Source organism: Sorangium sp. So ce176 (assembly GCF_051519835.1).
Lineage (GTDB): Bacteria > Myxococcota_A > Polyangia > Polyangiales > Polyangiaceae > Sorangium > Sorangium cellulosum_G.
Map to the genome: position 1 here is coordinate 8,918,427 of NZ_CP150371.1, position 57,539 is coordinate 8,975,965.

The 57,539-nt window shown below is 71.2% G+C and carries 44 protein-coding genes and 2 pseudogenes; 23 read left to right on the forward strand and 23 right to left on the reverse strand.

Features of this window, described 5'->3' with window-relative positions:
- Nucleotides 1–100 precede the first annotated feature (100 nt).
- The 3 genes from WMF42_RS33700 (at nucleotide 101) to WMF42_RS33710 (ending at nucleotide 4,548) form a co-directional block, all read left to right on the forward strand.
- Entirely contained in the window at nucleotides 101–946 is an 846-nt protein-coding gene (locus WMF42_RS33700) for a Uma2 family endonuclease (protein ID WP_437687017.1), read from the forward strand.
- Nucleotides 947–1,101: 155 nt separating this feature from the next.
- Entirely contained in the window at nucleotides 1,102–1,923 is an 822-nt protein-coding gene (locus WMF42_RS33705; RefSeq protein WP_437687019.1) for a Uma2 family endonuclease, read from the forward strand.
- A 660-nt stretch (nucleotides 1,924–2,583) separates the two neighbouring features.
- Nucleotides 2,584–4,548, forward strand: coding sequence for a S8 family serine peptidase (locus WMF42_RS33710; RefSeq protein WP_437687021.1), 1,965 nt, complete (start codon nucleotides 2,584–2,586; stop codon nucleotides 4,546–4,548).
- On the opposite strand, the gene WMF42_RS33715 is transcribed toward WMF42_RS33710, so the two are convergent.
- On the reverse strand, nucleotides 4,530–7,412 hold the full coding sequence (locus tag WMF42_RS33715) for a glycosyltransferase (RefSeq protein ID WP_437687023.1): 2,883 nt from the start codon (nucleotides 7,410–7,412) through the stop codon (nucleotides 4,530–4,532). The genes WMF42_RS33710 and WMF42_RS33715 overlap by 19 nt on opposite strands.
- Before the next feature lie 20 nt (nucleotides 7,413–7,432).
- Nucleotides 7,433–8,899 carry a formylglycine-generating enzyme family protein gene (locus WMF42_RS33720; RefSeq protein WP_437687025.1) on the reverse strand — a complete coding sequence of 489 codons (1,467 nt, stop codon included), beginning with the start codon at nucleotides 8,897–8,899 and terminating at the stop codon, nucleotides 7,433–7,435.
- 324 nt (nucleotides 8,900–9,223) lie between these two features.
- On the opposite strand from WMF42_RS33720, the pseudogene WMF42_RS33725 reads away from it, so the two are divergent.
- Together WMF42_RS33725 and WMF42_RS33730 are read left to right on the forward strand one after the other, a co-directional pair.
- Nucleotides 9,224–9,814 (forward strand): annotated as a pseudogene (locus WMF42_RS33725) (cytochrome P450); the annotation flags it as partial.
- Nucleotides 9,815–9,967: 153 nt separating this feature from the next.
- Nucleotides 9,968–11,227 (forward strand): hypothetical protein, encoded by a 1,260-nt coding sequence (locus WMF42_RS33730; RefSeq protein ID WP_437687026.1) that lies wholly within the window; start codon nucleotides 9,968–9,970, stop codon nucleotides 11,225–11,227.
- 95 nt (nucleotides 11,228–11,322) lie between these two features.
- On the opposite strand, the gene WMF42_RS33735 is transcribed toward WMF42_RS33730, so the two are convergent.
- A complete protein-coding gene (locus WMF42_RS33735) occupies nucleotides 11,323–12,111 on the reverse strand; it encodes a tetratricopeptide repeat protein (protein WP_437687028.1) in 789 nt (262 codons plus the stop codon).
- A gap of 242 nt (nucleotides 12,112–12,353) precedes the next feature.
- Here WMF42_RS33735 and WMF42_RS33740 point away from each other — a divergent pair, with 242 nt between their 5' ends.
- Both WMF42_RS33740 and WMF42_RS33745 read left to right on the forward strand, forming a co-directional pair.
- The gene (locus WMF42_RS33740; protein WP_437687030.1) at nucleotides 12,354–13,691 is read left to right on the forward strand and encodes an STAS domain-containing protein; all 1,338 of its coding nucleotides are present in this window, start codon (nucleotides 12,354–12,356) and stop codon (nucleotides 13,689–13,691) included.
- 183 nt (nucleotides 13,692–13,874) lie between these two features.
- Nucleotides 13,875–15,446 (forward strand): lamin tail domain-containing protein, encoded by a 1,572-nt coding sequence (locus WMF42_RS33745; RefSeq protein WP_437687032.1) that lies wholly within the window; start codon nucleotides 13,875–13,877, stop codon nucleotides 15,444–15,446.
- Between the two features lie 161 nt (nucleotides 15,447–15,607).
- Here WMF42_RS33745 and WMF42_RS33750 read toward each other — a convergent pair whose 3' ends face one another.
- Nucleotides 15,608–15,871 carry a hypothetical protein gene (locus tag WMF42_RS33750; RefSeq protein WP_061608347.1) on the reverse strand — a complete coding sequence of 88 codons (264 nt, stop codon included), beginning with the start codon at nucleotides 15,869–15,871 and terminating at the stop codon, nucleotides 15,608–15,610.
- A gap of 112 nt (nucleotides 15,872–15,983) precedes the next feature.
- On the opposite strand from WMF42_RS33750, the gene WMF42_RS33755 reads away from it, so the two are divergent.
- Complete coding sequence (locus WMF42_RS33755; RefSeq protein WP_437687034.1) at nucleotides 15,984–17,021, forward strand: hypothetical protein; 1,038 nt, start codon at nucleotides 15,984–15,986, stop codon at nucleotides 17,019–17,021.
- A gap of 572 nt (nucleotides 17,022–17,593) precedes the next feature.
- Here WMF42_RS33755 and pssA read toward each other — a convergent pair.
- The 4 genes from pssA to WMF42_RS33775 form a co-directional block, all read right to left on the reverse strand.
- Nucleotides 17,594–18,400, reverse strand: coding sequence for a CDP-diacylglycerol--serine O-phosphatidyltransferase (pssA, locus tag WMF42_RS33760; RefSeq protein WP_437687036.1), 807 nt, complete (start codon nucleotides 18,398–18,400; stop codon nucleotides 17,594–17,596).
- 246 nt (nucleotides 18,401–18,646) lie between these two features.
- A complete protein-coding gene (locus tag WMF42_RS33765; RefSeq protein ID WP_061608344.1) occupies nucleotides 18,647–19,285 on the reverse strand; it encodes a hypothetical protein in 639 nt (212 codons plus the stop codon).
- Nucleotides 19,286–19,291: 6 nt separating this feature from the next.
- Complete coding sequence (locus WMF42_RS33770; protein WP_061608343.1) at nucleotides 19,292–20,695, reverse strand: selenium-binding protein SBP56-related protein; 1,404 nt, start codon at nucleotides 20,693–20,695, stop codon at nucleotides 19,292–19,294.
- 180 nt (nucleotides 20,696–20,875) lie between these two features.
- The gene (locus tag WMF42_RS33775; RefSeq protein ID WP_061608342.1) at nucleotides 20,876–21,232 is read right to left on the reverse strand and encodes an antibiotic biosynthesis monooxygenase family protein; all 357 of its coding nucleotides are present in this window, start codon (nucleotides 21,230–21,232) and stop codon (nucleotides 20,876–20,878) included.
- Between the two features lie 277 nt (nucleotides 21,233–21,509).
- On the opposite strand from WMF42_RS33775, the gene WMF42_RS33780 reads away from it, so the two are divergent.
- From WMF42_RS33780 to WMF42_RS33825, 10 genes are all read left to right on the forward strand, one after another.
- Nucleotides 21,510–22,079 carry a DUF1003 domain-containing protein gene (locus tag WMF42_RS33780; RefSeq protein ID WP_061608341.1) on the forward strand — a complete coding sequence of 190 codons (570 nt, stop codon included), beginning with the start codon at nucleotides 21,510–21,512 and terminating at the stop codon, nucleotides 22,077–22,079.
- 429 nt (nucleotides 22,080–22,508) lie between these two features.
- A complete protein-coding gene (locus tag WMF42_RS33785) occupies nucleotides 22,509–23,627 on the forward strand; it encodes an SDR family NAD(P)-dependent oxidoreductase (protein WP_061608340.1) in 1,119 nt (372 codons plus the stop codon).
- Nucleotides 23,624–24,754, forward strand: coding sequence for an SDR family NAD(P)-dependent oxidoreductase (locus WMF42_RS33790; RefSeq protein WP_437687040.1), 1,131 nt, complete (start codon nucleotides 23,624–23,626; stop codon nucleotides 24,752–24,754). The genes WMF42_RS33785 and WMF42_RS33790 overlap by 4 nt, the downstream gene beginning before the upstream one ends.
- Nucleotides 24,751–26,052 (forward strand): TIGR04295 family B12-binding domain-containing radical SAM protein, encoded by a 1,302-nt coding sequence (locus WMF42_RS33795; protein ID WP_437687041.1) that lies wholly within the window; start codon nucleotides 24,751–24,753, stop codon nucleotides 26,050–26,052. Before WMF42_RS33790 ends, WMF42_RS33795 begins: the two co-directional genes overlap by 4 nt.
- On the forward strand, nucleotides 26,045–27,205 hold the full coding sequence (locus tag WMF42_RS33800) for a glycosyltransferase family 4 protein (RefSeq protein ID WP_437687043.1): 1,161 nt from the start codon (nucleotides 26,045–26,047) through the stop codon (nucleotides 27,203–27,205). The genes WMF42_RS33795 and WMF42_RS33800 overlap by 8 nt, the downstream gene beginning before the upstream one ends.
- Before the next feature lie 5 nt (nucleotides 27,206–27,210).
- Nucleotides 27,211–28,347 (forward strand): CgeB family protein, encoded by a 1,137-nt coding sequence (locus WMF42_RS33805; RefSeq protein WP_437687045.1) that lies wholly within the window; start codon nucleotides 27,211–27,213, stop codon nucleotides 28,345–28,347.
- The gene (locus tag WMF42_RS33810) at nucleotides 28,344–29,471 is read left to right on the forward strand and encodes a CgeB family protein (RefSeq protein ID WP_061608335.1); all 1,128 of its coding nucleotides are present in this window, start codon (nucleotides 28,344–28,346) and stop codon (nucleotides 29,469–29,471) included. The genes WMF42_RS33805 and WMF42_RS33810 overlap by 4 nt, the downstream gene beginning before the upstream one ends.
- The gene (locus tag WMF42_RS33815; RefSeq protein ID WP_061608334.1) at nucleotides 29,468–30,568 is read left to right on the forward strand and encodes a CgeB family protein; all 1,101 of its coding nucleotides are present in this window, start codon (nucleotides 29,468–29,470) and stop codon (nucleotides 30,566–30,568) included. Before WMF42_RS33810 ends, WMF42_RS33815 begins: the two co-directional genes overlap by 4 nt.
- 144 nt (nucleotides 30,569–30,712) lie before the next feature.
- Nucleotides 30,713–31,720, forward strand: coding sequence for a UDP-glucuronic acid decarboxylase family protein (locus WMF42_RS33820; protein ID WP_061608333.1), 1,008 nt, complete (start codon nucleotides 30,713–30,715; stop codon nucleotides 31,718–31,720).
- Between the two features lie 59 nt (nucleotides 31,721–31,779).
- A complete protein-coding gene (locus WMF42_RS33825; RefSeq protein WP_061608332.1) occupies nucleotides 31,780–33,093 on the forward strand; it encodes an inositol-3-phosphate synthase in 1,314 nt (437 codons plus the stop codon).
- Between the two features lie 189 nt (nucleotides 33,094–33,282).
- Here the strand turns inward: WMF42_RS33825 and WMF42_RS33830 are convergent, their stop codons facing one another.
- From WMF42_RS33830 to rox, 6 genes and pseudogenes are all read right to left on the reverse strand, one after another.
- Nucleotides 33,283–33,624 carry a hypothetical protein gene (locus WMF42_RS33830; RefSeq protein ID WP_061608331.1) on the reverse strand — a complete coding sequence of 114 codons (342 nt, stop codon included), beginning with the start codon at nucleotides 33,622–33,624 and terminating at the stop codon, nucleotides 33,283–33,285.
- The gene (locus WMF42_RS33835) at nucleotides 33,621–33,803 is read right to left on the reverse strand and encodes a hypothetical protein (protein ID WP_061608330.1); all 183 of its coding nucleotides are present in this window, start codon (nucleotides 33,801–33,803) and stop codon (nucleotides 33,621–33,623) included. Before WMF42_RS33835 ends, WMF42_RS33830 begins: the two co-directional genes overlap by 4 nt.
- Nucleotides 33,804–34,128: 325 nt before the next feature.
- On the reverse strand, nucleotides 34,129–34,464 hold the full coding sequence (locus tag WMF42_RS33840) for an RNA recognition motif domain-containing protein (RefSeq protein ID WP_061608329.1): 336 nt from the start codon (nucleotides 34,462–34,464) through the stop codon (nucleotides 34,129–34,131).
- 807 nt (nucleotides 34,465–35,271) lie between these two features.
- Nucleotides 35,272–36,411, reverse strand: coding sequence for a substrate-binding domain-containing protein (locus WMF42_RS33845; RefSeq protein ID WP_437687049.1), 1,140 nt, complete (start codon nucleotides 36,409–36,411; stop codon nucleotides 35,272–35,274).
- Between the two features lie 74 nt (nucleotides 36,412–36,485).
- A complete protein-coding gene (locus WMF42_RS33850; RefSeq protein WP_437687051.1) occupies nucleotides 36,486–37,793 on the reverse strand; it encodes an ABC transporter substrate-binding protein in 1,308 nt (435 codons plus the stop codon).
- 464 nt (nucleotides 37,794–38,257) lie between these two features.
- Nucleotides 38,258–39,807, reverse strand: a pseudogene (gene rox / locus WMF42_RS33855) (rifampin monooxygenase).
- A gap of 147 nt (nucleotides 39,808–39,954) precedes the next feature.
- Here rox and WMF42_RS33860 point away from each other — a divergent pair.
- Together WMF42_RS33860 and WMF42_RS33865 are read left to right on the forward strand one after the other, a co-directional pair.
- Entirely contained in the window at nucleotides 39,955–40,995 is a 1,041-nt protein-coding gene (locus WMF42_RS33860; RefSeq protein WP_437687053.1) for a hypothetical protein, read from the forward strand.
- Between the two features lie 160 nt (nucleotides 40,996–41,155).
- Complete coding sequence (locus WMF42_RS33865; RefSeq protein ID WP_437687055.1) at nucleotides 41,156–42,277, forward strand: hypothetical protein; 1,122 nt, start codon at nucleotides 41,156–41,158, stop codon at nucleotides 42,275–42,277.
- Nucleotides 42,278–42,382: 105 nt separating this feature from the next.
- Here WMF42_RS33865 and WMF42_RS33870 read toward each other — a convergent pair whose 3' ends face one another.
- From WMF42_RS33870 to WMF42_RS33910, 9 genes are all read right to left on the reverse strand, one after another.
- Nucleotides 42,383–42,958, reverse strand: coding sequence for a TetR/AcrR family transcriptional regulator (locus WMF42_RS33870; RefSeq protein ID WP_437687056.1), 576 nt, complete (start codon nucleotides 42,956–42,958; stop codon nucleotides 42,383–42,385).
- A gap of 10 nt (nucleotides 42,959–42,968) precedes the next feature.
- Nucleotides 42,969–43,583: a sugar O-acetyltransferase gene (locus WMF42_RS33875; protein ID WP_434042735.1), complete on the reverse strand. Its 615-nt coding sequence runs from the start codon at nucleotides 43,581–43,583 to the stop codon at nucleotides 42,969–42,971.
- A 160-nt stretch (nucleotides 43,584–43,743) separates the two neighbouring features.
- Nucleotides 43,744–44,616, reverse strand: a complete 873-nt coding sequence (locus WMF42_RS33880) for a PIG-L deacetylase family protein (protein ID WP_437687058.1) — start codon at nucleotides 44,614–44,616, stop codon at nucleotides 43,744–43,746.
- A gap of 489 nt (nucleotides 44,617–45,105) precedes the next feature.
- Complete coding sequence (locus WMF42_RS33885; RefSeq protein ID WP_437687060.1) at nucleotides 45,106–45,993, reverse strand: glycosyl hydrolase; 888 nt, start codon at nucleotides 45,991–45,993, stop codon at nucleotides 45,106–45,108.
- Nucleotides 45,990–46,811 carry a TIGR04290 family methyltransferase gene (locus WMF42_RS33890; RefSeq protein WP_437687062.1) on the reverse strand — a complete coding sequence of 274 codons (822 nt, stop codon included), beginning with the start codon at nucleotides 46,809–46,811 and terminating at the stop codon, nucleotides 45,990–45,992. Before WMF42_RS33890 ends, WMF42_RS33885 begins: the two co-directional genes overlap by 4 nt.
- An 11-nt stretch (nucleotides 46,812–46,822) precedes the next feature.
- The gene (locus WMF42_RS33895; RefSeq protein WP_437687064.1) at nucleotides 46,823–47,551 is read right to left on the reverse strand and encodes a sugar phosphate nucleotidyltransferase; all 729 of its coding nucleotides are present in this window, start codon (nucleotides 47,549–47,551) and stop codon (nucleotides 46,823–46,825) included.
- Between the two features lie 16 nt (nucleotides 47,552–47,567).
- Nucleotides 47,568–48,674, reverse strand: coding sequence for a CgeB family protein (locus WMF42_RS33900; RefSeq protein WP_437687066.1), 1,107 nt, complete (start codon nucleotides 48,672–48,674; stop codon nucleotides 47,568–47,570).
- Between the two features lie 17 nt (nucleotides 48,675–48,691).
- Nucleotides 48,692–49,651: a DUF4202 family protein gene (locus tag WMF42_RS33905; protein WP_437687068.1), complete on the reverse strand. Its 960-nt coding sequence runs from the start codon at nucleotides 49,649–49,651 to the stop codon at nucleotides 48,692–48,694.
- Nucleotides 49,652–49,845: 194 nt separating this feature from the next.
- Entirely contained in the window at nucleotides 49,846–51,594 is a 1,749-nt protein-coding gene (locus WMF42_RS33910) for a hypothetical protein (protein ID WP_437687070.1), read from the reverse strand.
- A gap of 1,238 nt (nucleotides 51,595–52,832) precedes the next feature.
- Here WMF42_RS33910 and WMF42_RS33915 point away from each other — a divergent pair.
- The 3 genes from WMF42_RS33915 (at nucleotide 52,833) to WMF42_RS33925 (ending at nucleotide 57,083) form a co-directional block, all read left to right on the forward strand.
- Nucleotides 52,833–54,077 carry a cytochrome P450 gene (locus tag WMF42_RS33915; protein ID WP_437687072.1) on the forward strand — a complete coding sequence of 415 codons (1,245 nt, stop codon included), beginning with the start codon at nucleotides 52,833–52,835 and terminating at the stop codon, nucleotides 54,075–54,077.
- A 253-nt stretch (nucleotides 54,078–54,330) separates the two neighbouring features.
- Complete coding sequence (locus WMF42_RS33920) at nucleotides 54,331–55,206, forward strand: hypothetical protein (RefSeq protein WP_437687074.1); 876 nt, start codon at nucleotides 54,331–54,333, stop codon at nucleotides 55,204–55,206.
- Complete coding sequence (locus WMF42_RS33925) at nucleotides 55,206–57,083, forward strand: hypothetical protein (protein WP_434042746.1); 1,878 nt, start codon at nucleotides 55,206–55,208, stop codon at nucleotides 57,081–57,083. The genes WMF42_RS33920 and WMF42_RS33925 overlap by 1 nt, the downstream gene beginning before the upstream one ends.
- Nucleotides 57,084–57,539: the final 456 nt, after the last annotated feature.

The following is a 57,539-nucleotide window of genomic DNA, read 5'->3' on the forward strand; positions in this document are numbered from 1 at the left end:
CGTCTGGCCACGCACAGCCAGACGTCTGGCCACGCCAGCGCTCACACGTCTCCTGATGGACGCCGGGCCATGCCCGGAATATATCTACATGAGATATTCGATGACCGCGCCTCCCCGAGACCCAGTGACCGCCGACCAGCTTCGCCCGGGAGATCCCTACGAGCTGTCGGAGGGTCGCCTGGTCGAGTGCTTGCCAAGCGGCCGCCGCGGCGGCCGGCGTAACGGCACCGGCTTCGGCGTGCTCGACACCGATCCGCTCGCCGAGGCCGCCGCGATCGACCTCGGCGTCTCGCCGCGGCCGGAGATGCTGCGCGCGCCCGACATCGCCGTCGGCCCCATCCCGGACGAGCCCGGCTGGGCCACCGAGGCGCCGCCGCTCGCCGTCGAGTACGCCGACACCGGCCAGGACGAGGCGGAGCTGCACAGCAAGATCGACGAGCTCCTGGCGGCCGGCACGCGCTGGATCTGGGTGGTGCGCCTGCAGGGCGAACGGCGCGTCGAGGTCTACGAGGCCTCCACCTCGACCAGGCAGAAGGCGCCGGCGCGCAGGGCGCGGGCGCGCGCCGGCACCCCAAAAACCCGGCGCCAGCCGGCGCGTGTGGCCGTGCCGGGCGAGGCGCTGCTCGCGCCGGGGGTGCTGAAGAACCCGGTGCTTGTCGAGGCCCTCTATGACCGCGAGGCCGCCCACGAGGCGACCCTGCGCAACCTCCTCCAGCGCAGGGGCTATGACGACATCGAGGCGGTCCGGGAGGAGGGCAGGAACGAGGGCAGGAACGAAGGCAGGAACGAGGGGCACATCCAGGGACTGCGAACCGCGGTGCGGGACCTGTGCGAGGTGCTCGGCATCGCCCTGTCATCCGAGCGCGAAGCGGCCCTCGAGGCCATGGCGGGACAGGAGCTCTCCGCCCTGCGCGAGCAGCTCAAGCGCGAACGACGCTGGCCCTGACCCTGTAAGCGCGCGTCCGCGGGGTGATGTCCGCCCACGGAAGCGGACGGCCAGACGTCTGGCCACGCACAGCCAGACGTCTGGCCACGCCAGCGCTCACACGTCTCCTGATGGACGCCGGGCCATGCCCGGAATATATCTACATGAGATATTCGATGACCGCGCCTCCCCGAGACCCAGTGACCGCCGACCAGCTTCGCCCGGGAGATCCCTACGAGCTGTCGGAGGGTCGCCTGGTCGAGTGCTTGCCAAGCGGCCGCCGCGGCGGCCGGCGTAACGGCACCGGCTTCGGCGTGCTCGACACCGATCCGCTCGCCGAGGCCGCCGCGATCGACCTCGGCGTCTCGCCGCGGCCGGAGATGCTGCGCGCGCCCGACATCGCCGTCGGCCCCATCCCGGACGAGCCCGGCTGGGCCACCGAGGCGCCGCCGCTCGCCGTCGAGTACGCCGACACCGGCCAGGACGAGGCGGAGCTGCACAGCAAGATCGACGAGCTCCTGGCGGCCGGCACGCGCTGGATCTGGGTGGTGCGCCTGCAGGGCGAACGGCGCGTCGAGGTCTACGAGGCCTCCACCTCGACCAGGCAGAAGGGGCCTGAGCGCAGGGCGCGGGCGCGCGCCGGCACCCCAAAAACCCGGCGCCAGCCGGCGCGTGTGGCCGTGCCGGGCGAGGCGCTGCTCGCGCCGGGGGTGCTGAAGAACCCGGTGCTTGTCGAGGCCCTCTATGACCGCGAGGCCGCCCACGAGGCGACCCTGCGCAACCTCCTCCAGCGCAGGGGCTATGACGACATCGAGGCGGTCCGGGAGGAGGGCAGGAACGAGGGGCACACGCGAGGCCTGCGAACCGCGGTGCGGGACATGTGCGAGGTGCTCGGTATCGCGCTGTCGCCCGAGTGCGACGGGGCCCTCGAGGGCATGACGGGACCGGAGCTCTCCGTCCTGCGCGAGCAGATCAAGCGCGAACGACGCTGGCCATGACCCTGTAACGGCGTGCCGGCTCGACGGCGTTCGATCGACGGAGGCGCACAGCCAGACGTCTGGCCACGCACAGCCAGACGTCTGGCCACGCACAGCCAGACGTCTGGCCACGCACAGCCAGACGTCTGGCCACGCACAGCCAGACGTCTGGCCACGTTCATCGTTGACCGTCCGTGGTCGAACGCGAAGCTCGGACAGCCACTCTTCTCCATCACGCAAGCGCCTCTCGAGCGAAGCGCCGAAGCATGCCTCTCCCCTCGCTTGCCTCGGCCCCGAAGGGCCATTCCTCGCATGGGCATCTGTACCGCCCACGCAATCGCCTGGGGCGCTGCGTCTGCCGCATGTGGATCCACGAAATCGGACATCCGACGAGGGGATCTGCCGATTGTCAAGAATCGTTAATTCGTCAAGAAACATTAAGTAAACTCTGGCATTGGGTCGCTTGACAGCGCCCGGTCGCCATGACAAGTCTGCCCGCAACGCCACGAGCAGCAGGGCATTGCGCAGCTCTCCACGATGGCGAGGCGCGCGCCCGAACCCCTGCTGTTTCCGCGTTCGAAGGCTCGTCGTGCCAGAGGCTCAACGCTGCTGAGGACAGCAGCGGCGGTCTTCGGCTCGTTTTCGAGCACGAATTCGTCAACGCTCGCCCCTGGTAATGCCATGCCAAACAACCAAACCAAGCTCTCCGACATCGTGTCTCGCCATGCCCTCCTTCGTCGAGCCTTGCACGCCGTGCTGCTCGGGATCTCGGCCAGCGCCTGGGGCTGCGGCGACGCCGAGCCGGTCGCCGAGGACTCGGCCCCGCTGGTCGTCAGCGGCCCGGCCAGCGCGCCCAGCCGAGGCCTGCGGGCCGTTCCAGACAAGGCGCAGGCGTCCTCGTGGATTCCGAGCGACGTCTCCGACGTCCGCGTCGTGATCAAGTTCCACGAAGGGACAGGGGTCCGGCTGCGCGGCTCGCTGCTGAGCAGCGATGGGCTCGGCGTCCTCTCGAGCGCCGCAAACGGCCTCGACGCCGATCAGCTTCAGCGTGATCTGGGCAGCATCGCCGCGCTGCTCTCGCGTCGGTCGATCGCCGTCGAGCCCTTGTTTCCGCTGCCCGAGGCGCGGCTCTCGTCGCTCAAGAGCAACGGCGAGCGACGGAGCGCGAGCCGGCTCCCGGAGCTGTCGCTCTATTTCGACGCCCCCTGGTCGGGAGGCTCACGGAGCGCGCTGGTCGAGCTCGTGGAGGCGCTGAACGCCCACGCCAGCGTGGAGATCGCCTACGTGCAGCCGAAGCCCGAGCTCGCGACCGCGGCCCCGGAGGCGAGCGCCGAGCTCGTGGCCCTGGACGCGAACACGCCGGATTTCACCTCCCTGCAAGGCTACGTGAACAGCGACGCCAACGGCATGGGGGTGGCCGAGGCGCGCGCGCTCCCGGGCGGCCGCGGCGAGGACGTTCGGATCATCGACGTCGAGCAGTTCTGGGTCGCCGATCACGAGGATCTCCCGGCGCCTTTCTTCTACGCACCCGCGTCGGGCTCGGGCGACGCGAGCCACGGCACCGCCGTGGCAGGCGTCATGGTCGCGCAGGAGAACGGCTTCGGCGTCACCGGCGTCGCGCCGCTCGCGGGCGTCGGCTACTCGAGCTGGGTGGACATCGGCGTCGCGCCCGCGATCGCGCAGGCCGCCGCGCAGCTCGACGCCGGCGACGTCGTGCTCATCGAGGTGCACGCTCCCGGCCCGACAACGACAACGTGCGGCTGCAACCAGGGCCAGTGCAACTACCTTCCCATGGAGTTCTGGCCGGCCGAGTTCGACGCGATCCAGACGGCGACGGCCAACGGGATCGTCGTCGTCGAAGCGGCCGGCAACGGCTCGGTGGATCTGGATCACCCAACGTACGCCGGCGCCTTCGACCGCGCCGTCCGGGACTCCGGCGCCCTGGTGGTGGGCGCGAGCCTGTCGAGCTCACGCAGCCCGACGTGCTACAGCAACAGCGGCGGCCGCGTGGATGTCCATGCCTGGGGACAGGACGTTGTCACGACGGGAGGCTCCGGTGACCTCTACAGCGGGACGCTGGGGGAGCGGGACCGCTATACCGCAGGGTTCGCCGGGACGTCGAGCGCCTCCGCCGTCGTGAGCGGCGCCGTGGCCGTGGTGCAGGGCGTGGCGCAGCAAGCGTCAGGGCCGCTCACGCCGCAAGCGCTGCGCGATCTGCTCGTGAATACCGGCAAGCCGCAGCAAGATGAGCTGAGCCGCGAGATCGGCCCGCTCCCGGATCTCGCCACGGCGGCGCCCCTGGTGGCCGACCCCGGGAGCTGCGGCGACAACGTTTGCTCCGCGCTCGAAAGTTGCCAGTCGTGCGAGGCGGACTGCGGGCCCTGCTCGACCTGCGTGCCCTCGGGCTGCGAGGCGGCGGCGCACGTGACCGTTCCTTACGTGAACAACGGTCCCATCAATACATGCGTGTTCTTCGACGCAGCGAGCTCGAACATGCAGTCCTGGAACATGGCGACCGTCGAGCTCAATGGAGTCAGCTTCCTGAACACGTGGGTCTCGCCCTCGAGCTTCCCCCCTGCCTGCGACGGCGGGTACTATCTGCGCCTGGTCGGCGACTTCGCCTGGTCTCACGTCGAGGTGAACTGAGCCGACGCCGGCTGCGCTGCGCGCGCCCCCCGCCCGCCCAGGCACACGCGCGCGTAGTCGGCGACCATCCTCTCCAGCGAGAACCGCTCCCTCGCGCGCTCCCACCCCGCCGCCCCCATGAGCGCCCGCCGCGCCGGGTCGTCCGCCAGCTCCACGAGCGCCCCCGCGAACGCCTCGGCGTCGCCCGGCGGCACCAGCCGCCCCGTCACGCCGTCGTCCACCTGCTCGGCCATGCCGCCGACAGCGGTGGCCACCACGGGCAGCCCCTCGGCCATCGCCTCGAGCGACGCGTTCGGGCACCCCGCGGGCTCGGCGATCAGCGCGAACACGTCGAGCTCGCGCAGGAAGCCGCGCGCGTCGGCGAGCTCGCCGACCCACTCGACCGACAGCCCCGCCGCCATCCGCCGCAGCGCCTCGGCGTGCGCCTCCGCGCCGCGCTCGACGCCGCCCGCGATGCGCAGCACGTGCGGCGGCAGGCGCGGCGCCGCCACGCGCAGCGCCGCGAGGAGCTCGTCGAGCTTCTTGTGCGGGTGGATCCGCGCCGCCGTCCCGATCACGATCCGCGCGCGCTCGCCGCCGGACGCGCGCGGGCCCGGCGCCGCGGGCGGGCGCGACGGGCGCGGACCGAGCGCCACGCCGTTCGGCACCACATGCGCCGGCGCCCCGAGCACCTCGGCGGCGAGCGCCGCCTCGGCCTCGTACTTCACGATCACCCCGGCCAGGCGCGCGCCGTAGTCGCGCGGCGTCCGGTACGGCAGCCCGCGGCGCGGCGACGCGAAATACCGGCGCAGCGAGGCGAAATACATCTCTCCGGGGCTGATGTCGAAGAGCGGCACGTCGAGCAGCCCGTCGGCCAGGAGCACCTTGTGCTCGGCGATCACGTTCCACATCAGCACCGCCTCGGGCGGGTCCTCCTCGATCGCGCGCAGCAGGCGCTCCACCGCCTCGGCCGGCTCGATGTCGTCCGGCGGCGGCACCGCCAGCACCGGGATGCCCGCGGCAACGAGCGCCCGCCGCCCCGGCGTCGGGTACTCCGGCTGCTCCTCGATCACGGCCGCCCGGCCGCGCACGCCCGCCGCCCGCAGGCCGAGCAGCAGCCGGCGCGCGCTCGACTGGGCCCCGCCGGTCGAGAAGTTGTTCGTCACGAGGAGCAGCCCGTCTCCCCGGCGCACGCCGCGGCTGCGCGCGAACGCCCGCGGGTAGAGCCGCGCATAGCCCTCGGCCATCCGCGCCACGCTGAAGTGCCGCGCCACCACCTCCCGGCCACCCGCAGGCGCCGGGCGACAGCGCGCCGCCGAGACGATCGCCTCCGCGAAGCGCTCCGGCGCCGCGTCGAGCGGCAGGTGGACCATCGCCGGGGTCTCGGCGGCGATCTCCGCCGTGCCGCCGGCGCCTGTCGCGACGACCGGGAGGCCGGCCGCGAGCGCCTCCAGGTGCGCGAGGCTCAGCCCCTCGTGGGCGCTCGGCGACACGAGCACGTCGGCCGCCGCGAGCAGGCCCGCGACGTCGGCGACAGCCCCCGCGAAGCGCACCTCGGCGCGCAGGCCGAGCCGGTCGACCTCGCGCCGGATCTCCGCCTCCGCGGCGAGCGCCTGCTCGCTGCGGGGCGAGGCGCTCCCGGCGATCACGAGCCGCGCCGCCCGCGGATCGCCGGCCTCCGCGAGCGCCGCCCGCGTCGCGGCGAGGATCGCCGGCAAGAGGTGCAGCCGCTTCTGCGGCCGCGGGTTCGCCACGGCGAGCAGGACGATGTCGTCCGGCGCGATCTCGAGGCGCCGCCGCCACGCGACCGCCTCCGCGGCCCCGGCCCGGCGCGCCTCCGCCTTCGCGGCCGCGAGGTCGATCCCGTTCCAGACCGTGCGCGCCGGAACGGGCAGCGCGCGCGCCGCGAGCTCCGCCTCGACAGCGCGCGCGCACGCCACGAGCAGCGCCGCGTCGCCCGCGCCGAGCCGGCCGAGCCCCGCCGGCCAGCCTGCGGCCACGTTGTGCACCGTGACCAGCGGCAGGAACCCGCGCGCGGAGAGCCGCGCGAGATCCTCGGCGTCGAGCAGGTGCGCGTGCGCGAGATCCGCGCCCCACGCCGCGAGCGCGCGGGCGAGCGCGTCGAAGCGCTGCTCGCGATCGCCAGGCACCTCCGACAGGTCGAGCGCCCCCGGCGGCGCGGCGAACGTCGGGCGCGTCGGCCGGTACACAGCGAGGACGCGCGAGCGCACGCCGCGGCGCGGCAGCTCGGTCGCGAGGTCGATCGCGATCCGCTCGGCGCCGCCCTGCTGCAGGCTGGTCACGACCTGCGCGACCCGCAGCGCCGCGTCGTCGCGCACGTCGAGCGGCGCATGCCGCACAACGCGCGCGCGCCGCCCCGCGAGCTCGCCCTGGAGGGCCGCGTCGAGCCCCTCGCCCGCGCGGAGGCGCGCCGCGACGCCCGCGGCGAGCGGCGCGTCGAGGTACACGCTCGCCGCCCGGGGCAGCCCCGGAGCCCGGCGCGCGCGTGCGGCGCGGCTCAGGTCGCCGCCCGTCGCCCGCAGCAGCGCGGCCCACGCCGCGGCCTCGGCGTCCGCGGCGGAGGGCGTGGACACCGCGCCGACGTCGGACGGCGTCATGACCGCGCCGAACGCGCAGAGCGGCAGCCCGGTGTCGCTCGGCGGGGGGAACGGGTCCCACGCGAGCGCCGCGGACGGGGCCGGCCACGCGCCCCCGCGCACGAGCCACACCGGCCCCGCCGCGAGCGCCTCCGCCGCGGTCGCGAGCGGCGCCGCCGTCAGGTCGACCGGCGCGAGCCCGGCGAGCCGGAGCGCGCGCAGCGTGCGGCCGGCGCGGGCGCGGTGCGCGGGCGCGTCGGCGAAGACGGCGCAGATCGGAGGGCGCATGCGGGACCTACAGGCGCGGCTCAGTAGGCCGAGGGGTAGCCGCGGAACGGCGCCACGACGGCCACGTCCGGCGCGCTCGAGATGCGGTCCCGCGAGCGATAGCCCCCGCGCGGCGCGGCGGCAGGCGCCGCGACCCCGCGCCCCACGCCGGGCGCGGCGGCCCACGCGGCCGCGCCGAGCTGCTCCACCTCGACGGACGAGGGGGCGCCGCCCGTGTAGACGAACTGCCCGCGCGCGCTCGGCTCGATCGGCACCGACGCGCGCCGCATCGCGCCCCTCACGAGGCAGCGGTAGTGGAGCGTCGATCCGTACAGGTGCGGCGGGGCGCTCAGCCAGAAGCCGTCGCCCTGCGGCCGGAACGTCACGCCCGGCGGCGCTCCGGCCACGGGTCTCCGGCGGACCGCGCGGTGCACGATCAGGCCGATGAGGCCGATGACGGCGCTCGCCAGCAAGAGGCCCCCGCCGGCGAACGCCGCGATCGTCCCGGCCGACGCGGTCGACCAGAAGCTCGACGGCGCCTTGCGCGTGGCCCCCGCCTGGAGCGGCGCGCCCGGCGCGGGCGCCGCCGCGGCGGGGGCGCTCGCCTCCAGCGCGGCGACAACGCGGAAGCCGTTGTCCGCGTTGCGGCTGCCCGGGTCGTTGCGGTACCGCGCCGCGGCGCGCAGGTGCTTCGCGTCCTTGAGCCACGACCCGCCGCGCAGCACGCGCCGGGGCTTGTCGCCGGCCGGCGCCGCCGCCTGCTCGGGGTCGACCGCGGGGCCGGGCGCATAGGGACCGTACCAGTCGCGACACCACTCGTGGACGTTGCCGCTCATGTCGTGCAGGCCGAAGGCGTTCGGCCGCCTCTGCCCGACAGGCCTCGTGCCGCTCCCCGCGTTGCCCTTGAACCACCCGATGAGGGCGGCCGCGTTGTCGTCGTCGCCCGCGTAGAACCGCGTCTGCGTCCCCGCGCGGCCCGCGTACTCCCATTGCGCCTCGGTCGGCAGGTCGAAGGCGCGGCCGGTCCTCCGCGTCAGCCAGCGGGCGAACTCGCCCGCGTCCTTGAAGGTCACCAGCGTCACCGGGTGCTGGTCGGTCTGCGGGAAGCCGGGAGTCCTCCAGGTGAACTCCTTGCGCTGCGACAGGCCCTTGCCGTCGAAGCCGAACCCGCCGGAGGCGCCCACCTCGGCCTCGGTGCGGTAGCCGGTCTCCTGGGCGAAGCGCGAGAACTGCCCGACAGTGACCGGAAACTTCCCCAGGTAGAAGCCGCGGCCGAGCGTCACGTCGCGGGGCGCCTCGTCGTCGCCGCGGCCCGCCTCCTGGGGCGGCGAGCCCTGGCGAAAGCGCCCCGCCTTCACCAGCACGAGCTCGAGCTGCGCGCCCCCGAGGTCGACAGCGATGGCGGGCGCCGGATCCGCAGCCTCCGCAGCGGCCGGAGCCAGAAGAACAGCGGCCGTCGCAACGACGAGGGCGCGCGCGCGGCGGCGGGTGTGGGCACGTGGCTGCACCGGCCCAGGCTACCAGAGCGCGCGGCCCGCGGGAGCTCGAAGCGATCGCCGCGGGCTACCTTCTTCGGGGCGCGCAAGGCGACGTTACGTTACTCAAAGCATCTTTGCATTTCTTTACCCGGCACATCGATCGTTCGAATCCGGTTCGAAACACAACCTCGCGACGCCGATCGGATCGAGTGTTCAGAGAAGCGCGCGAGGTCGACCTACAGCGAACGGACGTACGCATTGTCCGATGAGGCGCTCGACGCGCTGTGAAGAAGGGACGGCCGGCACAGGCCCCTTCTCGCTCCCCGGCAGGAGGAGCGCGGGAAGAAACAGCTCGACGGCGACGTACTTACCTTGCTGACCCAGGCCGAGGAGCAGGGCGACCGACCGAGCAAGGATGAGCTTGTCGCGCTGGTCGCCGCGGCGCTTGTGGGAGGCACGGAGACCACGGTCCACCTCATCTGCTTTGCGATGCACAACCTGCTCCGATCGCCCGCGGCGCTCGCCGAGGTCAGGCGCGAGCCCGCTCGTCGAGAACGTCATCGAGGAGACGCTCCGTCACGACAACTCCGTCAAGCTGGGATCCCGCGGTATGCGCTCGAGGACGTCCGCTTCCGCGGGGCGCGGTTCAGGAGGGGACAGAGGGTGATGGCCGTGCTGAGAAGCGCGCTTCGCGACGAGGCGGTCTATCCCCGCGCGTCGGCGTTCGATCTGAGGCGGGGCGCCGACACGGGCATTGCTTTCGAGGGCGGTGCCCACTATTGCATGGGGGTGGCGCTGGCTCGTCTGGAGGGGCGGATCGCCATCGAGACGCTCCTCGACCGCTTTCCCGACATGGAGCTCGCGGGACCTGCGTTGTTCGCTTCGCACCCCTCGTTCCGGGAGATGACGTCACTCCCCGTCCGCCTGCGCCCCCTCAACGGATGAGGCGGCCGCGGACGCGCCGGCGCGGGCCAGCCGGCGTTCACCGATTTCCCTGGGCGGGGGCGACGTCGCCGCCATACCCCGGGAGCCGCGCGCGCGCTCGAATCAGCGGCGCGCGCGCACGATGTGAGATCAACACACAGCAGGGATCGACTCATGCGCACAACCACTTCCTCATTCCTCGTCCTCCTCGGCGCCGCCGCGCTCTTCGGCTGCTCTTCCTCGGGCAACGGCCCTGAGGAGCCGGGGGACGTGCTGCTGGAGCCGCCGGCTCAGGGCGCCGGCGTCCAGTACCGGATGGTCTCGACGATCGAGCCGGCGCAGGAGATCGAGCGCTGCCAGCTCTTCGTGGCGCCGCCGGAGGGGCTCAACGTCAACCGGGAAGAGGTGAGGTTCTCGGGCGGGAGCCACCACGTGCTCCTGTACGCGACGCCTTACACGGAGATGCCGACCGAGACGGCCCGCGGCCAGAAGCTCGACCCGAGCCAGGTGCACGACTGCAACGATGGTCCCCAGGCCGACTGGGATGTCACCGGCGTGATCGCCGGCGCCCAGTCCTCCGACGGCAAGTCGTTCCTCGGCGGTATGCCGGAGGGGGTGGCGCTCAAGGTCAAGCCGGGCACGGTGCTCCTGATGAACACCCACTACCTGAACTCGTCGGCCGAGACGCGCGAGACCGACGCCCGGATCAACCTCCACACGATCCCGGACGAGGAGGTGACGATCGAGGCGGGCATGCTGTTCCACTACAACCCGTTCATCAGCGTGCCCGCGCACGGGGAGTCGTCGGCGCGGATGCGGTGCACCACCGACAACGACATCTCGATCGTGCGGCTCCAGTCGCACATGCACCGCCGCGGCGTCGGCTACGTCGCCCACAAGGTCGACGCCGACGGCACCATGACGGAGCTCTACGCCCACGACCGGTGGGAGGATGTCCCGACGCAGGAGTTCGAGCCGCTCCTCGAGCTCAAGGCGGGCGAGGCCCTGGACTACCGCTGTGATTTCAAGAACACCGAGGCTCGAGACATCGCCCAGGGCCTGACCACCCGGGACGAGATGTGCATGCTGATCGGGCCGTACTTCCCGCGGTCCGAGGCCTACGAGAACTGCGCGAACGAGCAGAACTTCTTCGTCCCGACGTGGTTCGGCTCCGGCAAGTCCACGTGCGCCGAGGCGCTCTCGTGCCTCAACAGCACGGCAAACGGGGACGAGGCCGCGGCCTACGGCTGCGTGGTGAACAGCTGCGAGAGCGTCGGGCCTCAGCTCTCGGCGGCGCTCACTTGCCAGATCAACGGGGGCTACGGCGCGTGCGGCGAGGCGTGCAGCGCGGGGGACCCCGAGGCGTGCAACACCTGCATCGTCACGGAGTGCGCCGCGGAGATGGAGGCCTGCGAGATCGCGACGTGCGACTGACCTCCTCCCGGTGAGCGGCGCCGCGGGGCGGCTCTCCTCCGCCCCGCGGCCCTCCGCCCCGCTCCGGCCGCTTCAGCGGGCCGCGGGCGCCCCCATCAGAACTCCCCCCGGAGATCGATCCTCCCGAGGCCCACCCCGGCGCTCCAGGCCGCGCCGCGCCGCGCCTGCGGCGCCGCGCCCGCGGCGTCGCCGCCCGGGCGCACAACGAGCAGCACGACGCCCGCCGCGGCCGAGGCGGCGCCCACGATGAAGCCCACGGTCGACACGTGGCCCAGCGTGGTCGCCGTGTCGGCGTCGCCCTTCAGCTCGGCCGGGCAGCGCTGGCCCTCGCACTGCGCCTTGATGTCCGACACCCTGGACAGCGACACGATGCCCGTCACGGCGCCGACGCCGAGCCCCACCGCCCCGAGCCCGAACGCGATGCCCGCGGGCAGCAGCGAGCCGCCGCCGCCCTCGGCGCGCGGCGCGGGCGCCGGCGCAGGCGCGGGCGGCTTCAGCGCGTCGCGCACGCCGGCGAGCTCGGTCTCGGCGTCCTTCCGCGCCTCGAGGAACGCCGCCGGCGGGTCCTCCGGGAGCCGCTCGTCGAGCACCTGCTCGTACAGGACGCGCGCGCCCTCCAGGTTCCCGAGCTTGCGCTGGCACCGCGCCATGTAGAGCACGAGCGTCGGCGCGTGGTAGAGCCGGTCCGCCTCCTGGAAGGCGTCGAACGCCTCCTGCCAGCGGTCCGCGCCGTAGAGCTTGAGCCCCTCATGCGCCCTGGTCCGGGCGAGCTGCTGCGCGTCGGCCGAGGCGCCCTCGGGCGGCGGCTCCGCCGCGAGCGCCGGCGCCGCGGCCAGCAACGTCACCACGAACGCGCACCGGCGAAGACAGTTCGAGAGCATCATCCTCCTTCTCATCGGCGACGGTCGACACACTGTGTCGACACATTACGGCGAACCGCGCGCCACCGTCCAGCGGCGCCACGGGCGCCCGCGGCGTCGGCCGCATCGGGGCGCGGGGCGCGGGGCGAGAGCGGACTTCCACCAAGATCGTCTCACGGAAACGGATTGGATACATTGCACATGGTACTTGCTCCTCCATGACCGGTCTCCTCAAATGCTCCGAGGAAGCAGCGACGAGAGCTCGATTGAGGCTCGACAATGTCTTGACCGATGACCTGTCGCTCGTGGAGCTCCTCCGGATCGTCACCGTCGACGTCCACGAGGCGGCCACCGTCGAGGAGGCGCTGCATCGCACCATCGCGCACATCTGCGGCCACCTGGGCTGGCCCGTTGGACACGCGTACGTGCCGGCCGCGGACGACCCCTCTCTGCTGCTGCCCACGGCGCTCTGGTACATCCACGATGAGGTGAAGTTCGCGACCTTCAAGGCGGTCACGGAGGCGACGCAGTTCACCTCCGGGGTCGGGCTGCCGGGGCGGGTGCTCGCCAGCAAGCAGCCGGCGTGGGTCCGGAACGTCACGGACGACGCCAATTTCCCGCGCGCCAGGCTCGCGAAGAACCTGGGGGTCAAGGCGGGGTTCGCGTTCCCGGTGATGGTGGGCGCCGACGTCGTGGCCGTGCTGGAGTTCTTCTCCGACGCCGAGCACGGGGATGACGGGACGTTCACCAGGACGATCGGCCGCATCGCGCGGCAGCTCGGCCGGCTGTTCGAGCGCAAGCACGCGCAGGAGATGCTGAGCCGGGAGCGGGACTTCCTGGCGGGGGTCATGGACCTCGTGGACGGCCTCATCGTGGTGCTCGACGCGCGCGGGCGCATCGTGCGGACGAACAGCGCCGCCGAGCTGGCGCTGGGCGCCGGGCGCGGGCTGCTGGAGCCGCGGTTCCTCTGGGATCTCACGCCCGATCCGGCGGCGTCGGCGCAGCTCAGGGGCCTGTTCGAGGAGCTCGGCGCGGGCGCGTCGAAGCAGCGCGTGGAGGTCCCGTGGACGGCGCGGGACGGCGCCCGCCGGGTGACGGCCTGGTCCGGCGCCGTGCTGCGCGGCAGGGACGAGGGGGTCCGGTTCATCATCATGACCGGCATCGACATGACCGAGCGCAAGCGCGCCGAGGAGGAGCGCGCGCGCCTTCGAGAGGAGGTGATCCAGGCGCAGGACGCGGCGCTGGCGAGGCTCTCGATGCCGCTCATCCCGCTCAGCGACGACGTGGTGGTCTTGCCGCTCATCGGCCCGCTCGACGCGAAGCGCGCGCGCCGCGTGATCGAGGTGCTGTCGCGCGGCATCGCGGAGCGCCGCACGCGGACCGCGATCCTCGACCTGACGGGCGTTGGCGACCTCGCTCCGGGGACGGTGGACGCGCTGCTCGAGGTGGTGCGGGTCGCGGGCCTGCTGGGCGCGCGGGTGGTCCTGACGGGCATCCGCCCCGAGGTCGCGGGCCGCCTCGCCGCGAGCGGCGCCGACATCGGCCGGCTGGCGGTGAAGAGCTCCCTGCAGAGCGGGATCGCGTTCGCGCTCGGGAGCCGCTGAGCGGCTGAGTCGAGGAGGACGCTGACGCCGGGTCCGTCCAGGGGGACGGACCCGGGGCGGCTGTCGCTCGTTCGCCACCGGAACCGCATCATCACCGCATCGAACAGGGGCGATGATGGCTCCCGCTGTGTCGCTGTTTCGTGATGTAATGAGAGGATCCCGAGAAAGGTCCGGTGCAACGATATGCGATCGACGTCGTCCATTTCGGAGCGGTGCGCGTGGTTTCGTCTTCCGTTGCTCGCGTCAGCGCTCGCCCTGGCCGCGTGCGCGGCCGAGCCGCTGCATGGGGAGCAGATAGGCCCGGAGGCGACCATCCTGGCCGAGGGCAGCGAGGCGCTCTCGACGCGGGTCCGGCTCATGGCAGCGAACCTCACGAGCGGCACGAAACAGAGCTACGATCCCGGGCACGGCGCGCGCATCATGCAGGGGGTGCAGCCCGATATCGTGCTGCTGCAAGAGTTCAACTACGGCAGCAACACGCCCTCCGAGATTCGCTCCTTCGTGGACGACGCGTTCGGCGCGGGGTTCAGCTACTACCGCGAGGCCGGGGCGCAGATCCCGAACGGGATCGTGAGCCGGTGGCCGATCGTCGCGTCCGGCGAGTGGAACGACGCGTCGGTGAGCAACCGGGATTTCGCCTGGGCGCAGATCGACATCCCCGGTCCGGTCGACCTCTGGGCGGTCAGCGTCCATTTCCTCACGTCGAGCGCGAGCGCGCGCAACACGGAGGCGAACGACCTCGTCTCGTTCATCGACTCGGCTGTGCCTGAGGGCGATTATCTGGTCATCGGCGGCGACTTCAACACGGGAAGCAGGACCGAGGCGTGCATCTCGACGTTGAGGGATGTCGTCGTCGCGCAGGCGCCCTACCCCGCGGACGCGAGCGGGGACACGGACACGAACGCCGGCAGGACGAAGCCGTACGACTGGGTGCTCGTCGACGGCGATCTCGATCCGCACGAGGTCGCCGTCACGATCGGCGGGAGCAGCTTCGCGAGCGGGCTCGTTGTCGACACGCGCGTCTACTCGCCGATCTCGGAAATCAGCCCTGCGCTCTCGGCGGACAGCGGCGCGTCCAACATGCAGCACATGGGCGTGGTGCGCGACTTCATGATCCCCGACAGCGGCAGCGGGAGTAGCAGCAGCAGCAGCAGCAGCAGTAGCAGCAGCAGCAGCAGTGGTGGTGGCGGCGGCGGCGGCAGCGGCGGCGGCAGCGGCGGCAGCGGCGGCAGCGGCGGCAGCGGCGGCAGCGGCGGCAGCGGCGGCAGCGGCGGCAGCGGCGGCACGGGTACCGCCACGGTGATCATCAACGAGGTCCTCGCGAACGAGCCGGGCAGCAACACGAACGGCGAGTTCGTCGAGATCGTCAATATCGGCACGGGCACGGCCTCGCTCGGGGGGTGGACGCTCTCCGACGCCACGGGGACGCGGCACACATTCCCGAGCGGCGTGTCGCTCGCGCCCTCCACGGCCATCGTTGTGTACGGCAACGCCTCGGCCGTGCCGATCGGCAGCGGCGCCGTCGGCGCGTCCACGGGAGCGCTGAGCCTCGGCAACAGCGGAGACACGCTCACGCTGCGGAACGCGTCGACGACGATCGTGGATAGCGTGACGTACTCGTCCGCGCTCACGAGCCAGGACGGCGTGTCCATGAACCGCAGCCCCGATGCTTCGGCGGGAGCGAGCTTCGTGCTCCACAACACGCTCGGCGGGAGCTCGTCGCCCGGCAAGCGCACGAACGGGCTGCCGTTCTAGCGACCGCCCGATAGCCACCTTCCTCGGCGGGCCTCGGAATTCCGTCGTCGCGAGAGCTCAGCAGCTCATGCGTCATGGGCGGAATAGCCAAGCTCACGTCTGATTCAAACGCTCAGAGCTCCTTGACGCGAACGTCCTCGAGGCGTACGCCCGCTCACGCTTCACCGTCGGCCTTCAGCGCAACTGAGGTGCACCGTGAGCCGCCCTGTCCTCCTTCGGTTGCTCATATCGCTGTTGGCTCCCTTGTCGCTGGTGGCGATCGCGGCCCCGGGATGCACCAGCCCGCTGGACAGGCCCTGCCCCTTCCCGGGGGAGACGTACTGGATCTGCTCGGCGCTGGTCCAGGAGAGGTCCACGCCTTCCTGCTCCTGTGAAACAGGACCGAGGGAATACTCCGACTGGGTCTGCGCCAGCGACGCGTTCACGGCGCAGAACGCGATGGGGTAGCCGCGGAGGCGGTGTCGTGCCTTGACGACGCCTGCCAGGCGCAGTGCCCGACGCTGGGCGCCCTCGGCTCCGTCTGGACAGGTGGAATCGATGGCCAGGCCCGCTGAATCCACCGAACGCACGGCGCTCGTCGCGCTCGGCAGCGAGCTCGCCCGCAGCCATGCCTGGGACGTGCTGATCCATGCACTGCAGGTGAGGCTCTCCCTCGACAAGCGCGAGGGTTTGCCGGAGCTCCTCCGGCACAGCGAGCGACAGGAGGCCACCGGGCCGATCTGCGACGCGGGGCGTCTCGCCGCCGCCCTCGTAGGAAAGCTGCGCGTCGACGGGCGGGGTGCGCTCGCGGACGCGATGCTGTCCTTGCTGGGCGGCGGCCCGATCGACGCCGATCCGGTGCTCTGGCTGGACGAGGTCCGAGGGAAGATCGCCACGAGGAGCGAAGAGGCCGCCACGCTCCGCGCCCATGGGCGTCATGAGATCGCGCGCATGGTCGAGGACACGCTGTCGCTCGACCTCCGGGTCGCGCTGAGAGAGCGGCTCTGCGCCGACGGGCGCCACGACCTCGCCGATGCCGTCTCGAGGGCGATCTTCGCTCACGAAGCGCGGGAGCGCCTCGGCGCAGGGACGCCGGCGCCGGCTCAACCGCCGGTGCCCGCCACGCATGACGAGCCCGCGCCCGACGTCGCCGCGCGCTGGGCCTTCGCCGACACGCTCGGGCGCACCCACCCCGCGGACGTCCTGGCCTGCGCGCTCGTCACCAGGCTCCGCGCCGAGGGGCGCGACGTGCTCGCGGGGTCGATCATGATGATCTGGGCGCGCGGCGTCGCCGGGCCGATCGTCGACCCGGCGCGGCTCGCGGCCGACCTGGTCGCGCAGCTCCGCGCCGAGGGGCGCGGGGAGCTTGCGGACGCCATCGCCTCGCTGGTGCGCGGCGCCGCCATCGACCGCGATCCGTGCGAGATCATGGCGGTCTGGCTCAACGAGCTCGCCGGGCCGATCGTCGCCCCGGGGCCGCTCGCCGCCGCGCTGGTCTCGGTCCTCCGCAGGCAGCGGCGAGGCAGGCTCGCGGAGGGGGTCGACGGCTTGATGAGCGCGGACCGATGGACGGATGTCCCCCCGCCGGGCACATGAACACCACGATGCATCCTGGTGCATTGCCGCCCGGGCTCGCCCGCGACCACAACGTGTCCTGGTCCTTCGCGAGCGGGCTCGCCCGCAACCACAACGTGTCCTGGTCCTTCGTGACCCGGGCTCGCCCGCGACCACGACGCGTCCTGGTCCTTCGCGAGCGGGCTCGCCCCGCGACCACGACGCGTCCTGGTCCTTCGCGAGCGGGCTCGCCCGCGACCACAACGCGTCCTGGTCCTTCGCGAGCGGGCTCGCCCGCGACCACGACGCGTCCTGGTCCTTCGCGAGCGGGCTCGCCCGCGACCACAACGCGTCCTGGTCGACGGACCTGTATCTTATGAAGATTGCTCGACTTTCCAAGCAAACGTAGGCAGAGTCACACCCGTGGGCTCTTGAAGGTCCTCTGGTGCCACGCGCCGGCGATCGCGTCGAGGGGCGCCTTCGACTCCTCCCTTTCGAGCTCCCAACCTCTTCCCTGGTTCATGAGAGAATGAACCACAGAGGGCACAGAGGCACAGAGGGCACAGAGGAGAGAGAAAGAAACTTACACACCCAACACTCTCTTATTCTTCTTCTCATCCTCTGTGCCCTCTGTGCCCTCTGTGGTTCAAATTCTTCTTCATCATAGGATTCGGAAAAACCTCGGCGCCCCGGCGCCTCGCCGGAAGGCGCCACAGCCACTCGGCCACGCCGAGCACAACATAGCCGCCGATCAGCCCCACGACGACGAACCCCGGCGCCGATCGGGCCGAGACGAGCGCGCCCGATCCCAGGGCGAGCGCCAGCCACAGCGCGGTGCGGGGCTCGAAGCGAAGATCCTTGAACGACCGGAACCGGATCGTCGACACCATGAGGAGCGAGACGAGGAGCGTCGTCGCAAACGCCGCCGGCGCCGCGCCGGCGCCGCCGAGCGGCCCGCCCGCGGCGCCCTCCGTCATCACGATCGCGACAAGGAGCCCGGCCGCGCCCGTGACCGGGAGACCCACGATGTACCTGGGGGGCGGCGCAGCGGCGCCCGCGTCGCGGGTCGCGAGGACGTTGAAGCGGGCGAGCCGGATAGCGCCGCACGCCGTGAAAACGAACGCGCCGAGCACGCCGACAGGACCGAGGCGGTGCAGCGAACACTGGTACGCAAGCACGGCCGGGGCCACGCCGAACGAGACGAGATCGGCCAGCGAGTCGAGCTGGAGCCCGAACGCGCTCTGGGTCCGGGTCATCCGCGCGACCCGGCCATCGAGCGTGTCGAGGAGCATCGCGAACAGGATGAGGAGCGCCGCGCGCCGAAAATCCTCGTCCGATCGCGCCGAGGCCGAGCGCCGTACCGCGTCGAAGCCGCAGAAGACAGAGGACAGCGTGATCAGGTTGGGGAGGAGATACAGCATCCTCCTCGACACGAGCCCCCGCCGCCCGCGCGCCGCCTCCCCGCGCGGCCCCTCGAGGCGTGCCTCCGGGCCCCGCCCCGACCTCGCAGGGCACCACGCCCCGGCGCCGGTGTCCCACGCTGCTGGATGACGTTCTGACATGGTGGCGATCCCGCGGGACATCGCCGCCGCGCGGCGCCAGGCCGGCGGCCCGACGAGCACGCTCGCCGGCCTCCTAGTACACGAGGCCGCTCGTCTTCAAGCCGCTCAGAGCAGCACCGCGAGGACGCCCGCCCCGATGAGCGCGACAGCCCAGGCCCGGTCCAGGTTGAACCACGCGGTGCGGAGGATCGCGAGGCCGACCTTGTGATAGACCACCAGCGCGACAGCGGCGGCAGCCGCCATCATGGCGGCCGTGTGCACGAGGACGGCGGCGAGGTAGCCCGCGGGGCTCGTCAGCGACAGGCCGGCTGCGCTGTGACACCCGCCTCCGTGGCACGGAGCCGGGTTGTCGGCGCCGAGCAAGAAGACCGGGAGCAGCATGAGCCCCGCGCCGTGCGCGGTCGCCATCAGGAACGACCACCAGGTCAGATCGCGGAACCCGACGCGCATCCCGACCCACCTCGGGTGGCGCGGCCTCACCAGCTTGAGCACGCCGAACGCGACAAGCGCGGCCGCCGTGATCCAGCGAAGCGCCGCGGCAGGGACGCTCGCGAGCCCGAGCCCGAGCAGCGCGACAGTGAGGCCGATCGACGCAGCGTGGCCGACCGCGATCGGCACGAGCGCCCGACGCACAGCGCGGCTGCTCTTCTCCTGCAAGCCGAGGGCGACAGCGAACAGCCAGCCCATGCCCGGGTTGATGCCGTGGTAAGCGCCGAGGAGCGCCAGCGTGAGCCAGGGCGTCATGGCCGCCTACGGGTAGCAGAACGAGTCGGACGACGCGTCGCCCCCCTCGAGCCGCACCTGGTGAGGCCGCAATGGGCCGAAATCCACGAAGAACTCGGGGTCGAGCGCCATGCCCCCGCCGGGCGCCACATCGACCTTCGCCATCCAGCCGCCGACGCCCTCCGGATAGAACTGCTCGTCCCAGGAGGCATACAGCGAGTTCGTGAAATAGACCCGGCGCCCGTCGCGGCTCACCTCGACCATCTGCGGCCCGCCCCGCAGCGGCCCGGAGCGGCGGTGCGCCGCCCTGCGGACGACGCCCCCGAGGTGCACCGAGCCGGTCAGCTTCGGGTGGAACGGGTCCGACACATCGTACTGCCGGAGCTCGCCCGTGCCCCAGCAGGACAAATAGAGAAACCGGTCGTCGAGGGAGAGGTTGATGTCGGTGATGAGCGGCGGGACCGCCTTGAAGCCCTGGAGCAGCGGCGGCAGGGAGCCCGGGTCCGCGGGCTCGGCCGGCACCTCGATCACCTTGCGGATCGCCCACCTGTCGCCGTCGCGATGCCAGAGCCAGACCGAAGCGGAGAGGTCCTTGACGCTCACGACCACGCCGACGAAGCCGTAGGCCTTCGTCGGATCGTGCGCAGGGCGGAGCTCCAGCGCCATCTGGTGCTCGTCGCCGAGATCCAGCGCCTGGAGGTGCTTGCGCTTCCGGAGATCCCAGACATGGACCCTGTGGCCGTACTTCTTGCCCAGGAGGAGCTCCGGATTCACGCCGTCCTCGATCATCCGCGGCGTCCCCCACTCGCTCGTGAGGAGGGTGTCGTGGCCGAGGTGCCACCAGAAGTCGTAGTGGAGGAACTGCGGCCCCCTGTCGAGCTCCCAGCGGCCGAGGACATCGAAGCTCTCGCAGTCGAGCACGAAGATGCCCCCGGGCCCGTCGCCGTCGGGGCTGCCGAGCGCGCTCACGTAGATGCCGTCAGGGCCGCAATGCAGCGTGTGCGGGCGCGAATAGCCGGCCTTCTTCGCGATCTCCTCGGCGCGGACCGTGTGCACGAGCTCGGGGCGGCGCGGGTCCGGCTTGACGTCGAAGACGAAGATGTTCGACGAGCGGAGCGCCGGGAGCAGGAGATAGCGGCGCTCCACGTGGGGGTGCGGCGCGTAGGGGCACAGCGCGGCGCTGCACGCGTTCCAGCCCGAGTGGTGGAGCTCGTCGCCGTACGTCGGCAGCTCGTTGACCGAGACGAGCGTGCCATACGACGGCGACCTCGGATCGAGATCGACAACCGTGAGCGCGTCGTGGCGAAGCTCGCCCTGGCGCTTCAGCGCGGCGCCCGCGTCGAGCGCTGTCACGTAGGCCAGCCGCTCGGGCGGCGCCTCCATCGCCAGCCGCGGAGACGGATAAAAGGTGGGATCCGGACGAAACCGCATGCGCTGGCCTCCTTCGTGAACGGGCATCCGTTATAACAGAGGCCGCGCACGGGGTCCACGCCCGGCTCCACAGCGCGTCGCCCCCCCCGGCGACGTGCCTGCGCCGCGGGCTGGCGCGGCTCGGGCGGCTGGCCCGACAGGCGCGCGGCCGGCCGCGCGCCCGGGCGGCCGCGCTCCGCCCTACTCCTGGAGATCGGTGCTGAGGAAGACCTCGTGGATATCGAGCTTGCTCGGGCCCGCGAACATCTCCTTCGGCGCGCGGTTCCGGTGCGCCTCCGCGAACGCGGGGCTCCTCGTCCAGGCGATGAAGTCGTCCATCGATCGCCACCAGGTCTTCACCTCGTAGAACCCCTGGGCGTCCGGGTCCGGGCTCCACGCGCCGGTCGCGTGGTCGAGCTTCATCGGCTTCGGCCGGTGCACCTCGTTCCGGATGAAGCCGGGCGCGCGGTCGACCAGGTGAACCCGGTTCTTGAAGCGGTCCTCGAAATCGGCCTCGTGGCCCTCGGCGACAGGAATGCGGTTGGTGACGACGATCATGCTCCTCTCCTTGCTGGCTCCCGGGTGGTGCCGGAGACCCGCGCAGCCGGGCAGCGGCGAGCTTAGCAGCGCTCCCGCCCCTCCGGGGGGACAACACAACGCCCAACCCCAGATCCGCGACAATTTTTGTGGAAAATTTAGCCACTCACCGCAATGCGATCCAGCACGCCCGGCCGGCGAGGACCGGTGAGGCGCCCGCCGAATCAGGCCAAATCGGATTGACACGCCCGCCCTTCGGCTCCTTTATCCCCGGAGGTCCTCCATGAACGGCTCCAGGATGGTTGATCGCAGACCCACGCGCGTGGAGAACGGAAGGGACGGGCTCGATCGCTCCGAGGTCGAAGGTGTCCTGCGACGGAACGTCGAGGCGCTCCGGGAGGTCCAGAGGAATCTCGACCGCAACAAGAGCTTCCAGGAAGCGCTCGCCGACAGGATCACCGGCTTCACGGGGAGCATGACCTTTGTCTTCCTCCACGCCGCCCTGTTCGGGGGCTGGCTCGTGGTGAACACCGGGGTCGTACCCTTCATCAAGCCGTTCGATCCATTCCCGTTCGTGATGCTGGCGATGATCGCCTCGGTGGAGGCCATCTTCCTCTCCACCTTCGTGCTCATCAGCCAGAACCGCATGCAGGCGCTCGCCGACAAACGCGCCGAGCTCGACCTCCAGATTAACCTCCTGGCAGAGCACGAGGTCACCCGGCTCATCGAGCTCGTCGACGGCATCTCCAGGCACCTCCAGGTGCCCCGAGGGAGCGACCTGCACCTCGAGGAGCTCAAGAAGGATGTCTACCCCGAGGTGGTGCTGGACGAGATCGAACGCGCGAAGCAGGAGGGAGTGGAGCAGTGACTACGGACTCTCCCTAGACTGAATGTTAGTACTCCCTGATGCCACCGCCCCCTGTCGACTCGTCGCCTCCGCGTCCCACGCCGTATTTCGCGCGGTACATGCCTGCCCGGGGTTCTGTCGGTCAAATCCCGGATAGCTTTGACGGAAGCAGAGTACTCCTCACTTGAACTGAGGAGCTCGTACTGGACGGGAACGTGTCAAAACTCTCACAGAGCGGTCTTGCGGGCTCGGGGATTACATGTTACTCGGATGGCGTCCGGGGCATCGATTGTACGATGTCCGTAGCGAACAGACCCGGACACGCCGCGCCGTGGATTGTTCAGGCTGCAGGGTGGCAGCACGGGCGTCCTGCCTCGATCGCCAGGCCTCGCCTGGTCCGCTCAGGCCCGTGGCGAAGTGTCACCCATTGAATCATCGACCAAGAGGAATATGGCCAGTCACGTCCTCATCACCGGTGGAGCGGGGTTCATCGGCTCGCATGTCGCCGACGAGCTCCTGCGCCAGGGGCACCGCGTCCGGGCGCTCGACAGCCTCCTACCCCAGGTGCACGGCCCCGAGCGCCAGCGCCCGGCGTACCTCGACCCGGAAGTCGAGCTGCTCGTGGGCGATGTCCGCGACCGGGAGGCAGTGAAGAAGGCGCTCCGCGGCGTGGACGTCGTGGTCCACTTCGCGGCCATGGTCGGGGTCGGACAGAGCATGTACCAGATCGAGGAGTACACCTCGGTCAACAACCTCGGCACCGCCGTGCTGCTCGAGGCGCTCGCCGAGAAGCCGGTATCGCGGCTGATCGTCGCCTCCAGCATGAGCGTGTACGGCGAGGGGCTCTACCGGACCGCCTCCGGGACGGTGGTCGCCGGAGCGAGCCGCCCGCTCGAGCAGCTCAAGCGCGGCGACTGGGAGGTCCGGAGCGAGGCGGGCGAGGTGCTCGTGCCCATCCCGACCCCCGAGTCCAAGACGCCGGCGCTCGAGTCGGTCTATGCGCTCTCCAAGTACGACCAGGAGCGGCTCTGCCTGACGATCGGGCGCGCCTACAAAATCCCGACCGTCGCCCTCCGCTTCTTCAACGTCTATGGCCGCCGCCAGGCCCTCTCGAACCCCTATACAGGCGTCCTCGCCATCTTCGCCTCGCGGCTCCTCAACGACCGTCCCCCGCTCATCTTCGAGGACGGGCTGCAGCGGCGCGACTTCGTGAGCGTCGCCGACATCTCCCGCGCCTGCGCCCGGGTCATGACGGCCGACTCGGCCGTGGGCCAGGTGCTCAACATCGGCAGCGGGAAGTCGTTCACCGTGCGCGACGTCGCCGAGCACGTCCGGAAGGTGATGGGCAAGGACCGGATCGACCCCGAGATCACCGGGAAATCGCGGCTCGGGGACATCCGGCACTGCTTCGCCGACATCGGCGCGGCGCAGCGCAAGATCGGCTACGAGCCCAAGGTCTCGCTCGAGGAAGGGCTCCGCGATCTCGCTGGCTGGCTCGAGGGGCAGGTGGCGAAGGACGCTGTCGCCCAGGCCCGCGCCGAGCTGGAGTCCCGGGGGCTGACCGTATGAGCGCCGCGCAGCCCGATGCCACCAGCGGGGCCGGCGCGCCGGTGCGCCCGGCGCTGATCACCGGCGGCGCCGGCTTCGTCGGGGCCAACGTGGCCCACCGCCTGCTCCAGGCGGGCGAGTCGGTGATCCTCTTCGACAACCTCTCGCGGCCCTCGGTGGCGCGCAACGTGGACTGGCTGAAGCGCGTCCACGGCGACCGCGTCACGCTGATCACCGGCGACGTGCGGGACGCCGGCGCGGTGGCCGATGCGGTCCGGCGCGCCTCGAGCGTCTTCCACTTCGCCGCCCAGGTCGCGGTGACGACGAGCCTCGTCCGGCCGGTGGAGGACTTCGAGATCAACGCCCGCGGCACGCTCAACGTCCTCGAGGCGATCCGCGCCCAGAGCTCCCCGCCGCCGCTGCTCTTCACCTCGACCAACAAGGTGTACGGCGGCCTCCCCGACGTCCCGCTCCAGTGCCGGGACAGGCACTACGAGCCCGAGGATCCGAAGCTCCGCGTCTCCGGCATCTCCGAGGCCCGCCCGCTCGACTTCCACAGCCCGTACGGCTGCTCCAAGGGCACGGCGGACCAGTACGTCATCGACTATGCCCGCACCTTCGGGCTGCCGGCGGCGGTGTTCCGGATGAGCTGCATCTACGGCCCGCGCCAGTTCGGGACCGAGGACCAGGGCTGGGTGGCCCACTTCCTCCTCCAGGCGCTCCGGCGCGAGCCGATCACGCTCTACGGCGACGGGATGCAGGTCCGGGACGTGCTGTTCGTCGACGACCTCGTCGACGCCTTCCTCCTCGCCCGCAAGCACATCCAGCAGCTCTCCGCGACGGCGTTCAACATCGGCGGGGGCCCGGAGAACACCATCAGCCTGCTCGAGCTGCTCGACCTCATCGAGGAGCTCGACGGCAAGCGCCCCGCCACCGGCTTCGAGGCGTGGCGGCCCGGCGATCAGCGCTACTACGTCTCCGATTGCCGCCGGTTCTGCGCGGCCACGGGGTGGTGGCCGCGCGTCCGCGTCCGCGAGGGCGTCCGCAAGCTGTACGGCTGGCTGCGCGAGCTGATGGAGACGACCGGCGCCGGCAAGGCCGCCGCCGGCCAGGCGGCCGAGGAGCTGCGCATGGAGGGCGTCGGGTGAGGCTCGCGCTCGTCAACCCGCCCTGGAGCTTCGAGGGGAGCATCTATTTCGGGTGCCGCGAGCCGCACCTGCCGCTCGAGTACGGCTACGCCAGGGCGCTGCTCGAGGCCGCGGGGCACGAGGCGACGATCGTCGACGCCCAGGCCCGGGACCTCTCCCAGGACGCCGTGCGCGACGAGGTGGCCGCGCTCCGCCCCGACGCCGTCGTGGTGACCACCGCGCCGAGCTACCTCTTCTGGCGCTGCGCGCCGCCCGAGCTCCGGGTCCCCCAGCAGACGCTCCACGCCCTCCGCGGCCTGCCGGGCCTCCGGTTCGCGGTGGGCCCCCACGCCTCCACCACCCCCCGCGCCACGCTCCGCAAGCTCGCGGTCGACGCTGTCGTGATGGGCGAGTGCGAGGAGGTCCTGGTGAAGCTCGCCGATCTCCCGCGCTCGCGCTGGGGTGAGATCGCGTCGATCGCGTACGTCGACGGCGACGAGGCGCGCGTGCAGGGCGGCCCGCACGGCGCCGACATGGCCCGGCTCCCGGCCCTGCGCTGGGACGACGCCACGGTGGCGCGCCACGCCCACCACCACCACCGCTTCGACACCGCGCCGGTCGGCCCGGGCGCCGAGGTCGAGGCGTCGCGAGGGTGCCCCTACAACTGCACCTTCTGCGCGAAGGACAACTTCCGCGATCGCTACCGCAAGCGCCCGCTCCCGGTGCTCCTCGACGAGCTCGACGGGCTCATCGCGCAGGGCGTCCGCTACGTCTATTTCATCGACGAGATCTTCCTCCCCGACCGCCCGCTGCTCGAGGCGCTCGTGGATCGTCCGGTGTCGTTCGGCATCCAGATGCGCATCGACAACTGGAGCCGCGAGATGCTCGACCTGCTCGGCACAGCGGGGTGCGTCTCGATCGAGGCGGGGGTCGAGAGCATCACGAAGGAGGGCAGGAGCCTGCTGGCCAAGCACTGCAAGCTCTCGACCGAGCAGCTCAGCGATCTCCTGATCCACGCGAAGAAGAGCGTCCCCTTCGTCCAGGCGAACCTGATCCAGTCGCAGACCGACGACCCGGCGGACGTCACCGCCTTCCGGGAGCGGCTCCGGCAGCACGGCGTCTGGGCGAACGAGCCGGTGCCGATGTTCCCGTACCCGGGCTCGCCCGATTACACGATGCGCTGGGGTCGCCCCGACGATCAGGCGTGGGAGCGCTCTGTCGAGCATTACCTCGGTCAGTTCGATCACTTCAGCGACATCCAGGAGAGCCGCCCCCTGCCGCTCTCCGAGCTCGAGGTCGCCGCGCCGGGTCATGGGTGACGCCTTGCACGAGCTCGGCTCCATCCTGATGACCGCCGACACGGTGGGAGGCGTCTTCTCCTACGCGATCGAGCTCGCGCGCGCGCTCGCGGCGCGCGGGGTGCGGACGTCGCTCGCCACGATGGGCGGGCCGCTCTCGGCGCCCCAGCGCGAGGCCGCGGGCAGCGTGCCAGGGCTCGCCCTCTTCGAGAGCTCGTACCGGCTCGAGTGGATGGACGACCCCTGGGACGACGTCGCGCGCGCCGGCGACTGGCTCCTCGAGCTCGAGGAGCGCGTCCGCCCGGACGTGGTCCACCTGAACGGCTACGCGCACGGCGCGCTCGGCTTCCGCGCGCCGAAGCTCGTTGTGGCGCACTCCTGCGTGCTCTCCTGGTGGTCCGCCGTCCTCGGCGGGGAGGCGCCGCCGCAGTACGATCGCTACCGGCGCGAGGTGGCCCGGGGGCTCGCCGCCGCGTCCGCGGTGGTGGCGCCGACCCGGGCGATGCTCGACGCCCTGCTGCGCCACCACGGCGCGCTCTCCCCGCAGCCGCGCGCGGCGGTGATCCCCAACGCGGCCGACCCCGATCGGTTCGCCCCGCAGCCGAAGGAGGAGTTCATCCTCGCCGTCGGGCGGCTCTGGGACCAGGCCAAGAACGTCGCGGCGCTCGGCGAGGTGGCCCCTCGCCTTCCCTGGCCGATCCGGGTGGCCGGCAGCGACGTCCACCCCGGCGGGGGCGCGCGGCCGATCCCGTCGCTCGAGCACCTCGGCGTGCTCTCCCCCGCCGGCGTGGCCGGCGCGCTCGCCCGCGCGTCGATCTACGCGCACCCGGCCCGCTACGAGCCGTTCGGCCTGTCGGTGCTCGAGGCGGCGCTCTCCGGCTGCGCGCTCGTCCTGGGCGACATCCCCAGCCTGCGCGAGGTCTGGCGGGACGCGGCCCTCTACGTCGACCCCGGCGACGCGGAGGCGCTCCGGCGCGCGCTCCAGGCGCTGATCGACGATCCCGGCGCCCGCCGGGAGATGGCGTCCCGCGCCAGCGCCCGCGCCCTCGACTTCTCGCCGCGGCGGATGGTCCGCGGCTACCTGCACCTCTACGGCGACCTCCGCCGGCGCGCCTTCGCCGCGAGGCGCTCGCCGGCGCGCGAGGCCGCCGCTGCCGCCGTGGGAGGCGAGTGAGCCCCATGCGCATCGTCCTTTTCTGCCATTCGCTGCTGTCCGACTGGAACCACGGCAACGCGCACTTCCTCCGCGGCGTTGTCACCGAGCTCGCCGAGCGCGGGCACGAGGTCCGCGTCTTCGAGCCGCGCGACGCCTGGAGCCTCCAGAACCTCGTCGCCGACAACGGCGAGGCGCCGCTGCGCGAGGTGCGGGACGTCTATCCGCACGTCGACCCGATCCGGTACGACCTCGCCTCGCTCGACATGGACCAGGCGCTCGAGGGCGCCTCGCTGGTCATCGTCCACGAGTGGAGCGAGCCCGAGCTCGTCGCCCGCGTCGGCGCGCACCGGACGGGCGCGTCGTACAGGCTGCTCTTCCACGACACGCACCACCGGTCGGTCACGGATCCCGGGGCCATGACCCGCTACGACCTCACCCACTACGACGGCGTCCTCGCCTTCGGCCGGGTGATCCGCGACATCTACCTCGAGCGGTGCTGGGCCCGCCGCGCCTTCATCTGGCACGAGGCCGCGGACGCGCGGGTGTTCCGGCCGCGCCGCGACGTGAAGCCCGAGCGCGACCTCGTGTGGGTAGGCAACTGGGGCGACGAGGAGCGCGCGCGCGAGCTCGACGAGTTCCTGATCGGCCCGGCGCGCGACCTCCGCCTCTCCGCCCGCGTGCACGGGGTGCGCTACCCCGAGCACGCCCGCGCCGCCCTCGAGGCCGCCGGGATCGAGCACCGCGGCTGGCTCCCCAACCACCGCGCGCCCGACGCGTTCGCGCGGGCGCGGGTGACCGTCCACGTGCCGCGGCGGCCCTACGTCGAGTCGCTCCCGGGCATCCCGACCATCCGGCCGTTCGAGGCCCTGGCGTGCGCGATCCCGCTCGTCTGCTCGCCGTGGAGCGACGCGGAGGGGCTGTTCTCGCCCGGGCTCGACTACCTCGTCGCCCGCGACGGCGACGAGATGAAGAAGCACCTGCGGGCGCTCCTCGCCGAGCCCGCGATGGCCGCCGAGCTGGCGGAGCGGGGGCGCAAGACAGTCCTCGCGCGCCACACGTGCGCCCACCGCGTCGACGAGCTGCTGAGCATCTCGGCCGACCTCGGCATCGAGGTCGACCGCCCCGCGCCCGCCGCCACCACCCAGCGAGCCACCGCATGAACCGACGCCCGACCTCGAGCCGATCGCTCACCATCGCCTTCTTCGGATCGAGCCTCGTCTCCGCCTACTGGAACGGAGCCGCGACCTACTACCGCGGCATCATCCGCGCCCTCGCCGCGCGCGGCCACCGGGTCACCTTCTACGAGCCGGACGCCTACGACCGGCAGAAGCACCGCGACATCGAGGACCCGCCGTGGGCCCGCGTTGTCGTCTACTCGGGCACCGACCCGGCGGAGCCCCGGCGGCTCGTCGAGCAGGCGCGGAGCGCGGACGTCGTCGTCAAGGCGAGCGGCGTCGGCGTGTTCGACGAGCTCCTCGAGGCCGAGGTCGCCTCGCTCGAGCGGCCGGGGCTCACGACCCTCTTCTGGGACGTCGACGCGCCGGCCACGCTCGAGCGGGTCCGGACCGACCCGTCCGACGCGTTCCGGCAGCAGATCCCGCGCTACAGCCTTGTCTTCACCTACGGCGGAGGCGACCCCGTTGTGCGCGGCTACGAGGCGCTCGGCGCGCGGCGCTGCGTGCCGATCTACAACGCCCTCGACCCCGAGACGCACTTCGAGGTCGCGCCGGATCCGCGGTTCGACTGCGATTTCGCGCTCCTCGCCAACCGCCTGCCGGACCGCGAGGGGCGCGTCGAGGAGTTCTTCCTCCGGCCGGCGGCCGCGCTCCCCGGGCTCAGGTTCCTGCTCGGCGGCAGCGGCTGGCAGGACAAGGCGATGCCGCCGAACGTCCGGTACGTCGGGCACGTCTACACGGCGGATCACAACGCCTTCAACGCGAGCGCGCGCGCGGTGCTGAACGTGGCGCGCGACAGCATGGCGTCGGTCGGCTTCTCGCCGGCGACCCGGGTCTTCGAGGCCGCGGGCGCGGCCGCGTGCCTCATCACCGACGCGTGGGAGGGGATCGAGCTCTTCCTGGAGCCCGAGCGCGAGGTGCTGGTCGCCAGGAACGGCGACGAGGTAGCGGAGATCCTCCGGGCGCTCACGCCCGAGCGGGCGCGCGCGATCGGCAAGGCGGCGAAGCAGCGCGTGCTCGCCGCGCACACCTATGCGGAGCGGGCGAAGCAGGTCGAAGCGCTGCTCGCCCGCCCAGACGACCTACCCCTCACCGCGACAGCGCCGTGAAGACAATCTCCTTCGTTTTCCTGGGCCTCTCGATCACCTCGTCGTGGGGCAACGGCCACGCGACGACCTACCGCGGGCTGATCAAGCGGCTGGCGCAGCGCGGCCACCGCGTGCTGTTCCTCGAGCGGGACCTCTGGTTCTACGCGGAGAACCGCGATCTCCCGCGCCCGCCCTACGGCCAGACCGCGCTCTACCAGAGCCTCGACGACCTCCGCGCGCGCTTCGGCGAGGCGGTGCGCGACGCGGACATGGTGGTTGTCGGGTCGTACGTGCCCGACGGGGTCGCTGTCGGCGCGTGGGTGACGGAGACGGCGCGCGGGAAGACGGCGTTCTACGACATCGACACGCCGGTGACGCTGAAGAAGCTCGAGCGGGGCGACACCGAGTACCTGTCGGCGGCGCTCATCCCGCGGTACGACCTCTACCTCTCGTTCACCGGCGGCCCGACGCTCGACCTGCTCGAGCGCCGCTACGGGGCGAAGCGGGCGCGCCCGCTCTACTGCTCGGTGGATCCGGACGAGTACTTCCCGGAGCGCGCCTCGCCCCGGTGGGATCTCGGCTACCTCGGCACCTACAGCGCCGATCGCCAGCCCACGCTGGACCGGCTGCTTGTCGAGCCGGCGCGCCGCTGGGAGCAGGGCCGCTTCGCCGTCGCCGGGCCGCAGTACCCGGCGGACATCGCGTGGCCGGCCAACGTCGACAGGACGGATCACATCCCGCCGGGCGAGCACCGCGCCTTCTACGGCGCGCAGCGCTTCACGCTCAACGTCACGCGGCAGGACATGATCGAGGCGGGGTACTCGCCGAGCGTGCGCCTGTTCGAGGCGGCGGCGTGCGGCGTGCCGGTGATCAGCGACGACTGGCCGGGTCTCGACGAGCTCTTCGAGCCTGGCAAGGAGATCCTTGTCGCCCGCTCCTCGGAGGAGGCGCTGCGCATGCTGCGCGAGTTCCCGGAGCGGGAGCGGATCGCGATCGGGCAGCGGGCGCGCGAGCGCGTGCTCGCCCGGCACACAGCGGCGCACCGCGCCGAGGCGCTCGAGAGAGCTGCCCGGGAGCTGCTCGACGAGCAGGAGCTCCCAGGGGACCGGAGACAGTGACATCGACGTGCGGTGTCGGGCTTGGAACAGCGTGCTGCCAATGAAGGATGACGAAGCGACCGTGACGAGGATGGATCTCATCGCGCTCGCCCCTCCGGGGGCTGGCGGGCGGTCGTCGTCTTCTGGAGAGGAGGTCAGAGAGACATGAGCGCTGCGCTGCGCATCCTGGTGACCGGAGGCGCCGGCTTCGTCGGCTCCCACCTGTGTGATCGGCTGATCCGCGACGGCCACGAGGTCGTCGCGCTCGACGATCTCTCGACCGGCTCCAAGGCCAACGTCGCCCACCTCCTCAACCACCGCCGCTTCCGGCTGATGGAGCACGACGTCACCCAGCCGTACGACGTCAAGGTCGACCGCATCTACAACCTCGCCTCGCCGGCGAGCCCGCCCCATTACCAGCGCGATCCGGTCCGGACGACGATGGTCAACGTGGTGGGCGTGCACAACGCGCTGAAGCTCGCCGAGGGCTGCGGGGCGCGGGTCTTCCAGGCGTCGACAAGCGAGGTGTACGGCGATCCCGAGGTCCACCCGCAGCCGGAGAGCTACCGCGGCTCGGTGAACCCGATCGGGATCCGCTCGTGTTACGACGAGGGGAAGCGCTGCGCCGAGTCGCTGGTGATGGACTTCCACCGTCGCCGCGGCGTCGAGGTCCGGATGGCGCGGATCTTCAACACCTACGGTCCGCGGATGGCGCTCGACGACGGGCGCGTCGTGTCGAACTTCATCGTCCAGGCGCTGCGGGGCGAGGATCTGACGGTGTACGGCGCCGGCTCGCAGACGCGGAGCTTCTGTTACGTGGACGATCTCGTCGAGGGGATCGTGCGGCTGATGGAGCACCCCACGGAGACGGGCCCGGTGAACCTCGGGAACCCCGAGGAGTTCACGGTGCTGGAGCTCGCCGAGGAGGTGATTCACCTGACCGGGAGCCGGAGCCGCGTCGCGTTCCGCCCGCTGCCGCAGGACGATCCGCGGCAGCGGCAGCCGGTCATCGATCACGCGAAGCGGGCGCTCGGGTTCGAGCCGAAGGTGCCGCTCCGGGTGGGATTGCGCCGGACGATCGAGGGGTTCCGGGGCGTGCTCGGGCTGACCCGCCACGCGCCCGGGCTGGCGTCGGAGAGCGACGCGCCGCTGCCGCAGGCCGCGAACGGCTGAGCCGGCGACGAACAACAGGCCGGGAGCGGCTGAACTGGATCGAGCGAGGAGAGGATCGGATGAAGCAGCCGCAGAAGCTGGTGAAGCCGCAGGGGAAGCTGGCCGTGCTCCTCCCGGGGCTCGGGGCCGTGTCGACGACGACGATCGCGGGCGTGATGCTCGCGCGGCGCGGGGTGGCCGCGCCGGTGGGGGCGCTATCCCAGCTCGGGACGATCCGGCTGGGCAAGCGCACGGAGAACCGCTCCCCGAGGATCAAGGACTTCGTCCCGCTGGCGTCGCTCGATGATCTGGAGTTCGGCGGATGGGACATCTTCCCTGACAACGCGCATGAGGCGGCGGTCGAGGCGAAGGTGCTCGAGGCGGCGCACCTCGATGCGGTCCGCGAGGAGCTCGCGGCGGTGACGCCGATGAAGGCGGTGTTCTACCCGGACTACGTGCGCCGGCTCCACGGCCCGCACGTGAAGACGGGCCGCAGCAAGGCCGACATGGTGGAGCAGGTGCGGGACGACATCCGCGGCTTCGTGCGGTCGCGCGGGGCGGACAGGGCGGTGGCTGTGTGGTGCGGATCGACGGAGATCTTCATCGCGCCGTCGGACGTGCATACGTCGGTGGCCGCGTTCGAGGCGGGGCTGCTGTCGAACCACCCCGGGATCTCGAACTCGCAGATCTACGCCTGGGCGTGCATCAAGGAGGGGGTCCCGTTCGCGAACGGGGCGCCGAACCTGACCGTCGATTTCCCGGCGGCGTCGGAGCTCTCGCGCCATCACGGGGTGCCGATCGCGGGCAAGGACTTCAAGACGGGGCAGACCTTGATGAAGACGGTGATCGCGCCGGCGCTCAAGGCGCGGATGCTCGGCATCTCGGGGTGGTTCTCGACGAACATCCTCGGCAACCGCGACGGCGTTGTGCTCGACGATCCGGACTCGTTCAAGACGAAGGAGGCGTCGAAGCTCAGCGTGCTCGATCAGATCCTCCAGCCGGGGCTCTACAAGGAGCTGTATTCGAAGCTCTACCACAAGGTGCGGATCGAGCATTATCCGCCGCGCGGGGACGCGAAGGAGGGGTGGGACAACATCGATCTGTTCGGGTGGCTCGGCTATCCGATGCAGATGAAGGTGAACTTCCTCTGCCGGGACTCGATCCTCGCGGCGCCGATCGTGCTCGATCTGGCGCTGTTCCTGGACCTGGCGGCGCGGGCGGGCTTCAGCGGGACGCAGGAGTGGCTGAGCTTCTACTTCAAGAGCCCGATGACCGCGCCGGAGCTCTACCCGGAGCACGACCTGTTCATCCAGTCGATGAAGCTGAAGAACACGCTGCGCTGGATGATGGGAGAAGAGCTGATCACGCACCTGGGGAACGAGTACTACGACTGAGCGTGCCCAGGGTTGGGCGAAGCGGCGGCGCGGGCAGGACGGCGGCGGTGCGCCCTGGCGGGAGCACCGGCGTCGGCGCGTACCTGCAGGGCGCCAACGCATGAGGCCGGTTGGACCGGAGATCCCCATCAAGAACAGGGATCGAACCCGGGGCGAACTCCACTTCTGGGAGGGCGCGCTAACAGCGGGTCAGCGCGTCGTGGCGTCGACGCACTTGCGCCACGCGTTGCGGGCGCTCGCGTACGTCGTCCGGACGGCGAGCTCGCGTTCGACCTCGGTGATCGCGGGCAGCTTGCGGCCACGCATCTCGACGTGGAGGGCGCATTCCACGCGCGCCCGTGCCTCGCGCAGGGTCCCCGGCCAGCCCCCGGACGCGCGACGCCCCTCCTGCAGCAGCTCCCGCCGACACCCGTCAGCCCACGTACGTCCGAGCGAATCGGCGCTTTGCTCGATGATCGCCCGCCGCGCCGCCGAGACCTCCGAGGCGACGTCCCCCTCGGCCGGCAGGCCCCCCTCGATCGCGGGCCTCAATCGACGACCTGAGGCTGAGGCCCCGGGACGATGCCCGCGATGTCCGGGTCTTCCCCCGGCACCTGGGAGCCGCTCGCCCCCTTGTCATTGCGGCGCTCGATGCGGCTCGCCGTCTTCTCGCGCTGCTTCTCGATACGAGCGCGCTCTTTCTGTCGCTTCAACGCGGTCTGTCGTTGCATGATGACTCCATCTCAGGACGCCCGCGAACGGGCGTGTTGGTTGACGCGAGCGCTCCGCGGTCATCGGGAGCTCCACCCGGACCGGTCCGGTGCACGAAGCGTATCCGATCACGGCCACCGAGGGGCCCGACAACAAGCGTGGCTCCACACCGGAAGACCCACCGATTCCGGACCTGCGCGCGTGCGAGGTCGCCCCCCTGCCACGCCCCCGGCAATCTGCCTGAACCCGGCGACTGGCTCCCCAGCGAGCTCTATCGATGAGCGAAAAAAAAGCGGCGGACCTTCGGGGGTCCGCCGCCCTATGTCGACTGAACGAACGGAGCGATCAGTAACGATCGCGGCCGCCGCCGCCGCCGCGCCCGCCGCCACCGCCGAAGCCGCGACCGCCGCCGCCGCCACCACCGCCGCCGGCCGGGCGCTCCTGCGCCTCGTTCACCTTGAGCGCGCGCCCATCGAGCATCATGCCGTTGAGCTGCGAGATCGCGCTGTTCGCCGCCTGGGCCGAGCCCATCGTGACGAACGCGAACCCGCGCGGCTGGCCGGTCTCGCGGTCGGTCGGCATCGCGACCTCCCGGACCTCACCGCTGCCGGCGAACGCGGACTCGAGGGACTCGCGCGTGGTGCTGTACGAAAGATTGCCGACGTAAAGACGATTACCCATGACACATTGCTTTCACGGCTTACAGATGCGCTCCTGAGCGCTCTTCGCCTGCCATTCGATGAAGCCGTTATCGGTCGAACGGTGACGTGCCGCGCAGCGAAACCTGCGCAAGCACACGGTGCGTCGTCCAGTCATCCGCGCGAGCGATAATCTCCCTTGTGAAAGGGAGAGAGAAAGCATCGTGTCGAGAGCCAGTGACGTCGTGAGGAAGGGAGCAACCTACTCCGCTACGACGCGACATGCAAGCGGCATCGCGTCGGTTTTTCGTTTTCCCCCTCCCTCCGCCCGCTGCGGCTCGCGGCGACCCTCGACCCTCGACGCGGAAGACCCGCGCAGCGCCGGGTCATCGGCGATGGATGAGCCTGCTGCTGTGCGGACACCCCCATCGCGACCCGCCGATGATCCCACTGCGACGCGGCCGGCAGCGCGGCCGGAGCCCGTGCGAGGCGGCTGTCCGTGAACAAGCTGGCGGGCTCTCCGCGCGACGTCGGCGAACCCATCCGTCTGTTGCAGCTCCTCCTCCTCCCCGGCGCCCCGTCGCGCGTGGCCGTCCGCTGTCGAGCCCACCCGCGCGACCGCGCGGCGCCCCATCACCGAGCAGAAGACGCCCACGGATATCGGTTACGACACGAAGCGTGGACGCGTCCTCGTGCCCCACGTGATGGTGGACACGGTCGACGTCTACGAGCTGAGGTGATCTGCGGACGAGGGATCCCGGGGCTGCTCCCGGAGATCGCTTCGCGCCGTCTCGGCCGCGAGCTCGTGCTCAGCGCAGTCGAGGCGTAGCCGGTCGCTCGCGAGGCGCCGCTACTGAACCACGCCGATCGAGTCGAGGAAGGCGTTGTACTCTTCGACCTTGTCCGACGGGACCACGTCGAGGCCGACGTTGAGCCGGCTCTCGTCGAACATCCGAGGGGCGAAGAGCGCCTTGGTCGCGTCGAGGCCGATGGTCTTGATGCCGTAGAGGATGTAGGGCACGAGGTACCCTGCATAGTACTGCCGCTGGGCGTGCGTCGCGTCGATGCGCCCCCGGCGCAGGTACTCGACGGTCTTCGGCTCGAAGTCGAAGGCGACGACGGGGAGCCTCTTCGCGCCCGCGGCCTCCGCGGCCTCCGCGGCCATCGCGCACCGGTACGAGACGTTGTGCAGGCCGAGCAACCCCACGACGGGCGGGTCCGCCGTCTCGATCAGGGCCTTCATCGCCTCGACGTCAGCGGCCTCCCCCGGCGGGGACCAGGTGATCGCGCGCACCACGACCTTGTAATCGGCTTTCTCGAGGACGCCCCGAGCCCCCTGCATTCGATTCATCCCGTCGACCCAGGACGGGTCGTCCGCGCCGTGGATCACCACCGTGCCCGGCGCCGGGGGCAGCAACGCGAGCAGGGTCTCTCCTGCCGTGACGCCGGCCGCCTCGCTGATGGTTCCGACATAGATGGCGCGCTTCGAGTCCTTCGCGTCGGTGTCGAGCGTCACCACGGGAACCCCGTCGGCGACGGCCTCCTCGATGCCGGCCGCGATGGCCTCGCCGAAGGGCGAGACGCCGATCCCTTCGGCGCCGTCCGCGACCGCCTGTACAATCTGCTCCCCCTGGGCCTCCGCCCTCTGCTGCTGATCGCTCCCCTGTCCACTGGGCCCGACCACGTTCCCCGTGACCCCGAGCTCGCCCATGGCTCGGTTCGCCCCCGTGGTGATCGGCGTGAAGAACCCGCCGAGCTCCTTCAGCAGGATCGCCATCTGCATGGGCTCGACGGCGCCCTCGTTGAACTCGGCGACGAGCGTGTCGAGCGTCGTCTCGATCTCCTTTGCGGTGAACTCGCTCTCGGGCGTCGGCGCGCGCTGGATGGGCAAGGCTTGCTCGCTCGGGCCGGCGGTGCCGCCCGATTCGCATGCCGCCGCCATCAGCGCGAGACCGAAGGCCGCCACCCAGCGTCGTCCGATTCTGTTCATGATACCCCCTTATGCTCTGTGATTCGTCGTGTCGTACGCAGCATCCCTGCGTGAAGCGCTGTCTCGCGGCGGGCTCATCTCCCGCCGACGCAGCTGACGGGGACCGGGTCGAGATCGACAAAGCTGTCGCCTTCGACGGTCCACTGCTGCATGAAGTAGTGCCTGTTCGCCCCGTAGTCATCGAACTGGTACTCGGCGGCCGCGCCGACGTAGCGGAGAGGGGTGCCCGCGCGAAGCTTGGCCATCGCCGCGGGGAGGTCGCGCCACGAGGCGACCTCGTTGGCCGGGTCGTTGAGATCGCGGATGATCTCGTGCAGATCGTGACCGGAGGTCGGGATCGCCCCGCTCTTCGCCTGGGCGAACGCGAGGCCCATCGCGACGAGGACGACCCCGTCGTAATAGAAGTGGGCCGCGGGCAGCGGCGCCTCGCCGCCCCAGAAGGTGGAGAAATGCCCGATGAAGGCGGCGGCGTTCCCGGTCGTGCAGTCGACCACCTGCTGGCCCTCGGCCATCATGCGGCACTCGCTCGGCAGGCTGAGCGACGGCGAGACCCCGACGTATCCGTCGAGGGAGCCTGTCGGGATGTTGGCGAGGAGCACCTCGGTGCGCAGCGCGGGGCCGAGGAACCAGGTGCCCGGGCGCCCGGAGACGGCCCATTCCGTCACGATGGTCGAGCCGGTGGTGGGATACGAGGCCAGGAGCGTCCGGCCGGCCTTCGCGTCGAAGGCGGACTCGATCTTGCTCGCATACGTCTGCTGGCCTGGCGTGAACGTCACCGAGGGGAGGATCCTCCCCCCGAGCGCCGCGAAGCGGGTCGTGAACTCGCTGCTGACGGTGGTGTTGTAGTCGTCGAGCGCGGCCAGGCTGTTCACGGTACCGATGCCCTCGTCGAAGGCGATGCGCGCCAGCGTGCAACCGACGTCGAACGAGGAGGGGGCGAGCCGCATCCAGCCGCCCATCGTCTCGCTGCGCGCGACGGTGGGCGCGGCATAGCCCGGCAGCATGTGGAACACGTCGAGCGCCTTCACGTCCCGCGCTATATCGCGGGCGAGCCCGTTCTCTTCCGGCCCGATCAGGTAGCGGACCTGATCTGTGTAGAGCAGCTTGAGCAGCTCGTCGAACCCGCGCTCCGCGCTGGAGTGGCTATCTCGGCTCCGGAGGTGGAACGGCCTCCCGTCGAGCCCCCCCGCGGCGTTCAGATCCTGGACCGCGAGCAACATCGCTTGCTCGAGGTTACGGCCGATGGCGGACTCCCTGCCGGAGAAGGGCAGGAGCGCCCCGAGGAAGATCGCGTTCTCGGGAGGATGGGGCTCTTCCGGCGCGCAGGAGGCGGAGAGAAGGGACGCGAGCCCCACGACCAGCCCGGTCCCCGGCCAGCGCATGCGCCGCCGTCGAGGCGCGGAGCACACGCCCGTTCGACGCAGACGATGCGGCGCGGCGACCATCCGAAGGTGCATTCTTCCCCCGCGGAGTACGCCATCACATCGAGCTTCGTTGTGTCAAGGGCACATCAGCGCAATCGACGCGTCGTGGAGCCGAGACTCATCCACCGATGTAACACAGAGCACGCCGGATAGCAGCGGTTCTCATACATCGCGATGTGTGTCCGTGGATCGCGGCTGTCAGGCCGAGAGGTGAGCGCATGCACGAGCACGGAGGGCCCGAGCGCGACGAGGGAGAGGAGCGCCGCGTCGGGCAGGCGAGGTGAGCATCAACTACGGATGCGGTCCGCCGGATGACGCCGCTCCGAAACGCACGCGTGGCTCCTCGCGCTGCGATCCGGCTTGATTTGCCTATTGACCCGAGACAGGCGTGCTCGCGTTCATTGTCGGTCGCTCAGGCGAGATCAGCCGGCGGGCTCGCCGAACCAGCGGGAGAGGTGGTCGTCCAGGTCCTGCTGATCGTCGCCGATCCAGGCGACGTGGCCGTCGGGGCGTAGCAGGACGCAGGGAACATCGAGCACCGCGGTGGGATCCGCGAGGTGATCGACCCGGTCCGACCAGCCGCCGACGGTCAGGCGTCCGGTGCGGTCCAGCAGCAGACCGCGGCCGCGATGCAGCAGACTGTAGAGGTTGCCCTGTTTCACCTCGATGTCGCGCAGGCGGCGGCCGAGCAGGTCGGGGCCCTCGCCGAAGTCGTAGCGGATGCCGATCGCGGTGATCTTCTCGATGAGATGGCGGTTCACCTCGTCGAAGTCCATCAGCTCGGTGAGCAGCCTGCGCACGGCCTGTGAGCCCGGTTCGGCGGACGTCAGCGCCACCTGGGCGCGGGTGTTGTCCAGCACGTCCTCGGCGACCGGATGACGTTCGGCATGGTAGGTGTCCAGAAGTGTCTCCGGCGCCCAGCCGCGGATCTGCGCGGCCAGCTTCCAGCCGAGGTTGAACGCGTCCTGAACCCCCAGGTTGAGGCCCTGACCGCCGGCGGGTGGATGGATGTGCGCCGCATCGCCGGCCAGCAGCACCCGCCCCACCCGGTAACGCTCGGCCAGCCGGGTGGCGTCCCCGAAGCGGGACAACCAGCGCGGGGAGTGCACGCCGAAATCGGTTCCGGCGATGGTGCGCAACTGTTGTTTGAAATCCTCGAGGGTGGGCGGCTCCGCGCGGTCGCTGACCCCCGCGGCGGGGACCACGACGCTATAGACCCCTTCGCCGAAGGGCTTGATCATCAAGAATCGCTTGTTGGTCGCGCTGATCTCGGCCACCCTGGCGGCGATCTCCTCCTGCGGTACACCCACTTCCATCTCGCCCATGAGCGTGTCGTTCCGTGAGGGCTCGCCAGGGAAGCCGACGCCGAGCCGTTTGCGCACCGTGCTGCGCGCGCCGTCACAGCCGACGAGATAGCGCGAACGCAGATGTTCCCCGCCGGGCAGCTCGACGGTCACGCCCTCGTCGTCCTGCTCGAGACCGACGACCGAACAACCGCGCCGGACCTGCGCCCCCAGCTCGATCGCATGTTCTTCGAGCAGATGATTCACGACCGGCTGCGGGATGCCCAGCTGATAGGCGTGCGCGGAATCCAGGCCCTCGGGCGTGGGCTTGGCGATGGCGGCGAAGATACCGCCGACAGGACGCCGTCTTCCGCGCTCGAGAATGCGATCCAGCAGTCCGCGCATCGCCATCAGCTCGATGCTGCGGATGTGCAGACTGACGATGCGGACGAACGACGAAACGGGCACGGGTTCCTTCTCCAGAACGAGTACCCGCACATCGTGAAGCCGCAGCTCGGCGGCCAGCATCGCCCCCGTCGGCCCGCACCCCGCGATGATCACATCGAACATGAGGGCCCGCGACCGGCGCCGGAGGCCGGCGACAAGAGCTCGAGGACGTCGACCACGGTGAAGTCGCGCCCGACCGTACCGTTCGACGACGGCTCGCCGATGAATTGCCAAGAGTGCATAGGTATTGCCTTTCGGGCGGACAGGATATCACGGCTCTCTCGCCCGCGCCCAACCCCCCGGGAACGGCGCCGGGATGCGAATGTGCGCGGCCGGAGATCGGCGCGGCCACCGTGCTAGGGTCGACGCCGGTGGAGGTGAGGCGAGCGATGGCTGGAGCAGCCGAGGACCGCAGCGAGCTCTGTACCTGGCCGCGCGTGGTGCGGCCGAACCGCCGGCAACGGCTCCTCGGCCAGGGGGCCGGGGCGGTGCTGCTGGCGATGGGGCTCGCGCTCGTCGGCGTCGCGCTGTCCTGGAGACCGGAACCGGCGGCCGATGTCCTGAGCGTCGTCCTCGCGGTCACGGGGCTCGGCTTCGCGCTGGGCGGCGCCTATTGCATCGCCTGGATCAGGAGCAAGCGCGCCGTCCTGTTCGAGGACGCGATCGAGCTCGTGGATCTGGGGGTTGGCCGGCGCCGGCTGCGCCGGGACGAGGTCCGGGGGCTCCGGATCATCCCCAGGCAGCACGGCTTTCAGCGGCTCGTCTTCGAGCTCCGCGAGGCCGGGCGGAAGCCGGTGAAGACCGACCTCCACTGCGAGCGCGACGCTGCCCTCGACGACTGGCTCGCGGCCATCCCCGACCTCGACGCGCTCGATCGGAGGCGCGCCAAGGCCAAGCTGCTCCGGCGGACGGAGCTCGGGCAGACCGAGGAAGAGCGCCGCCGGGCGCTCGCGAGGGCGCGTCGGGTCGCGCGCGCCGCGACCGTCCTCAGCGCGGGGACCATGGCCTGGGCCCTGCTCTACCCCCGGCCCTACGAGGCCGCGGTCGCGACGCTCGCCGCGATCCCGCTCGCCACGGTGGCGCTGCTCCTCGCAGGGCGCGGGCTCTACGCGATCTCGGACGCTCGGAACGAGATCCGGCCCTCGCTCATGGTGCCGCTGTTCGGTCCCGGGCTGTTCCTGACGGTCCGCGCGATCTTCGATCTCCACGTGATCGACTGGGAGCCGTCGCTCGTCTGGACTGCGCTCGTCACCCTCGCCCTCACCGTCCTCGTCATGGTCGGAGAGCCCTGGGGACCGGCGCAGGAAGGTGAGGTCACGGTCGACAGCGATTTGTACGAAGCGGTGGAGGTGGGCGGCGAGGTCTGCGTCGCGCTCCAGCCCGGGGCGCTCGGCGTGCGCTGGTTCCTCGTCGGGCGCTGCGATGAATGAAGGCTCCAGCCGGTCGGGGATGGGGCAGCGCTCACGCCGGAGCTGTAGCGCGGGAGGCTCGCGCGGCTGGAGATCGAGGAGCCTGCAGCGCCCGCCGGCGGAGAGCTCCCGCGCGATTTTGGACCGCCAGTCCGCCGCGGGGAGTGATACTCTATGGGTCATGACAGCGCTCCAGCTCGCGGCTCGCTTCTCCGCTGTGCTCGCAGCCCTCTGGCTGCCCGTCATCGCCTGTTCGGGGGGCGGCGACGGCGACAAGGGCAACGCCACGGGGAGCGGCGGGGGCGGCCAGAGCGCCAGCGGCGCGGGCAGCAGCAGCAGCAGCAGCAGCGGCGATTTCGGCGGCGAGATCGGGCTGACGAGCTCGGGTCCGGGCAGCACGCCGCCGCCTGACGCCGGTCACCAGACGACGTGCGATGACGAGGGCAATTGCACCTGCATCAACATCGCGTCGATCGGCCACGAAGGTGTCTGGGGTCCGTGCAGCAGCGACAGCACCACGGCGCTCCAGAGCTGGTTGAACACGCAGAGCACGGCCCAGGTCGACAACTACAACACGGAGAAGCCCACGCTCACGCCGGAGTTCCTCGCCAGGTACGACGTGATACTCCTCCAGTGGATGGTGACGAAGGGCGCACAGAACGACGACGGGGCGCCCTGGCAGTTCACCGCGGACGAGGTGAGCGCGCTCAAGGACTGGGTCAACAACGGCGGTGGTCTCATCGCGCTGAGCGGTTATCAGTGCAATGGACAGGGATGCACCATCCACGACGTCACGGCGACCAACCAGCTCCTCTCGTTCACCGACATCCAGTTCAACACCGACGGCCTGCTGGATCCTGCGCGGATCGGCTGCCCGGATTGCAACTGCTGGGGCGGCCCGGTGCCGCTCGGCGGCCCCCTCCCCGGGAGCGTGGGCACCTGGAACCAGGACACGCCGATCGGCAAGGACATCCAGAGCGTGGGCGCGTACGTCGCGCGCTCGATCAAGTCGACGAACGCGACAGTCGATTGCACCGACGGCACGAACAACTTCGCGGTGCACGAGGAGGTCGGCAAGGGCCGCGTCGTCGCGTATGGCGACGAGTGGGTGACCTATTCTGGCCAGTGGCTCGGGACGGCGTCGTGCATCGATCCCCGGACGTACACGGACCCGAACAGCCCCTGCTATGAGAGATCGGCGGCGCAGGTCTTCCAGATCTCGCAGTTCTGGTACAATGCGGTGAAATACGCGGCGTCGTCGGTCGAGTGTTTCACGATCGAGGATCCGGCCATCGTCAAGTGATGCAGGGGGATCGGGCGGCGCGACAAGGGCCGCCACCCCGCTCCGTCCGTGCCGGCGGCCACGTGGAGCCCGGTCTCGACAGCCCCACGGCGGCTCGGCCGGCGCTCAGCGGGTGAAGCGGCGGATGGCGTGCCGGATCTGCTCGGCGCTCATCGGATCTGTAGAGAGCGCGCTGTGCAGCACGAGGCCTTCGACGAGCGCGTCGAGCTCCCGCGCTGTCACCGGGTCGAAGTGGCGCTCCAGCGCTCGCCTGCTTCGCAGCATCCAGGCCTGGGTGACGGCCCGCAGCGCGGGGCTCCGGGCGGCAGCGACATAGAGCTCGACGCTGAGCACGAGGTCGCGCGACGAGCCGAGCAGGTCGCAGGCGAGGTGCTCGACAAGGCAATCGACGGCGGCCTCCCGGTCGCGCGCGGCGCGCATCCGCTCCTCGAAGCGGGCGGCCACGGTCTCCGCGTGCCTCGTGAACGCCGCGGCGAGGAGCTCGTCGATCGAGGCGAAGTGGTATGTCGTCGAGCCGAGCGGCACGTCGGCGGCCCGCGCGATGGCTCGGTGCGAGGCGCCGGCGGCCCCCTGCTCGGCGATCACGTCGAGCGCCGTCGCGACAAGCCGCTCCCTGCGCCCTGGGTCGTGGCGGCGGGCCCGCCGCGCCGGCGCGGCGGCCCTCGCCCTCCTCGCGCTCATCGCGCCCCCGTCACCCTCGCGCGTCGCCAGGCGCCGGCGCGGCCCCGGCGCCGTCGATCGAGCGGATCACGCGAGCGGGGTTGCCGACGGCGATCACGTTGGCCGGCAGATCGCGCGTGACGACGGAGCCGGCCCCCACGACGGTGTTGTCGCCGATCGTCACCCCCGGCAGCACGATGGCGCCGCCGCCGAGCCACACGTTGTTGCCGATCTTGATCGGCTTCGCGGCCTCCCACTTCTGTCGCCGGGGCTCCGGCTCGACCGGGTGGGTCGGCGTGAGGAGCTGCACGTTCGGCCCGATCTGCACGTCGTCGCCGAGGGTGATCGGCGCGACGTCGAGCGCGACAAGCCCGAAGTTCGCGAAGCAGCGCGCCCCGATGGTGATGTGCGCGCCATAGTCCACGTAGAACGGCGGCCGGATCTCCGTCCCCTCGCCGACCGACCCGAGCAGCTGCTCGAGCAGGCGACGGCGCAGCGGGCGCTGCCGTACCGAGGTCGCGTTGTAGGCCGCCATGAGGTCCAGCGCAGCGGCGCTCCGCTCCGCGATCTCGGGGTCATCGGCGATGTACGGGTCCCCCGCGAGCATCCGCTCGCGCATGGACCGGGTATCGTCAGGGTTCGTCATATGGACGAGTGTACGCATCATGGGAACGAGCGTCCACATCGCCGGGCGGGAAAGAGGCGCCGTCGCCCAGCGCCGCCCGCTCGATCACGAGCCCAGCGGCCGGCCATGCCGCCGGGCAGGCTCACCCGTTGCTACAGCGCCGGGCTGGCGAGCGGGACCTTCAGAGACACCGCTCTCGCCCGAGGCCGAGCAGCGTGAGCGTCTTGACCGCCAGCTTCCGCCAGCGCGCGCCGTCGATAGGAAAGCCGAGGTGTTCGTAATGGAGCGTCCCCTCGTGCGGCGGCCGCCGGAAATCGTACGTGGGCGCCGGCCGGAACCGCTCGACCTCCGCGCCGAACGGGGCGAGCGTCTCCTTCTGGCTGGAGAAGCAGTCCAGCATGGCGCGCTTGCGCGAGGCCTCCTCGTCGGAGAGCCGGAGGGCTATCTCGGGGACGCCGGGATACGGGATGAACTCGCCGGTGACGAGGTGCCCCCGCGCGGCGTTGTACGAGGCCGCCTCGAAGATCAGCGGCGCGCTGACGCCGTTCCAGCGGGCGAGCACCGCGGCCGAGTGGACGGCGAGGGCCGCCGCGTCGTGATCGGGGTGGCCGCCCTCGTAGGGATGGGTGATCACCACCTCGGGCCGCGTCCGGGCGAACAGCTCGACGAGCTTGCGGGCGAGGCTCGGGGCCTCCTCGATGGCCTCCTGGGCGACAGCGCCGAGGCACCGCAGCCTGGACGCGGGCACGTGGGCCATGGCGAGCGCGCGCGTCACCTCCTCGCGGCGGATCGCGGTGTAGCGCTCGCGCCCGAGGCCGGCGAGCTCCGCCGGCATGAAGCGGCTGTCGCGGGGCGCCCCGTCGGTCACGTGGATCACCTCGATCGGATCGAGCCGCCCGATCCGCGCGCCGAGCCCGATGGTCTCGACGTCGGGGTGCGCCAGCACGACGAGGCAGCGCGGCGCGCGCCCGGACGAGAGCCACATGAACGGCGGCCACGCGAGCTCCGGAGCGTTGCGCCCCTGGCGGCGGAGCACGGCGAAATTCACGGCCATGCCTCCCCGGCTCCCGTGAGCCTGCCGCGCGCATCGAATCGCCTGTCCGGCGCCGCCGCGATGCAGCGGTGTTCCTCGGCCCTCTCTCGCTTCGGGGTGCTCGCGACGTGGGACATGACTCACCTGGACTGCGTAACGTCAGGTCATCCGGAAGCAGCGCTCAGCGATCTCCACCCTACCAAACGACGCCGCAGCGCGCCAGAGGTGCGGATGAAGCGCGGACAGATGACGCGGGCGCGCCCGGATGAGCAGCGGCGAACGCCTGGTCCGGCGACCAGACAGGATAGGATTGGCCACCTACAAGGCTCAGGCCGTCCTCGCCTCGACCCGCTCCTGCGCCATGAACTGGCGTGATCGGAGCTCATCCATCCGGGACGGGGCCTCGACGCTTGGCAAAATGTCTGCAAGCGACATGGCGGCTATGCCGTGGGCGCTTCGGCGTATCGGGTCAGACCCGATGTGTTCATCCGATAGCAAAGCTGCTGCAGCCTACCCGACATACCGCCGCGTCATCCGGGCGCAGAACTCCGCGAACTCCTCGATGCGCTGCGGGGGGCTCGTGTGGTGCGGCCGGACGCCGGCGTGCTCCGGGGTGAAACAGTAGGTCAGCGTCACGTCGAACGGCTCGAGCGCCCTCATCTGCCTGTCGAACCAGGCCTCCGCGCCGGGGCGGAAGCTGTCGGCCCAGCTCAGGCCGGTGCGGAGATGGCGCACCCCGAGCTTCTTCAGCCACTCCACCGCGTCGTCGAGCCGGTGATCCTCGAAGTGAAACCACTGGCACAGACCGAAATCGGGCGTGCACTCCGGGAAGAGCCGCAGCGCGCGCTTCGGCGTGCCGTCCTCGCGCAGCAACCCCATGTAGAAGTGCCTGTAATAGGAAGACCCCTCGGCCTCGCGATGCCGCGTCGTCGCCGGCCACGCGCGCGGCAGATCGTAGAGGCTGTACCAGTGGACCCGATCGACCTTGCCGCGCAGCAGCTCGGCGCTCCGCCTCAGGCCGAACTCCTGCACCTCCTCGGCGCCGAACGTGGAGACGCCGATCTCGGTGATCCAGATCGGCCTGTCCGTCACCGCGCGGATCTCGTCGAGCTTGCTCGGCCACTCGTGGATCTGCCAGTGGTTCCAGTCGAGAGGGAAGCCGTGCACCGCGACCACCTCGACGTTGTCGAGCACGCCCTGGCGGCCCATGTTGGCCACGAACGCTGGATCGATCGGCGAGATGCCGCCCAGCACCCGCGGCACCCCGGGGCGCTCGCTCCGGATCGCGTCCGCGGCGAGCTTCACCATCGACCCGAACGTCGTCCACTCGGGATCGATCTCGAAATCCCAGTGCGACTTGTTGTTGGGCTCGTTCCAGAGCATCACCGCTTCGATCATCCCTGCTCTCCCTTCGTCGTGAGGCCTCGCCGGGCCGGGTACGCCGCGCCGGGCACGCCGTCAGCCTTCTCGCGGCGGCGGCAGATGTAGACCTCGGGCTCGGGGTGGTTCACGATCTCGAAGCCCGCGCTCCGCAGCATCGCCTCCGCGCAAGCGCGGTTGGGCACCCACCAGTTGGTCGGGTCGTGCGAGTAGCTCTGCTCCACGAAGTGCAGCCGGGGAAAGCCCGCCTCGTCGAACATCCGCTTCTCGGAGAACGGATAGTCCTCCTGGAGCGGCGTCACCTCGGCGCTCCCGCGCTGCATGCTCTGGAAGACCAGCGTGTGCCCGACAACGTGCTCGTGCAGCAGATCCAGCGCCAGGAGCGGGTGGCGGAGGTGGTACAGGACGCCCATGAAGAGCACGATGTCGAAGCGCTCTCCCAGGCTGCCGACGTCGTACACGGAGAGGTTCTGGAACTCGATGTCCGCCCCGGAGACCTCCGCCGCGAAGCGCGCCTGCGCCAGGTAGTCCTCGTCGCTGTCGATCCCGAGGACCCGCGCCGCGCCGCGCCGCTTCATCTCGAGCGAGTAGAAGCCCGCGTTGCAGCCGATGTCGAGGACCGTCTTGCCCGTGAGGTCCGCCGGGATGGCGTGGGCGAAGCTCTTCCACTTGAACGCCGGGTAATCGCCCAGGAAATGGTCCGGCGCCGTCTTCACGCCGCCGAGATCGAGGTTGTGGAACCACTGCCCGAGCCCGCGCACGCGCTCCTGGATCTGCTCGCGGGTCAGCTTCGCCGTTGTATCAACGCCATCGACGTTCCGCACGCTCCGCTCCATCGCTCCTCCGTTCACACGACAACGCCGCTGAGGAGCTGCATGGCCTCGCGGTAGCCGTGCAGCGTCCCGACGTCGACATACGCCTCGCCAGCCCGCACCGCCCGCGCGCTGCCGCCGCGCGCGATGTACTCGTTCACCAGCGTCCCGATGTACGGGTCCTGCTGCCCGCGCTCGCACCAGAGGTCGTGGAGCTCCCGCATCACCGCCCCCGTCAGCTTGAAGGCGCCCCAGACCCACCGCGACAGCGCGTCCCGCTGCTTGACCTGGATCTCGAGCACCCTGCCCCGCTCGTCGGTGACGACAGCGTCGAAGAGCTCGGGGTGCTCGACCGGAAAGAGCAGGAACGACAGGCCCCCGCCGTCGAGCGCGCGCAGGCCGTGCTCCGGGAACCAGACAGTGTCCGGGAGCCCCACGACGACCTCCTCCTCCGGCTGGATCCAGGGCAGCGACCGGAAGATGGCGTCACAGAGCCCGGCGGCGACCGGCTGCACCACATAACAGATGTCCGCCGGCCCCACGCTCGCGCCGTAGTACTCGACGATATCCGACTTGCCGGGCGAGATCACCATGCAGATCTTGTCCGCCCCGGCGAGGATCATCCGGTCGATGAGGTACTCGCTGACAGCGCGCGGCCGCTCCACGTCGCCGTCCCTGCGCGTACCGACAGGGAGCAGCTCCTTCGAGAACGCGAGCGGCTGGATCCTGCTCCCGAGGCCCGCCGCCGGAATCACTCCCCACATCGCCCTCTCCCTTCCTTCATCGAGCCGGAGCCCTGTCGAGCGAGTCGACCGAGCCGACCGAGCCGACCGACTCGAGGATCGCCACGAGCTCCTCCGCGCGCCGCGCCGCGCTGTGCTCCGCGAGCACCCGCTCCCGCGCCGCGCGCGCGATGGCCGCGACCTCGCCCGCCGGCAGCGAGAGCGCCGCGACCGCCTCGTCCGTCGTCCTCGCGACGAGGATCTCCTTCCCCGGCGTGAAGAACCGATCGAGCCCCTCCCAGCCGTCGCTGAGGATCGGCGTGCCGCACGCGGCCGCCTCGAAGAGGCGCCCCGAAGGGCAGTATCCCATCGCCGCCATCGCGCCCCGGGTCACGTTGAGCGTCAGCGGCGAGGAGCAATAGAACGCCGGATGATCCGGCGGCGCCACGTGCCGCATGTAATGGATGTTCGGCGCCCACGGGAAGCTCTCGGGATAGAGCGAGCCCCCGATGACGAACCGCCTGTCCGGCAGCCTCCTGGCCGCCTCGAGGAACAGCGCGGAGAGCGCCTCCTGCCTGTCGGCGGCGTACGTGCCCAGGTACGAGAGATCCCCGCGGAGCTCCTCCCGCGGCGCGACCGGGCGGTGCACCTCCGGATCCGCGCTGCCGTACAGCGGGAACACCCGCCGCGCGCCGAGCTTCGCCTGGAGCTGCGCGAGCGCCTCGCCGCCTGTGTAGCTGAGCACGCAATCGAAATCGACGAGGCCGCGCGGGCCGATGTAACCGACCGACTGGCCGGCGTCGATCCGGTCCAGCGTCACCGGCGTGTCGAGATCGTAGAAGACCTTGAGCGCGCGCGACCCGAGGACCACCTCTGTCGCGGGGCCGCCGTCGGGGCAGTACGAGGTCACCATCGCCGCGTCGGCCTCCGCGACAGCGCGCCGGGCGTCGGGCAGGACGTCCTCGAACGAGGCGTAGAGCCGGAGCTCGTTGCCGTGAGAGAGCGAGAGAAGATCGCGGTGCGCGGCGTAATACGGGACGTCGCGCTCGAAGAAGGTGACGCGGTGCCCGGCCCGCCCGAGGGCGGAGATGACGCCGCGCCACAGCGTGGCGTGGCCATTGCCCCAGGACGAGCTGATCGTCAGACCGAAGATGACGAGCCGCATGACGAGCCGGACCTCCTCTATGCCTGCGTCTCCGCCGGAGCGGGCGCCACCGTCCTCCTCGGCTCGCCGAGGATCATCGCCTCCACCTCGGGGCGGCACCGGATCCGGGGCAAGAGCGCCCTCGCCGCCGGGCGGAGGCGGCGGAGCGTGTACGCCACCTTGGCGCGCGTGTGCTCGGGTCCGTAGTAATCGAGGAAGCCGCCGCTGTTCAGGGAGAAGAACGAGAGCGCGTCGGCGTCGTTGAGCAAGGCGAGCTCGGCGTCGTCCCCCGGCCGCTCGTGCGCGCTCACCAGCACGCCAACGCGGTCGAGGACCTCGGGCGGGAGCCCGACGTCGGCGAGCGCGGAGCGCGCGAGGGCCGCGCCGCGCCGCGCGTGCTCGTCCTTGAAGGCCTGGTAATCCGGGGCGCGGTGCTCGATCCGGACGTCCGCCTCGGAGACCAGCCGCTCGACGTCGTGGAAGAGCGCCGCCGCCTGGGCCGCGGCGCTGGCGCGCGCATCGAGGCGGAGCATCCATTGCCAGACGTCGATCGCATGATCGTAGTCGGCGCGGACAAGCGGCCTGTCGAGATCGTAAAGCCCCCGGTGCCGCCCGAGGACCCGGGCGAAGACAGCGCTCGCGGAGGCGAGATTCCTCCGGCGGATGAAGCGCTGGCAGCGGGTGAGCACCTCGTAGGCCGTCCGGGCGGCGCCTTCCGGCTCGAGCCCCTCGATCCGGAGACCGAAGAGGCCGCGGGCGTCGAGCGCGTGCAGGTGGGTGTCGAGCGCCCAGAGATCGAGCGCCGAGGAGCGCCACGCGCGGGCGTCGACCGAGGCGCGGGGCTCGTCCCCGGGGGGACAGGGCGCGTCGATCTCCACCCCGGGGAACTCCCTAGAGAGCTCCGCCTTCCCGGAGGGAGACAGCAGCGGTGTCCGGCGGACCGACGGGTCATCGCTGCTCGAACTGGAGCCGGCAACGAGGATCAAGCGCTTGAGCATGAGCGTGCGTTCTTCGGTCAGCTACGGGCGTGGAGCTCCAACAGCTTCCGCGAGGTTGGCTGCCGCGGACGAACAGGGGTACAGCGTCGTGAACCTATCTCCGCGGCGCTCGATCCACCATCGCGGAAATCCCGTACAGGAGGGTAGGGAAAGAAATGATCAACAGACGTCGTGGCCGTAGCGCGCTCGCGGCGCTACCCGAAGACGCCCGACAGCCTCTCGGGGCCGAGGGCCTCGACCGCCGCGCGGTAGCGCTGTCGCGCCGCGACGAGGCGCCGCACCTCCCCCTCCTCCTGGAGCGATACAGCGGCCATCGCGGCGTGACCGAGGCGCAGGAGCGCGTAGGCCAGCAGATACGGCGGCAGGCGCCGCTCGGGATCATCGCCGGAGCGACGCCGATAGCGATCGAGGAACGCGCGCCGGGCGTCGGGCGCCATCCGCCACTCGATCATGGCCGCGGCGAGATCCCAGGCGATGTCCGTGGGGCCGGGGAGGAAGTGATCGTCGCCGTGCCCTGACGCGTCCACCTTGAAGAGCTCGCCAGAGGAGGACCTCAGCCACTCGTGAGGATCCATCCTGCCATCGACGAGCACGGGACGCGCGATCTCCAGGCGCAGCTCACCGGGGAGCTCTTTCCCCATCTCGGTTGAGAAATTGGTGCGTGCCATCGCAATGAGCTCCTCGACCGGAGCGTTCGGGAGGGCGAAGGCCGAGGCGCGGAAGGCGCAGTACTCGGCGAGGCGCTCCAGGACGGCGGCGGAGAGGTCGTCGGCCTGGAGCGGCCGGCCCTGGATCCAGGGATAGGAGGCAAAGCCCTGGCCCTCGTCGCGCGGCGCCGGCCCGAAGCCGGCCTGGAAGACGCCGTGAGCCCGCTCCAGGCACTCGGCCCCGTAGCGACCCATGCCCTCGAACTTGAGAATTCGATTGCCGTCACGGGAAAGGCATTTGAAGCGCTCCATGAGCGTCCAGGAGGCCGGCCAGCGCGACTCGTCCTCATAGAGGCGATGGCGCCACTGCCCGCCACCGATGAACTCGCCCGGGTCGCCCGGGACGTGCGTCACGCCCGCGACGTGCTCCGCGCGGAAAGACCGCCAGCGGCGCGCGCCGTCCGGCGCGACGAGCGCATCGGGGTCCGGGGCGCGGGAGGCGAGGAATACGATGCTCCCGCGGGGGACGCCGGCGCCGGTCAGCGCGTCGCCGGTGGAGAGGAACGAGGAGCCGCTGAAGCCTGGCCCCTCGTCCGTCACCCAGAACTGCGCGCCCTCGGCGATGCCGTCCTCGACCCAGCGGCGCTGCGAGGCGGCAAGCTCGACCCGGCGATCGTAAGGGTGGCCGGTCGGGCGCACGGTGATGCGATCGGCCCGGATCCCCCGGCGGCGGAGCGCCGCGGCTGTCACCGCGCTCAGGGTGGTGCCGATGCTGCGGACGCCGACGACCCGGACCGGCGCCCGAGAGGACGCGAGCCGCTCGGCGAGCCGGGCGAAATCGAGCGGGTGCAGCGCATAGAACGAGAACCCCTCGGGCGGCGAGGTCGGAACGGTCGCCGGCACCTCGATCGCCGCGAGCGCCGTGAGCGCCTCCGCCGTGGCCAGACGTCTGGCCGTCCGTGGCCAGACGTCTGGCCGTCCGTGGCCAGACGTCTGGCCGTCCGGGATCGTGCCCGCGCCGTCGCCGCCGACGCCGACGCCGACCAGCAGCGCGGCGAGATCGTCGGTGAGCTGGGCCAGGAGCGAGGCGCCCTCCGCGCCGGCGTCGGCGAGGATGGATTCGAGCTCGCCGGCGCGGATCAAGGCGCGGAGCGCGACGGCGCGGCGGAGGTCGGCGCCGGCGGGGTCGGCGAGCGCCCGGACGTCGTCGGCGAGCTCGTCGATGAGCCGCTGGCCCGGGACGTCGCGGCGGCCGTTGCGGAAGACGTACATGCGGTATCCGGAGCTGTCGGTCATGGGGGTGTGCGCGAGGATCGGCTCGCATGCGCCGGGCTGCCTCCCATGAGCTCGCCCGAGCCGCAAGGAGCGGTGTTCGCAGCGCGGCCCGCGCACCGGCGTGGTGCTCGGTCTCCCGGGCTGCTCGCGCTGCGTGGGGCGGGATCGAGGCGATGCCAAGCCGGGATGCGCCGTACCGCCGGCGCCCCTCGGGCGGGCTCCTCTCCATCATGGATCGGCCTCGGCATCCAACGACGGGCTTGCTGGCATCGCGGTGGACGGAGACGGAAGCGTGTTCCTCGCCGGGAACGCGCACTGCGACCTTGATTTCGGCGGCGGACCCTCCGGCAGCGCGTCCTCCGCACCCCGTCCACCCGCCCCCGCCCCCGGAAAGGCGGCGACTGCCGCCGGAGTTAGACGAATCTACGCTATGACGCTCGACAGCATTTGGGCCTTGTGGCGCAGAGCCAATCCGTGAGACTTTCCGTGAGGGGGAGGTCAGAAAAGGCGACGAGCTAGACAGACCTGGTCCGGCGGCTTCGGTTGACCAATCGACTGATAGTTCGGTGGGCAGAGGCACCAATGAAACGACGGTTTCGGGAAGAATACGATCGTGGCCCAATCCCCATCACTCCGGGCTTGGTTACGATCATCCTCGTCGTTTGTCCGAGCTGCCGCGAACGTGCCGAGTTGACGCGCCGCCATGAGCCACCCCAGGAGGTGCTGAGTTGCTCGCGATGCGGACACATCGAGCAAGACCCGGGCGGGTATCGGTATTGGCTTCGGGCCGCGTGCTGCGGCCACACCCTCTACGCGACGAACAGCCACCACCTCGCATTCCTGGAGAGCTACATCGCCAGTCCCCTGCGCGAGCGCCTGCGGTTGCATTGGGCCGACCGCGACTACCTGGCCACGCTACCCCGGTGGATGTGTCTTGCCAAGAACCGCAAGAAGGTCCTCCGCAGCATACGGGCCTTATGGGACGAATTCGTTGATTCATGAACGGGTCAACGACTACCGCGACCGCGCTCGATGCCCACCTCCTCGAGGGCGTGCACCTCAGGCGAAGGCGGCATGCAGCGCTCGGGTCCGGGAGGGGCCGGCCCGCCGCGAGGAGGAGCTGGCCGGCCGGCGGGAAAGTATAGGTGTCCGGGCCCACGCGGCATAACATCGACAGGCGTCCGCGGCCGGGGCTCCCTCCCGGCGCCGGGCGCTCGCGCCTCGCTCGCGCGATCTCGCCGGAGCAGGAGACACTTAGCATGACAACCCCTGACGACCTGCGCGCCGCCCTCGGCGCCCACAGCCTCTTCGACCCCGGGCACCCGGCCGATCCCTATCCGTTCTATGCAGAGGCCCGCCGCGGCGCCCCCGTCTTCTTCAACGCGCCGGCGAACAGCTGGTTCGTCACGCGCGCGGAGGACGTGATGACGGTGCTGCGCGACACGGAGCGCTTCTCCTCGAAATCCCTGATGAGCCCCAGGACCCCGCTGGCGCCCGAGGTCGTCGCCGTGCTCGGGGACCCCGAAGCGCGGCTGCCGACGCTGCTCACGACCGATCCGCCCGACCACACGCGGCTGCGCGGCCTCATCAACAAGGGCTTCTCCCCGCAGCGCGTCGCCGCGATGGAGCCGCAGATGCGGGCGCTCGCCGACGCGCTGATCGACGGGTTCGCCGCCGAGGGCCGGGCGGATCTGATCCCGCGGTTCGCGTTCCCGTTCACGGCGCTCGTGATCGGCGACATGCTCGGGATGCCGCGCGCCGACATCGATCTGCTCAAGCGCTGGTCCGACGGCTGGCTCAAGCTGATCTGGAACGCGGAGCCCGTCCCGCAGCTGGTGGAGGCGGCGAAGGGGCTGCGCGCGTTCCAGCGTTACTTCGCCGAGGTGATCGCGGAGCGCCGGCGGAGCCCGGGCGACGATCTGCTCTCGGCGCTGATCCGGGCGCATGAAGACGGCGAGGCGCAGCTCAGCGAGGAGGAGCTGATCGCCGTGCCCATGCAGCTGATCCTGGCCGGGCACGAGACGACGCTCTACCTGATCGGCAACGCGCTGGCGCTGCTCCTGGAGCACCCGGCGCACGTCGCCGCCGTGCGCGAGGACCCGGCGCGGCTCGGCCACGTCATCGAGGAGACGCTGCGGCTCGACTCGCCGCTCCTCTGGCTCGGGCGACAGACAATGACGGAGGTCGAGCTGGGCGGCGTGAAGGTGCCGGCGCGCGCGACGCTCCAGCTGGCCATCTGCTCGGCCAACCACGAGGAGAGCGTGTTCAGCGAGCCGACGACCTTCAACCCCTGCCGGCCGAACGCCGATCGGCATTTCACCTTCGGCCGGGGCGCCCATTTCTGCCTCGGCGCGCCGCTCGCGCGGCTGGAGGCCCGCGTCGCGCTGGAGCGGCTGCTCGCGCGCCTTCCGAACCTGCGCCTCGACCCGGATCATCCGCTGGAGCGAGCCCGGATCATCGGTTTCCGTGGCTACGAGCACCTGCACATGCTCTGGGGTTTCTGAGGCGGTCACCCGCTGCGGCGCGGGTCAAGAGCGGCGCGGTGACCGTCGTGCAACGCACGTCCGGCGACGTGCGGCTCAATCCGCATCTGCACGTGGTCTTCCTCGACGGGGCTTATCACGAAGGAGCGCGCTCCGCGTCGCGCGCGCGTCATGGAGCGGCTTCGCGCTTGACGATCGAACGCGGCTTCGGTGAGATTGTGCGATCTTCGCCACAGGAGCCCTCATGCGCCACCGTCTTTCAATCGTCGCCGCGTTGACCGTTGTTTCGCTCTCGCTCGGTGCGAGCGCCCGCGCCGATGACGGACAGGACGAAGTCACGCTCAAGAGCGGCGGTACGATCCGGGGCACCGTCGTCTCGTCCGAGCCTGGGACGAGCGTGAAGATCATCGAGCTGGGCGACAAGGAGGTGCGCGTCATCCCGTGGGCCCAGGTGTCGGACGTGGAGCGCGGGAAGTTCGCGCCGAAGAGCGCCACGCAGCCGGGGTCCGCGGGGCCGGGCTACGGCGCCGCACCGCCGCCGCAGCCGCTCCCGGCCCCGGCACCGACGCTCGGCGCGCCCGGCGTGGTGAGGCTGCATGTCGAGAGCCCGAAGCCCGTGCGGGTGATCGAGGAACACTCCACGACGGTCGGCGCTTACGGCGGCTACGGCTTTGCCGTCAAGCAGTTCCGGCCCGTCTGCGCCTCGCCGTGCGACAAGGTGATCGACGGCAGCGACGGGCGCCGGTTCTCGCTCTCGCCGGAGGATATGCCGCCGCCGGACCCGTTCACGGTCTCGCAGATGACGGGCGACGTCACGCTCCACGTCGCGCCCGGCAGCTACGGGCGCCACACAGCGGGGTTCTGGTTGACTATCCTGGGTACCACCGCTGCGGTCCTGGGAGGCACCTTCCTTCTCCTGGACTCCACGAGCCCATCGTACGAGTACGACGACGCGGGCAACGAGATCCCCGACGACGGTGGGGTCTCGACCCCGGGCCTCGTCACGCTCATCGGCGGCGGCGTGACGCTCGTCGGCGGCATCGTGCTGCTCGCGACCTCGGGCACGTCGGTCACGCTCGAGCAGCGCGATGGGAAGCCGCCTGCCAAGACAGCGCAGGTCAAGCCGCGCTACTGGCTGGGCGAGTTCTGATGCGTCCGCGCCGGCTTCACGGGCTCCTCGCGCTCTCGCTCGGCGCGGGCTGCGGCCCCGGCGCGGCGCCCGCCGGCCCTCCGCGCAGCGCCGAACAGCCCGCTGCGCCGGCGCCGCACGAGAGGTTCACGCTCGGCGATCGCGCCATCGAGGAGGTCGTGCGCGCGGTGAGCACAGCGCGGCAGCTGTCGCCGAGGAGGCCGGTCGTCGTCGAGCGGCTCGACCATGAGCGCTTCGTGGAGCGCCTGTTCGCCGGCCGCGACGCGGAGCCTTCGCCCGAGGGGGCGCTCAGCGCCGAGGCCGCGTTTCTGCTCGGCTTCAACTTCCTCCCGCAGCCCGGAGAGCGCGGCGGGCTCTCCACCGTCGACGAGGTGCTGAAAGAGCAGGTCGTCGGCTTCTACAGCCGCAAGACGGACAAGGTATTCATCCCCGACGTGGCCCTCGCGTCCGAGGACGAGCTGCTCGAGCAACAGGCGGTGCTCGCGCACGAGGTGCAGCACGCGCTCCAGGCGCAGGTCTTTCCGCGCCCGCCCGAGGCGAGGAGCGCGGACGAGGCGATCGCGCAGCTCGCGCTCATCGAGGGCGACGCGATGGTGGCCATGGGCGCGTGGCTCGGCGCCGAGGCCGGCGCGCCGGTGGGGCGCACGCTGCGGCGGATCGTGGAGGTGACGAAGCGCGTCCCGCTCGCGAGCGTCACGCGCGGCGAGGCGGACACCAAGCTCGACAAGGCGCTCGACCTGACGAGAAAGCGCCTCGAGTTCCCCTACCGCAGCGGGATGCTGCTGGTCACCGACGTGTATCGCGCGGGCGGCTTCCCGCTCGTCGACAGGATGTACACGCGCTTCCCGCGCAGCACCGAGCAGGTGTTGCACCCCGAAAAGTACCTCGCGGGCGAGCCCCCGCGACCGTTCGCCGATCCGCGGCCGCCGCCGGGCTACGCGCTGTCCGCCGCCGACACGCTCGGCGAGCTCGACACGCGCATCCTCCTCGAGCGCTGCGTCGACGCGGAGATCGCCGAGCGCGCGGCCGCGGGCTGGGCGGGCGATCGCTTCGGCGTGTTCGCCGGGCCGGAGCGGCGCCTCGCGACGGCGTGGATCAGCGGGTGGGACACCGAGAAGGACGCGGAGGAGCTCGAGACGACGCTCGGCCAGAGCGCGGCCTGCTGGCAGAAGAACGCGCTCGGGCTCGAGCAGGGCGACTACACGATCGCCGCCAGCATCGCCGTCCGCCGGCAGGGCAAGCTCGTCGCGTTCGTGCGCGGCTTTCCCGAGGGCGCCGGGGCTGCGCTCGCGTCGCAGCTCTTCACGCTCGCCGGGCCGGAGCCGAAGCCCACGCCGCTCACCGATCTCCTGATCCCGCCGCGCGTCCGCCTCCCCGAGCCTGAGCCGGGCCGCATCGAAGGCGACGTGTACCGCAACGACTGGCTCGATGTCGTCGGCCGCGTGCCGCCGGGCATGCTTGGCCATGTGGGCGGCGACGTCGACTTCGTTGTCGAGCGGCCCGGCACGCTCGTGCGCGGCGGCATGTCGGTGTCCACGCGCATCACCAGCGACGCCGAGAACGAGAAGACGTTCGGCGAGGTGCAGGAGTCGTTCGTCCGCGATATCGCCGCGCTCTCCATGCGCGTCGAGGCGCTCGGCGGCGGCCCGATGACGACGGCGCTCGGCGCGGGCGTCGCGCGAACGTGGCGGGTCGCCGGCACGCCGGTGGAGCTCCGGCTCGTGCTCGTCCCGATCTGCGCTGGTACCGGGTCGATCGTGTTCGTCCAGGCCTATGGCGATCCCTACGCGCGCGGCGTGCTCGACGGATGGATGGACAGCTTCCGCTGGACCGACGGGCGCAACCTCACCGCGTGTGACTTTCTCGATCCGAAGTAGCCGCCGCGTGACCGCGGCGAGGCTGCGGGCCCTCTCACTCTTGCTCGGGCACACCCCCTGGGACGCGCGCGGGCAACGGAAGATTGACGCCCTCGGACAGGTTGCCCTTGCCGGGGACGTGGTTGATCTCGAGCCCAATACGTCTTGGAGCTTCAGTACTGAACCTGCCGGGCGTTCGTCGCGGGCCCGCACGTCAGCGTGGACCAGGGCGCTCCTCCGTCAGCCGCGCGAGGATACGCGCCGGCTCGGCGCGCTCGCCTGCCGAGCGCCGCGCGAGCCATGCGCGCCGTGCGCAGCTACGGCGGAGCCAGGGGCAGACGCTGGCCATGCCGCTCGTGGCCACCCGACGCCGCGGCTTCGACGGACGCCCCGGCCGCCTGCGCCCGCCCGGCCGCGCCAGCGGCGATCAGGGGGTCGTGTGCAGCCTCGCTCAGCAAACGCGGCTCGCCATGCCGG

Excerpts from the sequence above, each read along its gene's own strand:
- WMF42_RS33700 (WP_437687017.1), top strand. The coding sequence starts at position 101 with ATGACCGCGCCTCCCCGAGACCCAGTGACCGCCGACCAGCTTCGCCCG.
- WMF42_RS33705 (WP_437687019.1), top strand. The coding sequence starts at position 1,102 with ATGACCGCGCCTCCCCGAGACCCAGTGACCGCCGACCAGCTTCGCCCG.
- WMF42_RS33710 (WP_437687021.1), top strand. The coding sequence starts at position 2,584 with ATGCCAAACAACCAAACCAAGCTCTCCGACATCGTGTCTCGCCATGCC.
- WMF42_RS33715 (WP_437687023.1), bottom strand. The coding sequence starts at position 7,412 with ATGCGCCCTCCGATCTGCGCCGTCTTCGCCGACGCGCCCGCGCACCGC.
- WMF42_RS33730 (WP_437687026.1), top strand. The coding sequence starts at position 9,968 with ATGCGCACAACCACTTCCTCATTCCTCGTCCTCCTCGGCGCCGCCGCG.
- WMF42_RS33735 (WP_437687028.1), bottom strand. The coding sequence starts at position 12,111 with ATGATGCTCTCGAACTGTCTTCGCCGGTGCGCGTTCGTGGTGACGTTG.
- WMF42_RS33745 (WP_437687032.1), top strand. The coding sequence starts at position 13,875 with ATGCGATCGACGTCGTCCATTTCGGAGCGGTGCGCGTGGTTTCGTCTT.
- WMF42_RS33755 (WP_437687034.1), top strand. The coding sequence starts at position 15,984 with ATGGCCAGGCCCGCTGAATCCACCGAACGCACGGCGCTCGTCGCGCTC.
- pssA (WP_437687036.1), bottom strand. The coding sequence starts at position 18,400 with ATGCTGTATCTCCTCCCCAACCTGATCACGCTGTCCTCTGTCTTCTGC.
- WMF42_RS33765 (WP_061608344.1), bottom strand. The coding sequence starts at position 19,285 with ATGACGCCCTGGCTCACGCTGGCGCTCCTCGGCGCTTACCACGGCATC.
- WMF42_RS33770 (WP_061608343.1), bottom strand. The coding sequence starts at position 20,695 with ATGCGGTTTCGTCCGGATCCCACCTTTTATCCGTCTCCGCGGCTGGCG.
- WMF42_RS33775 (WP_061608342.1), bottom strand. The coding sequence starts at position 21,232 with ATGATCGTCGTCACCAACCGCATTCCTGTCGCCGAGGGCCACGAGGCC.
- WMF42_RS33780 (WP_061608341.1), top strand. The coding sequence starts at position 21,510 with ATGGTTGATCGCAGACCCACGCGCGTGGAGAACGGAAGGGACGGGCTC.
- WMF42_RS33785 (WP_061608340.1), top strand. The coding sequence starts at position 22,509 with ATGGCCAGTCACGTCCTCATCACCGGTGGAGCGGGGTTCATCGGCTCG.
- WMF42_RS33790 (WP_437687040.1), top strand. The coding sequence starts at position 23,624 with ATGAGCGCCGCGCAGCCCGATGCCACCAGCGGGGCCGGCGCGCCGGTG.
- WMF42_RS33800 (WP_437687043.1), top strand. The coding sequence starts at position 26,045 with ATGGGTGACGCCTTGCACGAGCTCGGCTCCATCCTGATGACCGCCGAC.
- WMF42_RS33805 (WP_437687045.1), top strand. The coding sequence starts at position 27,211 with ATGCGCATCGTCCTTTTCTGCCATTCGCTGCTGTCCGACTGGAACCAC.
- WMF42_RS33810 (WP_061608335.1), top strand. The coding sequence starts at position 28,344 with ATGAACCGACGCCCGACCTCGAGCCGATCGCTCACCATCGCCTTCTTC.
- WMF42_RS33820 (WP_061608333.1), top strand. The coding sequence starts at position 30,713 with ATGAGCGCTGCGCTGCGCATCCTGGTGACCGGAGGCGCCGGCTTCGTC.
- WMF42_RS33825 (WP_061608332.1), top strand. The coding sequence starts at position 31,780 with ATGAAGCAGCCGCAGAAGCTGGTGAAGCCGCAGGGGAAGCTGGCCGTG.
- WMF42_RS33835 (WP_061608330.1), bottom strand. The coding sequence starts at position 33,803 with ATGCAACGACAGACCGCGTTGAAGCGACAGAAAGAGCGCGCTCGTATC.
- WMF42_RS33840 (WP_061608329.1), bottom strand. The coding sequence starts at position 34,464 with ATGGGTAATCGTCTTTACGTCGGCAATCTTTCGTACAGCACCACGCGC.
- WMF42_RS33845 (WP_437687049.1), bottom strand. The coding sequence starts at position 36,411 with ATGAACAGAATCGGACGACGCTGGGTGGCGGCCTTCGGTCTCGCGCTG.
- WMF42_RS33850 (WP_437687051.1), bottom strand. The coding sequence starts at position 37,793 with ATGCGCTGGCCGGGGACCGGGCTGGTCGTGGGGCTCGCGTCCCTTCTC.
- WMF42_RS33860 (WP_437687053.1), top strand. The coding sequence starts at position 39,955 with ATGGCTGGAGCAGCCGAGGACCGCAGCGAGCTCTGTACCTGGCCGCGC.
- WMF42_RS33865 (WP_437687055.1), top strand. The coding sequence starts at position 41,156 with ATGACAGCGCTCCAGCTCGCGGCTCGCTTCTCCGCTGTGCTCGCAGCC.
- WMF42_RS33870 (WP_437687056.1), bottom strand. The coding sequence starts at position 42,958 with ATGAGCGCGAGGAGGGCGAGGGCCGCCGCGCCGGCGCGGCGGGCCCGC.
- WMF42_RS33875 (WP_434042735.1), bottom strand. The coding sequence starts at position 43,583 with ATGACGAACCCTGACGATACCCGGTCCATGCGCGAGCGGATGCTCGCG.
- WMF42_RS33880 (WP_437687058.1), bottom strand. The coding sequence starts at position 44,616 with ATGGCCGTGAATTTCGCCGTGCTCCGCCGCCAGGGGCGCAACGCTCCG.
- WMF42_RS33885 (WP_437687060.1), bottom strand. The coding sequence starts at position 45,993 with ATGATCGAAGCGGTGATGCTCTGGAACGAGCCCAACAACAAGTCGCAC.
- WMF42_RS33890 (WP_437687062.1), bottom strand. The coding sequence starts at position 46,811 with ATGGAGCGGAGCGTGCGGAACGTCGATGGCGTTGATACAACGGCGAAG.
- WMF42_RS33895 (WP_437687064.1), bottom strand. The coding sequence starts at position 47,551 with ATGTGGGGAGTGATTCCGGCGGCGGGCCTCGGGAGCAGGATCCAGCCG.
- WMF42_RS33900 (WP_437687066.1), bottom strand. The coding sequence starts at position 48,674 with ATGCGGCTCGTCATCTTCGGTCTGACGATCAGCTCGTCCTGGGGCAAT.
- WMF42_RS33905 (WP_437687068.1), bottom strand. The coding sequence starts at position 49,651 with ATGCTCAAGCGCTTGATCCTCGTTGCCGGCTCCAGTTCGAGCAGCGAT.
- WMF42_RS33910 (WP_437687070.1), bottom strand. The coding sequence starts at position 51,594 with ATGACCGACAGCTCCGGATACCGCATGTACGTCTTCCGCAACGGCCGC.
- WMF42_RS33915 (WP_437687072.1), top strand. The coding sequence starts at position 52,833 with ATGACAACCCCTGACGACCTGCGCGCCGCCCTCGGCGCCCACAGCCTC.
- WMF42_RS33925 (WP_434042746.1), top strand. The coding sequence starts at position 55,206 with ATGCGTCCGCGCCGGCTTCACGGGCTCCTCGCGCTCTCGCTCGGCGCG.